41 protein-coding genes (2 of these 41 cut by a window edge) are annotated in these 57,671 nt (G+C 38.5%); 14 read left to right on the top strand and 27 right to left on the bottom strand.

The window, feature by feature from the left end; genetic code table 11:
• The 5 genes from JIV24_RS06455 to JIV24_RS06435 all read left to right on the top strand — a co-directional run.
• Nucleotides 1–201, top strand: partial view of an efflux RND transporter permease subunit gene (locus JIV24_RS06455; protein WP_200464204.1) — the 3' portion only. It extends 2,967 nt beyond the left edge of the window; 201 of the gene's 3,168 nt are visible here — the last part of the coding sequence; the start codon falls outside the window, past its left edge; its stop codon occupies nt 199–201.
• Nucleotides 191–1,516: a TolC family protein gene (locus JIV24_RS06450; protein WP_200464203.1), complete on the top strand. Its 1,326-nt coding sequence runs from the start codon at nt 191–193 to the stop codon at nt 1,514–1,516. Before JIV24_RS06455 ends, JIV24_RS06450 begins: the two co-directional genes overlap by 11 nt.
• Nucleotides 1,517–1,522: 6 nt before the next feature.
• The gene (locus JIV24_RS06445) at nt 1,523–2,578 is read left to right on the top strand and encodes a sensor histidine kinase (protein WP_200464202.1); all 1,056 of its coding nucleotides are present in this window, start codon (nt 1,523–1,525) and stop codon (nt 2,576–2,578) included.
• Complete coding sequence (locus tag JIV24_RS06440; RefSeq protein ID WP_200464201.1) at nt 2,571–3,338, top strand: LytR/AlgR family response regulator transcription factor; 768 nt, start codon at nt 2,571–2,573, stop codon at nt 3,336–3,338. The genes JIV24_RS06445 and JIV24_RS06440 overlap by 8 nt, the downstream gene beginning before the upstream one ends.
• A gap of 85 nt (nt 3,339–3,423) precedes the next feature.
• Nucleotides 3,424–5,073: a diflavin oxidoreductase gene (locus JIV24_RS06435; protein WP_200464200.1), complete on the top strand. Its 1,650-nt coding sequence runs from the start codon at nt 3,424–3,426 to the stop codon at nt 5,071–5,073.
• On the opposite strand, the gene dnaB is transcribed toward JIV24_RS06435, so the two are convergent.
• Nucleotides 5,070–6,626 carry a replicative DNA helicase gene (gene dnaB, locus JIV24_RS06430; protein ID WP_200464199.1) on the bottom strand — a complete coding sequence of 519 codons (1,557 nt, stop codon included), beginning with the start codon at nt 6,624–6,626 and terminating at the stop codon, nt 5,070–5,072. The two genes, JIV24_RS06435 and dnaB, sit on opposite strands and share 4 nt — an antisense overlap.
• 244 nt (nt 6,627–6,870) lie before the next feature.
• On the opposite strand from dnaB, the gene ispE reads away from it, so the two are divergent.
• Nucleotides 6,871–7,686 (top strand): 4-(cytidine 5'-diphospho)-2-C-methyl-D-erythritol kinase, encoded by an 816-nt coding sequence (gene ispE, locus JIV24_RS06425; RefSeq protein WP_200464198.1) that lies wholly within the window; start codon nt 6,871–6,873, stop codon nt 7,684–7,686.
• A 29-nt stretch (nt 7,687–7,715) separates the two neighbouring features.
• On the opposite strand, the gene JIV24_RS06420 is transcribed toward ispE, so the two are convergent.
• The 4 genes from JIV24_RS06420 to tgt all read right to left on the bottom strand — a co-directional run bounded on the left by JIV24_RS06420 (nt 7,716) and on the right by tgt (nt 12,114).
• Nucleotides 7,716–8,039 carry a biotin/lipoyl-containing protein gene (locus JIV24_RS06420; RefSeq protein ID WP_200464197.1) on the bottom strand — a complete coding sequence of 108 codons (324 nt, stop codon included), beginning with the start codon at nt 8,037–8,039 and terminating at the stop codon, nt 7,716–7,718.
• 10 nt (nt 8,040–8,049) lie between these two features.
• Complete coding sequence (locus tag JIV24_RS06415) at nt 8,050–9,594, bottom strand: acyl-CoA carboxylase subunit beta (protein ID WP_200464196.1); 1,545 nt, start codon at nt 9,592–9,594, stop codon at nt 8,050–8,052.
• 172 nt (nt 9,595–9,766) lie between these two features.
• Entirely contained in the window at nt 9,767–10,849 is a 1,083-nt protein-coding gene (locus JIV24_RS06410) for an LptF/LptG family permease (RefSeq protein ID WP_200464195.1), read from the bottom strand.
• Between the two features lie 134 nt (nt 10,850–10,983).
• Nucleotides 10,984–12,114: a tRNA guanosine(34) transglycosylase Tgt gene (gene tgt / locus JIV24_RS06405; RefSeq protein WP_200464194.1), complete on the bottom strand. Its 1,131-nt coding sequence runs from the start codon at nt 12,112–12,114 to the stop codon at nt 10,984–10,986.
• Between the two features lie 214 nt (nt 12,115–12,328).
• Here tgt and JIV24_RS06400 point away from each other — a divergent pair, with 214 nt between their 5' ends.
• The 7 genes from JIV24_RS06400 to JIV24_RS06370 all read left to right on the top strand — a co-directional run bounded on the left by JIV24_RS06400 (nt 12,329) and on the right by JIV24_RS06370 (nt 18,154).
• Complete coding sequence (locus tag JIV24_RS06400; protein WP_200464193.1) at nt 12,329–13,447, top strand: glycosyltransferase; 1,119 nt, start codon at nt 12,329–12,331, stop codon at nt 13,445–13,447.
• Entirely contained in the window at nt 13,438–14,046 is a 609-nt protein-coding gene (locus JIV24_RS06395) for an RNA polymerase sigma factor (RefSeq protein ID WP_200464192.1), read from the top strand. Before JIV24_RS06400 ends, JIV24_RS06395 begins: the two co-directional genes overlap by 10 nt.
• A 62-nt stretch (nt 14,047–14,108) precedes the next feature.
• Nucleotides 14,109–14,729: a 16S rRNA (guanine(527)-N(7))-methyltransferase RsmG gene (gene rsmG, locus JIV24_RS06390; protein ID WP_200464191.1), complete on the top strand. Its 621-nt coding sequence runs from the start codon at nt 14,109–14,111 to the stop codon at nt 14,727–14,729.
• A 193-nt stretch (nt 14,730–14,922) separates the two neighbouring features.
• The gene (rpmH, locus tag JIV24_RS06385; protein ID WP_200464190.1) at nt 14,923–15,081 is read left to right on the top strand and encodes a 50S ribosomal protein L34; all 159 of its coding nucleotides are present in this window, start codon (nt 14,923–14,925) and stop codon (nt 15,079–15,081) included.
• Between the two features lie 171 nt (nt 15,082–15,252).
• The gene (locus JIV24_RS06380) at nt 15,253–16,044 is read left to right on the top strand and encodes a PASTA domain-containing protein (RefSeq protein WP_200464189.1); all 792 of its coding nucleotides are present in this window, start codon (nt 15,253–15,255) and stop codon (nt 16,042–16,044) included.
• Between the two features lie 50 nt (nt 16,045–16,094).
• Nucleotides 16,095–17,147: an RluA family pseudouridine synthase gene (locus JIV24_RS06375; protein ID WP_200464188.1), complete on the top strand. Its 1,053-nt coding sequence runs from the start codon at nt 16,095–16,097 to the stop codon at nt 17,145–17,147.
• Nucleotides 17,148–17,182: 35 nt separating this feature from the next.
• On the top strand, nt 17,183–18,154 hold the full coding sequence (locus JIV24_RS06370; protein WP_200464187.1) for a D-alanine--D-alanine ligase: 972 nt from the start codon (nt 17,183–17,185) through the stop codon (nt 18,152–18,154).
• Nucleotides 18,155–18,593: 439 nt separating this feature from the next.
• Here JIV24_RS06370 and JIV24_RS06365 read toward each other — a convergent pair whose 3' ends face one another.
• The 18 genes from JIV24_RS06365 to JIV24_RS06280 all read right to left on the bottom strand — a co-directional run bounded on the left by JIV24_RS06365 (nt 18,594) and on the right by JIV24_RS06280 (nt 49,382).
• The gene (locus JIV24_RS06365; protein ID WP_200464186.1) at nt 18,594–22,961 is read right to left on the bottom strand and encodes a hypothetical protein; all 4,368 of its coding nucleotides are present in this window, start codon (nt 22,959–22,961) and stop codon (nt 18,594–18,596) included.
• 157 nt (nt 22,962–23,118) lie between these two features.
• Nucleotides 23,119–27,834: a hypothetical protein gene (locus tag JIV24_RS06360; protein ID WP_200464185.1), complete on the bottom strand. Its 4,716-nt coding sequence runs from the start codon at nt 27,832–27,834 to the stop codon at nt 23,119–23,121.
• A gap of 360 nt (nt 27,835–28,194) precedes the next feature.
• The gene (locus tag JIV24_RS06355; RefSeq protein WP_200464184.1) at nt 28,195–29,241 is read right to left on the bottom strand and encodes a hypothetical protein; all 1,047 of its coding nucleotides are present in this window, start codon (nt 29,239–29,241) and stop codon (nt 28,195–28,197) included.
• A 1,342-nt stretch (nt 29,242–30,583) separates the two neighbouring features.
• Nucleotides 30,584–32,020, bottom strand: coding sequence for a hypothetical protein (locus tag JIV24_RS06350; protein ID WP_200464183.1), 1,437 nt, complete (start codon nt 32,018–32,020; stop codon nt 30,584–30,586).
• 240 nt (nt 32,021–32,260) lie between these two features.
• Complete coding sequence (locus tag JIV24_RS06345) at nt 32,261–32,974, bottom strand: response regulator transcription factor (protein ID WP_200464182.1); 714 nt, start codon at nt 32,972–32,974, stop codon at nt 32,261–32,263.
• 741 nt (nt 32,975–33,715) lie between these two features.
• Entirely contained in the window at nt 33,716–34,378 is a 663-nt protein-coding gene (locus JIV24_RS06340; RefSeq protein ID WP_200464181.1) for a hypothetical protein, read from the bottom strand.
• Nucleotides 34,379–34,446: 68 nt separating this feature from the next.
• Nucleotides 34,447–35,490, bottom strand: coding sequence for a hypothetical protein (locus JIV24_RS06335; RefSeq protein WP_200464210.1), 1,044 nt, complete (start codon nt 35,488–35,490; stop codon nt 34,447–34,449).
• A gap of 22 nt (nt 35,491–35,512) precedes the next feature.
• Complete coding sequence (locus tag JIV24_RS06330) at nt 35,513–37,414, bottom strand: beta strand repeat-containing protein (RefSeq protein WP_200464180.1); 1,902 nt, start codon at nt 37,412–37,414, stop codon at nt 35,513–35,515.
• Between the two features lie 275 nt (nt 37,415–37,689).
• Nucleotides 37,690–38,721, bottom strand: a complete 1,032-nt coding sequence (locus JIV24_RS06325) for a LuxR C-terminal-related transcriptional regulator (RefSeq protein ID WP_200464179.1) — start codon at nt 38,719–38,721, stop codon at nt 37,690–37,692.
• Nucleotides 38,722–38,811: 90 nt separating this feature from the next.
• Nucleotides 38,812–39,459, bottom strand: a complete 648-nt coding sequence (locus tag JIV24_RS06320; RefSeq protein WP_200464178.1) for a carboxypeptidase-like regulatory domain-containing protein — start codon at nt 39,457–39,459, stop codon at nt 38,812–38,814.
• Between the two features lie 12 nt (nt 39,460–39,471).
• Entirely contained in the window at nt 39,472–40,839 is a 1,368-nt protein-coding gene (locus tag JIV24_RS06315; RefSeq protein WP_200464177.1) for a CsgG/HfaB family protein, read from the bottom strand.
• 17 nt (nt 40,840–40,856) lie between these two features.
• Nucleotides 40,857–41,285, bottom strand: a complete 429-nt coding sequence (locus JIV24_RS06310) for a curli production assembly/transport component CsgF (protein WP_200464176.1) — start codon at nt 41,283–41,285, stop codon at nt 40,857–40,859.
• A 20-nt stretch (nt 41,286–41,305) separates the two neighbouring features.
• Complete coding sequence (locus tag JIV24_RS06305) at nt 41,306–41,818, bottom strand: CsgE family curli-type amyloid fiber assembly protein (RefSeq protein ID WP_200464175.1); 513 nt, start codon at nt 41,816–41,818, stop codon at nt 41,306–41,308.
• Between the two features lie 266 nt (nt 41,819–42,084).
• Nucleotides 42,085–42,801, bottom strand: coding sequence for a LuxR C-terminal-related transcriptional regulator (locus tag JIV24_RS06300; protein WP_200464174.1), 717 nt, complete (start codon nt 42,799–42,801; stop codon nt 42,085–42,087).
• A 624-nt stretch (nt 42,802–43,425) separates the two neighbouring features.
• Nucleotides 43,426–44,439, bottom strand: a complete 1,014-nt coding sequence (locus JIV24_RS06295) for a DUF4097 family beta strand repeat-containing protein (RefSeq protein WP_200464173.1) — start codon at nt 44,437–44,439, stop codon at nt 43,426–43,428.
• A gap of 125 nt (nt 44,440–44,564) precedes the next feature.
• Entirely contained in the window at nt 44,565–47,435 is a 2,871-nt protein-coding gene (gene gcvP / locus JIV24_RS06290; protein ID WP_200464172.1) for an aminomethyl-transferring glycine dehydrogenase, read from the bottom strand.
• Nucleotides 47,436–47,891: 456 nt separating this feature from the next.
• Nucleotides 47,892–48,530 carry an MBL fold metallo-hydrolase gene (locus JIV24_RS06285; protein ID WP_200464171.1) on the bottom strand — a complete coding sequence of 213 codons (639 nt, stop codon included), beginning with the start codon at nt 48,528–48,530 and terminating at the stop codon, nt 47,892–47,894.
• Nucleotides 48,531–48,731: 201 nt separating this feature from the next.
• Nucleotides 48,732–49,382: a protein-L-isoaspartate(D-aspartate) O-methyltransferase gene (locus JIV24_RS06280; RefSeq protein ID WP_200464170.1), complete on the bottom strand. Its 651-nt coding sequence runs from the start codon at nt 49,380–49,382 to the stop codon at nt 48,732–48,734.
• 474 nt (nt 49,383–49,856) lie between these two features.
• Here JIV24_RS06280 and JIV24_RS06275 point away from each other — a divergent pair, with 474 nt between their 5' ends.
• The gene (locus JIV24_RS06275) at nt 49,857–50,567 is read left to right on the top strand and encodes a sugar transferase (protein WP_200464169.1); all 711 of its coding nucleotides are present in this window, start codon (nt 49,857–49,859) and stop codon (nt 50,565–50,567) included.
• Between the two features lie 130 nt (nt 50,568–50,697).
• On the opposite strand, the gene JIV24_RS06270 is transcribed toward JIV24_RS06275, so the two are convergent.
• The 4 genes from JIV24_RS06270 to JIV24_RS06255 all read right to left on the bottom strand — a co-directional run.
• Complete coding sequence (locus JIV24_RS06270; protein ID WP_200464168.1) at nt 50,698–53,493, bottom strand: alpha-amylase family glycosyl hydrolase; 2,796 nt, start codon at nt 53,491–53,493, stop codon at nt 50,698–50,700.
• A gap of 63 nt (nt 53,494–53,556) precedes the next feature.
• The gene (locus tag JIV24_RS06265; RefSeq protein ID WP_200464167.1) at nt 53,557–55,359 is read right to left on the bottom strand and encodes a SusF/SusE family outer membrane protein; all 1,803 of its coding nucleotides are present in this window, start codon (nt 55,357–55,359) and stop codon (nt 53,557–53,559) included.
• 13 nt (nt 55,360–55,372) lie between these two features.
• Complete coding sequence (locus JIV24_RS06260; RefSeq protein WP_234445729.1) at nt 55,373–56,971, bottom strand: RagB/SusD family nutrient uptake outer membrane protein; 1,599 nt, start codon at nt 56,969–56,971, stop codon at nt 55,373–55,375.
• A gap of 12 nt (nt 56,972–56,983) precedes the next feature.
• A protein-coding gene (locus tag JIV24_RS06255) for a SusC/RagA family TonB-linked outer membrane protein (protein WP_234445728.1) crosses the window boundary here: on the bottom strand, nt 56,984–57,671 show its 3' portion. The gene runs 2,315 nt beyond the window's last position; the window shows 688 of its 3,003 coding nt (coding positions 2,316–3,003); its start codon lies off the right edge, out of view — the gene reads right to left on this strand; its stop codon occupies nt 56,984–56,986.

Below are 57,671 nucleotides of genomic sequence, written 5' to 3'. Positions count from 1 at the left end.
TTAATTCCAATGGCTATTTCTGTGAGTTACGGTATGGCTATGGCTACCACTACAACGCTGATACTTTTACCAGTCATGCTGTTAATTGCCAATGGCACACGCTTAAAGTGGAAACAAGTCATATTGGGTAAAGATGTGACTCGTGAAGAGATTGAACCAGCTATTAAAGAAATAAAATACATTGAGGAATATGAAAACTAAACATATAGTACTAGCTCTATTTTCGTGCATGTACATAGCTTCTTTTGCGCAAGTTACACCCGATTCTACCGTGCAATTAAGCTTATCAAAAGCTGTTGAAATAGCTCTGGTAAATAATTACGATATTAAAATTGCTACGGCAGAGCGCGAAAAAGCCAAAAACAATAATTCCATTGGTAACGCCGGCCTGTTACCATCGTTAAGCGTGAGTGGCGGCACCGATTATTCAAAGAATGATACTAAAATCGAAATCATTGGGCAAGATGAACCCATTGAAGTGGATGACGCCAAATCAATGAGCTACAATGCCAATGCTCGAATTGATTATACTTTCTTCGATGGATTTGGTAACATTTACACTTACAAAAAACTTAAGAGTAGCGACAACCTGCAGGAAACAGTTTTACGCCAGCAAACGGAGACAACAATCGTACAAGTAGCCGAACGCTATTACCAGGTATGCCGAACTCAGCAAAACCTGCACCTGGCTAAAGAATCAATGCGCATAAGCAAGGAGCGCCTGCAAAAAGCCATCGACCAAAAATCATATGGGCAAGCCAACCAGTTAGACGTGCTCAATGCTGAAGTAGACATGAACAACGACAGCACCACCATACTCGAAACAGAGCAGGCTTTTATTCAAAGCATTAAGGATCTCAACTTAGTACTGGGTGTCCCAATTCAAAACTTATATGAAGTAGATAAAACCATTAACTACCGCGATGATTTAAAAGCTGATGAAATTATTACTGCTGCGCTATTGAATAACTCGCGTCTTGTGGTGCAACAGCAACAAGAGAAAATAAGTAACCTGGATGTAAAAATCACCAATGCGGCTAAGTATCCTACCCTTTCGGCTTACGGACAATATGGTTATAACCGCCAGGATAATGATGCCGGGCAATTACTTTACAATGAAAACATTGGCACATCTGCAGGTGTTTCACTTAAGTTTAATGTGTTTAACGGAAGGCAACAAAGCACGCGCGAGAAGAATGCAAAACTGGATTACATAGGTCAGCAAGAGCGTACCTATCAGGTTAAATCTGAGATTGAGCGTGACGCCTCCAATGCTTACACCGATTACATCTACAAACGAAAGATTGTGGAACTGCAAGAGAGCAGTATGGCGCAAGCCCGCTTAAACTTTGAGCAAACGCAGGAAATGTTTCAGATTGGTCGTGTTACTTCCATCGAATTCAGAGCAGCCCAACAAAACCTTCTGAATGTAGCGGCACAGTTTAATGATGCTCAATACAAAGCCAAAGTGGCTGAATTCTATTTACTACAACTGAGTGGACAACTGATTCAATAGAACTTTATGCAGAATATTTTAGCTCGAAACAAACGCCTGAAGTTACTCTTAACGCCATTGATCTTATTTGGCATTATTGCCATAGCCATGGTTTTGTCCGTCATTTTTAAATACCGGACGATTGAGGAAATCAGTCAGATGCCTTTTGAACGTGTATTCTTTGGCATTGGTGAAACGCTGATATTGGTCTTTTTCTATAATTATGTCATTCGTAAGCTAAATGTGAAATACCCCTGGGCTCAAAACTGGTTAATTCGCTCACTAATTGATTTTATTGTTGCATTGTTTTTTCCCGTTCTGATGATTACCGCTTTTAATCTGGCCTTTAATTTTGGTTGGTTACAAAATCATGGTCCTGATGATAAGTACAAAATCATGATGTACATTATGCCATTAATGATCAGCGCCTTATTGATGGTAGTGGTTGAAATGATTGTTGCTACAGAAGAACGAAACAAACTTGAAATTAAGCTTGCTAACCTTGAGAAAGAGCAAATAAAATCAAAATACGCGGCTTTAAAGGAGCAATTGGATCACCATTTCTTATTTAACAACCTGAGTGTCCTTTCCTCCTTGATTTATGAAAGTACTGAGAAGGCTGACCGTTTCATTCAGGATTTCGCAAGTATTTATCGTTACGTATTGTCAATAAACAAGCAGGACTTAGTATCAGTCAATGAAGAGTTAGAATTTATTGAAACCTACCTTAACCTATATAAATTCAGGTTTGAAGATGGTTTTAGTTTTAAGGTTAATATCTGTGAGAATTGTTACTACTATTTGATCCCCCCCCTAACTCTTCAGGTAATTGTAGAGAATGTATTTAAACACAATGTGGTATCAAAGAAGCATCCTTTAACACTCGAAATCATCTACAGCAATCAAACACTGCTCATTAGCAATACCTTACAAGCAAAAAACAGTACCGAAGATTCAACACAAACAGGTCAACAAAACCTCATTGAAAAGTTTAAATTGCTAAATTGTGATTCGCCAACTTTTGAAGAAAGAGGTGGAAATTACATTGTCCAAATCCCTTTAATAAAACCCAGCGATGATTGATGTTTTAATTGTTGAAGATGAAATGCCCTCGGCACGTAAGCTAAAAGCGATGCTTGAAAAAGTGGCACCTGATTTTAATATCGTAACGATTCTTGATTCGGTAAATGACACCTGTGATTTTCTGAGCCAGAACACTGTTGAACTCATCTTTCTTGATATTCACCTTGCCGATGGAAACAGCTTCCAAATCTTTGAACAACAAAACATTAACACGCCTATTATTTTCACCACTGCTTTTGACCAATATGCCATCCAGGCCTTCGAGCAAAACAGTATTGGCTATCTTTTAAAACCCATCAATCACGAAAAACTCATAATGGCCATTGATAAATTTCGAGCCACATTGGATGATAAAAACAACGGCAATATAGATTACAACCTGCTGGGGCAAATGATAGCGAAACAGCAAAAACAACCGGAATATCGTGAGCGATTTATGATTCACTACCGCGGTAAGATTAAAACCGTTTCGATTAATCATGTGGCCTATATCTATGCTGAAAACAGAGGCGTATTCCTGTGTACTTTTGAAGGGCGTATTTATGATATCAACCAAACACTTGAGCAGTTAAGCGATGAACTAAATCCGCGTAACTTCTTCAGAGCCAATCGTAAGTTCATCATCAGTATCAGCTCAATAAATGAGGCCCATTTATATTCAAAAAGCAAACTAAAGCTAGAGCTAAATCCCCCCACAAATAGTGAAGTCATAATATCAAGTGAGAAGGCTTCAAAATTTAAGAAATGGCTGGCAAAATAGGCAAACATTTTGATGCAACACTTGTTAGATAAACCAAGGCCAACACAGCTTGCCTTCATTTACGAACGACAAACATGCATCATATATGGGATTTTTCAGTACACTACTAAGCAAAAAGGAAAAACCACTCAAACTAAGCATACAAAAAAACTGCACTTGCCCGCCAGTAACCATTTTATATGGAACAAAAACCGGCAACGCACAACTCATTGCTCAACAAACCCATAAGTACTATCACCAGTGTGGTATCGAAAGCGAATGCTACAACATGGACAAGTACGATGTGGGGCGATTACCTTCGGAGCACAAAGTGCTAATTGTTATTAGCACCGATGGCGAAGGCGAGTTACCACCCAATGCACGAAAGTTCTACAACTTATTGCAGCACGATGAAATGCCGCTCCTAGCCAATCTGGAATATGCCATATGTGCTCTAGGAGATTCCAGCTACGATAACTTTTGTGGCGCTGGTAAAATGATTGACGCACAACTTCAGAAATTAAACGCACAAGCCATCATCAACAGGGTCGATTGCGATTTAGATTTTAAAAAATCGGCTCTTCAATGGATACAGAATTCATATGACACTATTGTTGGCATTAAAAAAGAAAGTAAAAAGGTAAATGATGCACAAATTGAACTTCCAGATTTTATCACGACAACCCTAAAAAAACGAAAGCAACTAAGCAAGGCAAAGCTTGAGCAAGGTGTTTTTCATCTGGAATTAGATAACACCAATAATCATGTTGATTATGCAGCTGGTGATTGCATTGAAATTATTCCTTCAAACCCACAGAAACTAGTTAATCAAATTATTGAAACGCTCAATCTTGATAAATCACAAGAGTTAGTTTCAAATAAGCACAGCCTGGAATATTCATTGCTGCATCAATTTGAAATTACAAAATTAACGCGTCCTGTTATCAGGCGATACATAAAAATTAATACCTCATCTGAGTTAACAGCGCTACATAACAACAAAGAGCAGTTAAGAAACTACATCAACAATGCCGATGTCTTAGATTTAATTATTGATTATCCGTGTAAAATGGATGCTGATGAGTTTGTTAGCATTTTACAACCCATCCACTCGCGTTATTATTCCATAGCTTCGGGTTATAAGTCAAAACCCAAGCAAATTGACCTGACCGTTAAAACCATTCGTTTTCAACAGAAAGAGCGCGAATATGAAGGCGCAGGTTCGACTTATGTGAACGAAGGATTGGAGCAAGATGCAAAAATTAACTACCGACTGGTAAGCAACCCGTCCTTTCATTTGCCAGAGGATACTTCAACGCCAGTTATTTTCATTGGAGTAGGCACAGGCATTGCACCATACCGAGCATTTCTGCAAGATTTGGAAGCACAGGAAATAAAAAATAAGGCCTGGCTCATTTGGGGCGATAAGCATCAGGCAAGCGACTTTTTATACGAAGATGAATTAATTGATTTCTATAAAAATGAAACGCTGGCTTTTATAAATACTGCTTTTTCGCGCGATCAGGAAACCAAAGAATACGTTCAACATCGCCTAAGTGATTACAAAGACCGACTTTTGGAATGGCTTGATAATGGAGCCGTCATTTACCTTTGCGGACATAATAAGATGGGCGATCAGGTAAAAGAGACGCTTGTAAACATCTATATGAGCGAAAAAGGCATGAGTGAGCAACAAGCTAAAGCACACCTTCGTCAACAAAGAGATAACCAAATAATTAGGGAAGACTTGTATTAAAAAGGCACATCACTATTAAAACCTGGCCCTTCAGGGAATTCAGGCAATTGCTGGCCTCCTGCAGGTACAGAACCATCTGCTCCTTCGTTCTCATTCATTTTAGAGCCCAATACCTGTGTTGGTGAATTCGATTGGCTAAAGGCATTATCTTCGTATTCTGCATCTTCCACATCCTGGAAGCGAGCTAACTCAGCACGGAAACGAAGTCGCACATCGGCTGTTGGTCCGGCACGGTGCTTGGCAATAATCAATTCGGCCATACCAATCAGGGAGTTTCCTTCCTCATCTTCGGTAATACGATAATACTCCGGGCGATGAATAAAACATACCATATCGGCATCCTGCTCAATCGCACCCGATTCACGAAGGTCAGATAACTGCGGTCGTTTTCCTTCAGCTCCGGCACGACCTTCAACTCCACGATTCAGCTGCGACAGGGCGATAATTGGCACATCCAGTTCTTTAGCCAATCCTTTCAGGTTACGCGATATCAAACTCACCTCTTCCTGACGAGAACCGGGGTTCATACCGCTGGCATTCATCAGCTGAAGGTAGTCAATAATCACACACTGAATATCGTGCTGCTTTTTCAATCGGCGACACTTGGCCCTTAATTCAAAAACTGATAAACCAGCAGTGTCATCGACAAAGATTGGTGCATCAATCAGGTTTTGTATTTTATGATCTAATTGCTCCCATTCATATGGAGCAAGATTTCCTTTTTTAATTTTATCGGCTGATAATTCCGTTTCAGTCACAATTAAACGGTTAACCAATTCGAGATTTGACATCTCCAAAGAGAAAATAGCTACTGGTGTTTTATGCACTAGTGCCATTTGACGAGCCATTGATAATACAAAGGCCGTTTTACCCATGGCCGGACGCGCTGCCAAAATAATGAGTGCCGATCCTTGCCAACCCGATGTGATCTTATCCAGAGCTGCAAATCCAGAAGCTACCCCACTCATACCATCGTCGCGCTCCGATGCTTCTTTGATACGGTCAATAGCATCTTGAATAACCGGATTAATCTGCGTAGCATCACGCTTCATACTTCCTTGTGATAGCATAAAGAATGTGCTCTCTGCCTCCTCCAGCAAATCATTGACATCAATCGAGTCATCGTAGGCCTTCCCTTGCAGTTCACTTGAAATTTGAATCATCTGACGTTGCAGATACTTTTGCCAGATAATTCGCGCATGGTATTCGATATGCGCTGCCGAAGCCACTTTACTAGTCAGCTGTGTGATGTAAAAAGCACCGCCACATTCCTCCAGCTTTGTCATTTTCTTAAGCTGCTGGGTTACTGTTAGCATATCTACCGGTTGCTCATGCGCCTCCAAATCCAAGATGGCTTTATAAATATGCTGGTTGGCCTCTTTATAGAAATGCTCAGGCTTCAATAGCTCCGAAACACTTAAGAATGCCTCTTTTTCTAGAAGCAATGCACCCAATACCGCTTCCTCAAGATCGGTTACCTGAGGTGGTAATTTACCCATTTCTAAACCTGTCGCAGCAGGCTTTTTGCGGTTTGAATACTTGTTATCTGCCATGTTTATTTCGGAAAAATTGAGAACAACAAAGATACAAATTGATGGCAATTCAGAGGTATGATTTTGATATAATTAGAGTGAACAAGGTTCTAACTGCTGTGTGCGTGACATTTAAGTAATTTGAATAAATTTCATCAAATTTGATATGGCGAATGAATACCATGAGCTTTTAGCACAACATTTAAATGCTTTAACTTCTACACTCATAAAAAAGAACTTTCTTTGCAACTAAATTCTAAAGTATATGATTTGTTACCCCAATGCAAAAATAAACATTGGCCTTAATGTTGTTGAGAAGCGACCAGATGGCTATCATAATCTGGAAACTGTATTCTACCCGATTCCACTGACAGAAATACTTGAGACGGTTGTTAATATTGAAGATGAGCAATCGTTTACATTTAGTAATTCAGGCATTAAGGTTGATGCCCTACCTGAAGATAACATCTGCATAAAAGCGCTCAACATAATCAAAAAAAACTACGACGTACCACCAGTAAAAATACATCTGCATAAAGCCATCCCTTTTGGTGCAGGATTGGGTGGCGGCTCGGCTGATGGTGCATTTATGCTTAACCTCATCAATAAGGAGTTTGAACTAGGCATTTCGAATGAAGAGTTACATAATATGGCTGCTCAACTAGGAGCCGATTGTGCATTTTTCATCAATAACAAACCGGCTTATGCAACAGGCATAGGAGACATTCTCCAACCTGTTAATTTAGATTTATCGGGTTATCATATTGCACTAATTAAACCGCCTACTCATGTTTCAACTCCAGAAGCATATAGCGGCGTAAACCCTAAATCATCTGAGAACTCTTTGGTCGATTTAATTAAACTTCCGTTAGAACAATGGAAGCATCATATTAAGAATGATTTTGAGAAGTCGGTTTTCAAAAACCATCCAGAAATTGGCAGAATAAAAATGGAACTATATGAAGCAGGTGCTGCATATGCCTCCATGTCTGGCAGTGGCTCCAGCGTATTTGGACTATTTAAGGAAGCACCCGAAATTAAAACCCATCCGGAGTATTTTAAATGGATTAAACAGTTATAAAAAAAAGCTGCCCGTGGGCAGCTTTTTTTCTATTCTATCACAACCATTAAATGGTTTTTAGGAATCCTGTCTCCAGTTGTCACTTTTATTGATTTTATTTTACCTGTATGAGGCATCGTTATCTGGTTACGCATTTTCATGGCTTCCAGAATTAAAAGTGATTCACCTTCTTTTACTTTCTGACCTTCTTTCACAAATACTTCACATATTGTGCCTGGAATATAAGACATAATATGGTTTGGATTTGGGTCTTCATACTTCACCCGGTTTTCGAATTTCTTAGTCAACTTTGTCTTATACTTCATACTAAGTATAGCAAAATCAACTAATCCTTCTGTTTTCTTTGTACTCATCTTCTAACTATTAAAATGGAGGAATACCATGTTTCTTAGCAGGACGATGATCATCTTTTCCGGCTGACACCTCGATAGCATGCAATAATAAAGAGCGCGTTTCATTTGGTTCAATAACCGAATCAATGTACCCTTTAGCAGCAGCTACATATGGGTTCGCAAATTTCTCTTTATACTCTTCAACCTTAAGAGCGCGCATAGCATCCTTGTCTTCTGCTTCATCAATTTCTTTCTTGAAGATAATGTTAGCAGCTCCTTCAGGACCCATAACCGCAATTTCAGCTGTTGGCCATGCAAACATAAAGTCAGCACCAAGGTGACGTGAGTTCATGGCAATGTAACCACCACCATATGCCTTACGCAAGATTACAGTTACCTTAGGCACTGTAGCCTCTGAATAAGCATAAAGTACTTTAGCACCATGACGAATTACACCGGCATGTTCCTGGTCGGCACCAGGTAAGTAACCAGGCATATCTTCCAAGGTAATAACAGGTACATTAAATGCATCACAGAAACGGATAAAGCGAGCTGCCTTATCAGAGCTATCACAATCTAATACGCCGGCTAATACCATTGGCTGGTTGGCTACAAAACCAACTGTTTCTCCATTTAAGCGACCAAAACCAATAACGATGTTTGCTGCCCAAAGCTCCTGAATTTCCAAGAAATCAGAATCATCAACAATTGCTTTGATAACATCACGTACATCATAAGGCATTTTAGGATCAGAAGGTATAATATCTTCAATCTTTCCTTTAAACTTAGGCGGCTTTGGAGGGAAAGCTTTTGCTTTTTTAGAGTTGTTCCATGGAATGAAAGTAATCAGTTTCTTAATCTGTTCAAAACAGTCTGATTCACTCTCTGCATAGAAATGAGCATTACCTGTTGTTTCGGCGTGAACACGGGCTCCCCCAAGATCTTCCATCGAAATCTTTTCACCAAGAACTGACTCAATCACTCCTGGTCCGGTAATAAACATTTTAGAAATATTCTCAACTACAAAAACAAAATCTGTTAAAGCTGGCGAGTAAACTGCACCTCCGGCACATGGCCCTAAAATAACTGATAGCTGCGGTATAACACCTGAAGCTAATGTGTTACGGTAGAAGATTTCCCCATATCCGGCTAATGAATTCACACCTTCCTGAATACGAGCACCACCAGAATCATTAATACCGATTAATGGCACACGCATTTTCAAAGCGTGATCCATGATTTTTGTAATTTTACGGGCATGCATTAGTCCTAATGATCCCCCGGCTACAGTAAAATCCTGCGCAAAGATACAGATTGGTGCACCATAAATGGTACCTGTACCGATAATTACTCCATCACCATGTAATTGCTTTTTGTCCATACCGAAGTCGCGAGCAGTGTGCTCAACAAAAAGGTCATACTCGGTGAAAGAATCTTTATCAACGAGTGCCAGGATACGTTCGCGAGCCGTCATTTTACCCATGGCTGCTTGCTTTTCAATGGCTCTGTCGCCACCACCCTTTTGCACTTGTTCCTTTCTTTTCCGAAGGTCAAGGATGTGTTTTTTCAATGACATAATCCAAAAATTTGATTTAACCTACTATTAATCAAAATGCTTATTTATTCACTCTGATTAACAATTTTTCAGAGTGCATAATTACTAATTTATTTTTTTTAACAAAAGGAATAAGGTCAGTTAGTGCTATTACGATCAAGGCAATATCACACTTAAAAACATAAGTGTCAAGCTATTTAGGCGCTCTCATATATAAAAATATTCCTACACCGGTAAAAACAATGTTTGGCAACCAAACGGCTAAAATCGGATTCATATTACCATTTATGGCAAAAGTGGTTGAAATAGTCATAAACAATATATAGCCAAAACTAAGTGCTATACCAACTCCAATGTGCAACCCCATACCTCCCCGAACTTTTCTGGAAGCCAACGAAACACCTATAAGTGTTAATATAAATGCACTAAAAGGAGATGCCCACCGTTTATATTTCTCGATCAAGAATTCTTCAAGATTTCCAACACCTCGCGCTCGTTGCTCGTCGATGTAGTTATTCAGTTCGGCATTGGTCATCATCTCAAAATACTTACGCTCTTCTTTAAAGTCCTTAGGTGAAATATTAGGGATAAGGGTATCTAATTTTGATCCGCTTGAAATTTCATGTTCAATACCGTTGGTAAATTCGCGCAGCACATAATTACTTAATTGCCATTTGCCTGATGCAGTATCAAATTTGGCATATCGGGCAGAAATCTTTGATATCAATTCCTTTTCATCATATTTCTCCATAGAGAAATGCTCACCCCTGCCGCTGTATGCACGGTATTTGTCCATATATACAAAAACACTTGGTTCAATTTGCATATGGATTTTCTCCAAGCCTTTTTCCTTCCTATTTTTTACAAATTCATTCTCAAACTTAATTCGTGTTTGATTGGCCGGCGGAATAACATATCCACCTAATAAAAATGAAAATACGCCAATAATCGCTGCTCCCAAGAAATAAGGATACATCATTCGCTGAAAACTCACTCCACTTGATAAAATGGCAATTATCTCAGTTTGATAAGCCATTTTGGAAGTAAAAAAGATCACGGCTATAAATACAAACAGTGGTGTAAATAAATTGGCGAAATAAGGAATGAAGTTTTTATAATAATCAAAAACGATGGCTTTTAAAGGCGCTCCGTGATCAAAGAAATTATCAATCTTTTCGGTCACATCAAATACCACCGAAATACTAATAATCAATAGTATAGCAAAAAAGAAAGTACCCAGAAACTTCTTAAGTATATATAAATCAAGTTTTTTCAAAACCTGTTGTTTTAATTCATGAACATTTTGTCATTTACAAAAGAACGAAAAAATAGTTACAGGCTAAATTAGTTATAATTATTATCGTTCCCTTTGATATAGACAACTAAAGCATTCGTCACACTCATTACAGATTATAATCTGGTGGTTAATTTCTTCACCATAACATCTTTCCATTGTGCAAAATCACCTTCAATAATATGCTTTCGGGCTTCGCGCACCAACCATAAATAAAAAGTAAGATTGTGCATACTTCCTATTTGAGCCGCCAACATTTCTTTAGACACATATAAATGTCGCAGGTAAGCCTTAGTGTAATGATGATCGACAAACGAAGTTCCATTCGGATCAACCGGCGAAAAGTCATTCTTCCACTTCTCGTTACGCATGTTTAAAATGCCTTCTGAAGTAAATAACATTCCATTACGCCCATTTCGTGTTGGCATAACACAATCGAACATATCAACACCCAGTGCTATATTTTCAAGCAAGTTGGCTGGCGTACCAACGCCCATCAGGTAACGCGGTTTGTCTTTGGGTAAAATACCATTCACTAATTCAACCATTTCGTACATCACCTCTGTTGGCTCACCTACTGCCAAGCCACCAATGGCGTTCCCTTCCCGATTTTGAGAAGCGATAAATTCGGCCGATTGCGTGCGTAAATCACGATATCCGGCCCCTTGTACAATAGGAAAGAATGTTTGTGAATGACCGTATAGTGGCTCAGTATTGTCGAAGTGATCAACACCTCGTTTTAACCACCTATGTGTTAAAGCCATTGATTTTTTAGCATATTCATATTCTGCATCACCTGGAGGACATTCATCCAGGGCCATGATAATATCAGCACCGATAACACGTTGAATATCTACCACATTTTCAGGTGTAAATAAATGCTTTGAACCATCCAGATGTGAGCGAAACATAGCTCCCTCTTCAGTAAGTTTGCGATTGTCGCTTAAGGAAAAAACCTGATAACCTCCACTATCTGTCAACATCGGTTTGGTCCATCCATTAAACTTATGTAATCCTCCTGCTGCTTTTAACACATCCAAGCCAGGTCTTAAATACAAATGATAGGTATTCCCAAGTATTATCTGAGCCTTAACATCATCTTCCAAATCACGAAAATGCACACCCTTCACAGAACCCACAGTTCCTACGGGCATAAAAATCGGTGTTTCTATTTTACCATGATCCGTGGTTATCTCTCCTGCTCTTGCACTACTTTTAGCATCGGTATGCTGAAGCTCAAATTTCATTATCCCTAGTATAAAGTTTAAACAATCTCACTGCCATAAAAAAAATGCAGCCTGCAAATATACAACAGCCCTTTAGATATTTAAAATTACACCCGTTTGATAATATCTGAAATTCAGCCATTGTCAAATATTTTTTAGTCATCACACCAAATCGGCAGCATCATAACATGTAATTCATCTAAAATTGTTGCATTTTTGACTAAAATTCAATCTTGTGCAGGAAACAACTTTTTATATAATCAGTGGGGTTTATCTCTTCTCTTGGGTATTTCAGGTTTTTTATCATTTATTCTTCTTTTTAAAAACGGCACGTTTTAAACCACAAACTCATAGTCATAATAACTTGGCAATATCAGTCATTATATGTGCCAAAAACGAAGCTGAAAATTTAAAGCAACACATTCCTCTTGTGTGTAATCAAGCACATCCTGATTTTGAAGTGATTGTGGTGAATGATGGCTCAAGCGACGACACCGAAATGATTTTGGCTCAGCTAAAAACAAAATTCAACAACTTATATTACACTAACATACCGCTTAGCAAACAGCACTACCAGGGTAAGAAGCTAGCCTTAACCCTTGGGATTAAAGCAGCGAATAACGAGCATTTAATTTTCACCGATGCTGATTGTTATCCAACATCTGATAATTGGTTAACTGAAGTAAGTAGTCAATTTAACTCAGAAAAGCAGATTATTATTGGCCATGGACGATATGAAAAAAAGAAGGGGCTATTTAATTTGTTCTTACGATACGAAACGTTCTTCAATGCGGTTCAATACATGGGATTTGCCCTACGTAAAAAGCCTTTTATGGCAGTTGGGCGCAATATGGCATATACCAAAAGTTTATTTGAGCAAAGCAATGTTTTTAAAACTTATTTAAACATTGCTTCAGGCGATGATGATTTATTTATTCGCCATTGCGCTAATAAAACCAATACAAGCATTCAAACATCTTATGATAGTCAGACCGTATCGCTTGCACCCAAAAACTACAAGGAGTGGGTCACGCGAAAATCAAGGCATTTAACCACAGCTCCTCTATATAAAATTGGTATAAAAAGCTGGTTATTCACCGAAGCATTAACGCGTCAAATATTTTGGGTCTTAACACTTTGTTCACTTTTTTTTCCTACTTTTGTTCCGATAACATTGGGGTTATTTGTCATTCGCTTAGCTACATTGTACATTATACTTGCAATAGCAGCTAAAAAGATGGGAGAAAACAAGTTGCACTGGTCAACTATCTTATTTGATTTTATAACACCTTTGTTAGTTGGGAGCGTTTGGGTAATTAACATTATAAGTGCAAAGAAGAAGAAATGGAAGTAAATCCGAATCTATCTGATAAGGCAAAATATGATTTAGACTTAGTGGACGATGCAGTAAAAGGCGATCAAAAAGCTTTTGCTGAATTAATGGGCCGTTATAGAGATGCCATCTATTTTATGTTACTGAAGATGGTTAATAATAAAAGTGATGCTGAAGATTTAACCATTGAGGCATTTGGCAAGGCCTTTAAAAACATCCACCAATATTCTCCTAATTACGCATTTAGTACCTGGCTTTTCAAAATTGCATCTAATAACTGTATCGATTTTCTTAGAAAAAAACGCAATAACATCGTTTCTATTGACGGTGGTATTTCAGATGATAAAGAAAACGACCAGCCTATCCACTTAAAGGATGAAACACCAGATCCGGAAGAGCATTTAATCAAACAGCAAAAGAAGGTTTTGATGCGAACTGTGGTGAAAAAGCTAAAACCACGTTACCGCATTTTAATTGAACTACGCTATTTTAAAGAGTTTTCATACGAAGAAATTGCAGAAGAATTAGACTTACCATTAGGTACAGTTAAAGCTCAGCTATTTAGAGCCCGTGAGCTTCTGTTCAACACACTCAAAAACTCTGATATCAAATTAAATTAGAGTAAAGAAATTTCACTCAATACTCACTTAATATTTCAGAACAACAGTTCTACTATAATTCAATGGATTTAATTAGAAAGTATTTCCCCAAGCTGAATCCTGAAACAGAGGAAAAGTTAGGTATGTTGGGAACATTATATGCCGACTGGAATTCAAAAATCAATGTAATCTCCCGAAAGGACATGGATCATTTTTATGAACGCCATGTGCTGCATTCCTTGAGCATTGCCGCTTTTATACAATTCGAAAAAGACACACGAATACTAGATGTTGGGTGTGGTGGCGGCTTTCCGAGTATTCCCTTAGCAATCATGTTTCCCGACTGTCAGTTTCATTCGATTGATTCAATAGGCAAAAAGATTAAGGTAGTTAAAGGCGTAGCTGATGCATTAGGTTTGCAGAACCTCACTGCCGAGCAAGTGCGGGTAGAAAATCATCCTAATCAATACGATTTTATCATTAGTAGAGCTGTAACTGCATTTCCGGCCTTTGTTAAGCTTTGTCAGAACAAGTTTTTATCAAGCAATAAAAATGCAGTTACCAATGGTATTATTTATCTAAAAGGAGGCGACTTTGACGATGAATTGACTGATTTTAGAAATCGAGTTTCTATCACACCATTAACAAACTACTTTGAAGAGGAATTTTTTGAAACAAAAAAGATCATTCACCTCTCAATGTAACAAGCTTTTACGATTGTTTTAAAAGTGAACTTAAAAAAGCATGTATTTTTTTTTGGAAGATAAAAAAAACATGTATTTTTGCAATCCGAAAAGTCAAAGGAATAACGCTGAGTTGCCATCTAAAAGGAGGAAATCCCGAAATGAATCCTTTTCGAAAGCAATAATCTAAGAAGAATAAAAAAATTACATACAAATGAAAAGGACATTTCAACCATCAAACAGAAAGAGAAGAAACAAGCATGGTTTCCGCGAAAGAATGGCTAGTGCAAGCGGTCGTAAAGTACTTGCTGCAAGAAGAGCTAAAGGACGTAAGAAATTAAGCGTTTCTAGCGAAAAAAGACATAAAGCTTAATTATTAGCTTTCACAATATAAAAAGTAAAGAATCCTCAATTTGGGTTCTTTACTTTTTTTATACCCATAAGTTTAGTAGCAGAAGTTTTACTATTTTTGAACAACCGAGAAAACTGGTACTTACTCAATAGTCGATTATGGTTTATTGACTATTAACAAACGATAGTGCATATGTCATTTATTAAAATCCTTTTCAACAATGTGTTTGTAAAAAATATACTGATTGCCATTGTTGTTATTACCTTCGCTTTAATAGCAACTTTTGTAAGCTTAAACATTTACACAAACCATGGCGAATATTACCCGGTTCCTGATTTCAGAGGTTTAACTCAAGAGCAGTTTAGCGAGCTGATTAAAGAAAAGGGATTTCGATATAATATTATTGACTCTGCACATGTCGATGGTTTTCTACCAGGAGCTGTCATTGAGCAAATACCTGCTCCGGGGAGCATGGTGAAAGAAAACCGAAACATACACTTTACAATTAAAGCAATTGCACCGGAAAGGGTTCAAATACCGAACTTGATTGATTATTCACTCCGAAATGCCAAGGTGATTCTGGAATCATATGGTTTAGTTACCGGTGAACTCATTTATGTACCAAGCGAATATCGCAACCTGGTGTTACAACAATTATATAAAGGTAAACCTGTTGAACCTGGTACGGTTGTGCTTAAGGGCTCAGTAATTGACCTGCACATTGGTAAGGGATTGAGTACCGAACGTACCAATGTACCTGACTTAACAGCCTTAACTCTTGAAGAGGCACAAAGTTACTCGGTTTCTGTTTCGCTTAATGTAGGCGCGGTCATTTACGATGAGTCGGTTCAAACGGCAGAAGACTCAACAGCAGCAACCATCTGGCAACAGCAACCATCGGCCGAAACAGGAGAACGCATCCCGTTGGGATCATCCATCGACATCTGGTTAAGTGTTGATACTGCTAAAGTCAGCTATCAATAACGAACAACCTCAAATAAACGATATATTAAATCAACTAATTATCAATAAAAATGTCTGAGCACATACAAGAAGAGGAATTTGAAGAATTAGAAGAAAGCAATGAATTGTATGAGCATTATCGTTTTGAAACCGATCCAGGTCAAAAACCTTTGCGCATCGATAAGTTTCTGGTTAACCGAATTGAAAATGCCTCACGTAATAAAATACAAGATGCTGCTGCTGCAGGTAACATTCGTGTTAATGACAAACCAGTAAAATCTAATTACAAGATAAAAGCCAGTGAAATAATCACCATCGTAATGTCGTATCCAAAGCGAGAACTGGAGATTATTGCACAAGATATTCCACTGGATATTCCTTACGAAGATGATGAGCTAATTATCATCAATAAAAAACCAGGCATGGTGGTACACCCCGGGCATGGTAATTACACCGGTACCATGGTTAACGCCCTGGCCTGGCATTTAAAAGATTTACCCTTGTTTAATTCGGAAGATCCTCGCCCTGGCCTGGTTCACCGGATTGACAAAGACACATCGGGCTTATTGGTTGTTGCAAAAACAGAGCAGGCCAAGAACTTTTTGGCACGTCAATTTTTCGAGAAAACATCACAGCGAACTTATGTAGCGATTGTGTGGGGACAACCAAAAGAAGATGAAGGAACCATTATTGGTAATGTAGGACGCAGCCTTCAAGATCGAAAACAAATGGCCGTTTTTCCGGATGGTGACAGAGGTAAGCATGCCGTGACACACTATAAAGTATTGGAACGTCTGGGGTATGTCACTTTGGTTGAATGCAAACTGGAAACAGGCCGTACACACCAGATTAGAGCTCACATGAAGCACATTGGCCATCCACTATTTAACGATGAACGGTATGGCGGACACCAGATTCTAAAAGGCACTACTTTCACAAAATACAAGCAGTTTGTACAAAACTGTTTTAAGATATTGCCACGTCAGGCCTTACATGCTAAAACATTAGGCTTTGTACATCCAACATCTAAAGAAAATATTTCCTTTAACACTGAGATTCCGGACGACATGATGCAGGCTATTGAAAAGTGGCGCGGATATATTGCCGGACGAGAAAACGACTAGTTTTATCAATAACTCAAAAGCTGATTAACCAAAAAATGAAAAATATTGCTATTATCTACGGAGGATATTCATCGGAAATAATTGTTTCAGAAAAAAGCAAAGAAGGTGTTATGACCTTTATTGATGAAACAAAATACAAGCGCTACCCCATTTTAATAACTAACGAAAAGTGGTGTGCGATTATTGATGAAGAAGAATACCCTGTTGATAAAAATGATTTTTCATTCATGGTTAATGGCAACAAAATTGCCATCGACTTTGCATATATCACCATCCATGGCACGCCTGGCGAAGATGGCTTGTTACAAGGGTATTTTAAGATGCTGAATATCCCACATAGTACCTGTGATACTCAGGCGGCCAGCATCAGTTTTAACAAGTTTACCTGTAACACTTACTTAAAAGGTTTTGGGGTAGCAGTAGCTGATTCGGTGCTGGTACGAAAAGGCCACAGTTTTAATGGTAATGATATTATTGAACAATTGGGCTTGCCGTGTTTTGTTAAACCCAACGCAGGCGGCTCAAGCTTTGGTATCACCAAAGTGAAAGAATCATCAGAGATAACACCTGCCATTGAAAAAGCATTTACCGAAAGCGATGAAGTCATTATTGAGCAATTTGTAGCCGGCACAGAAGTGACCTGCGGTTTATACAAAACCAGCAAAAAACAAGAAGTTTTTCCGGTGACTGAAGTAGTGAGCAAAAATGACTTTTTTGACTTCGAAGCCAAATATACGGCCAGCAAGGTAGAAGAAATTACACCTGCCCGCATTGAAGACAAAGTGCGTGACCGCATTCAGTCTATCTCTTCGCTTATATATGATATACTTGGCTGTAAAGGCATTGTACGTATTGATTACATCATCAGCGACAATAAAATATTCCTTCTGGAAGTTAATACTACTCCAGGCATGACAGTTACCAGCTTTATCCCACAACAGATTGAAGCAGCTGGCTTGGACATAAAAGAAGTATTTAGCGAGATTATCGAGAATGAGCTGTCGTAAAGACGGGAAATAGAAGGCGGAGGATAGGAGACCGAAGACAATTCCATAGAGCAAAATAATGATTCCATGTAGCCAAAAGATTATTCTATATGGAATATTGTTCAGGCAACACTGCTGAAGCCCTCGGCGACTGAGCCGAACATTGCGGCTATAGAGAATGATAATGATTCCGTGTGGCTAAAGGACTATTCTTTATGGAATAATATTCCGGTATCACTGCCGAAGCCCTCAGCAGTAGAGCCGGATGCTATGGCAACAGGGAATAATAATAATTCTTTGCAGCCGTAGAGCTATTCCGCATGGAATACTCTTTCAGCAACACCGCCGAAGACCACGGAGACATAACCGTACAATTAGGCAGCATGGAATTATAACTATTCCACAGAACCAAATGTCGGGACTATGTTGACGTATTAATAGCTAATGTGCCATTCTTTCTCTATCCCGAAATTGTCATCTCGGTTTTATTCACATTAAATACATCGGCATAAATCAAGCGGTCAGTTTGTTCTGATTGCTCTAGCCGTCCTTTGTACTCAGGTGGTAAACCGGCAATTCTACTTGGCCCTCGCTCATACTCTTCAATAATTATCTGATAAGCGTCCTTTTTGTATTTACCCGGCAACTTAAATTCTTTCGAAATGGCGTAACGATTATTCGTCACATACTTAGATGATATCCGAATAATCAGTGTCTCTTCTAACAATCCTTTATCAACCTGACCATCATCTACCGCACCATAAATCGGGCGTGAATATTTCGTATCCTGAAAGCTTATTTTCAAGAAATTATAGTTGCCAAACTTGGCATATTTCTCATTGTAAATCGTTCCTTCAATCGTGATGCTAAGTTTATGTTTTACATCGGCCTTATCAAAACGAACGGTAGTTTGCCGCTCAGGCACCAGCTGGTTAAAATTGGCCGCTACCACAGGCGACAGACAAACATCTTCTTTGTCTTTACGAACTGAATATGGCTGATATCGTGCTAACACCAATTTAACAAATGGGAAATACATACCATTGGGGTTGATACGCATATCGGCAAACCAAACCTGTCGGTCACTATCGAAATGAACCGGATAAGCCACCACTTTAGCACGTTTATTCTTTTCGGGGTATTGTACGTCATCATCTATAACCGGGTTCATAAAGAAATCCTCAGGCTTGGGAGAAAATGATTTTGGCTGAACCGAGTACAATAAAGGATCAATACCCCAATTCGTATAATCGGCATTATATCCAGGTGATTTACTAACAAAGCTCGTGGGGTTATAGCCCAATTCCGGTAAGATAACTCCCAGCATTTCATCATCACCAGAAGAGAACCAAGGCCGTTTGATAAAAATGCGCAAACCACCGCCCATGCGCTGATGACGCATAGCTGTTTCATTGGCTGTCTTCCGCCATTCGAAAGTAGGAATGATGTAATCAATTTCGGGTGCTTTTGGACGAACGGAGCTGGGAATATTAACACGTTCCTTCCACTCACTCAGTCGCGAAGTTTTTAACTCTGGATTAGCAGCCAGTATTTTGTCGAAATACTCATCGTAACGCGAAGCAGCTAAAAGACGATAATCGATCCAACGGTGCCTGGTATCACCAAACTGATGCTTAAGTGGTAATGAGCGCAGGTTAATACGCTTGAAGAAATTAAATTGATATTCCTCCACATCGAACTTAACACGGTTCACCAGATTATCAGCAGCCTTTACTTTCAGTTCTTGAAACTTCTGAAAGGTTGTATTCTGAATCTGGTAATCCTGATTAATACGCTTAGCTTTGGGTTGTGGTTCCGCTTCAAACTCAGCCTTACTTCGCAAGGCAAAAGCCTTTAGTGGTTGAACCTGAATATTTTTTACAGGCGCCTTCTGCAGCTTCTCTGGTTCAGGGATAGTACCACGAGTTACCACATCATCGTGGTAGTTGATGTTGATATCTGGTATGCTATTGCTTCCCTCCTTTTCTTTAATCGATACCGAAAGTCCATCGTCCCATGGTTCTTTCCAACGTGCTTGCAACTCAACTTTCTCAGTACTCTCACCATGAATATCAAAACGAAGATTAATATTAGCAAAGTTGGTTTTGAAATCACGATTGGGCAATAATTCTTCTATCGCCGGTGCATCAAGCGGTTGCTGAACCGCATGCACCAATTCCATTTCGCGCGATGGACTCACTATCCAGTGTCGACCTGAGTAAGCCAATTCTTTGGCCTCCTCACTACCACTCTCACCTTTTATCATTTCCCAAATAGCTGACACCTCATTTAAATCACTCTCGCGCCAGAAGGTACTGAAACGAATACGCGTGCGAATCCCCTTGGGCAGATAAAAAGTAAGCTGACGATCGTTTTTACTCCAAACCGAATTATAGTCTCCCTCTTCCAGTTTTATGCGAATAAAACCACATTTATACCAATCTTCCGGAATATTAACAGCATCGGTTTTATCGGACTTTATTTCATCACTCGTAAAAAAACTAAAGAGTCGCGGCTCAAAACCCTGGGTATGACTATGCTCATCGTCCTCTGTTAAAAATAAAGCAACCCCTGCTGCCATCGGATCGGGCAAATAGATAATTTCAACTTCTGATGGCTGATAAACCTTCTCCTTGTTCTTTTCATCTTGCTGATACAAACCCTCATGATTAGTAATTATCTGGTAGATTTCTTTGGCTTTTTGAGCATCACCAAAGGCCTTTTCAAACATACCATGACACTCGGCCATCTGCTGACTATTTTTAGGAGGCAGCAAATAACGTAATGAAAACTTATCCAGCGTTTCATTCAAGGTGTGAGCAGCTTCATACTCTTCGGCCGATTGGCCATAATTAGAACGAATAACCATGCTCTCAAGAAATTCACCATCTTTTAGGCGGTTACCCACCAATACAATTGGACTACCAAGTGGTTCGTAACGCAGATATTTTATTTGCGTACGCTCCGAAGTGGTTGTATCGCTTGTAGCAACAGTATGCGCCACACTGTTACCTGCCAGGTCTACTGTACGAATGCGCAAACGGTAGCTATTGCCAAAACGCAAACGAGGCAACGTGCCTGCAATACTCTTCGACTCGGCATGAATGCGAAAATCAAGCTCACTATCATAAGCATATTTCTGAGCTTCTACACTTTTAGAGGTATTGACAAAATCCTTCTTCTCCGTTTCGCCATCTTTCAACTCATAATCGTCTGACTCGTTTATGGCATAACCAGGTTTGCGAACCGATAAACTCCAGCCCTCCCAACGCGCCATGGTTTCCGAAACAAACACATCATCCGGTTCATCCGGATCCTCTGTTAAACCCAGTTGTATGTAGCCTTCATCAGGCACAATATTATCAATAGGATGCGCCGTATCAGACTCATCGTACCATTGATAAGTATCCTGTCGCCAATGTAAAGAGTACCACTTATCCGGTTCATCTTCATAGGCAATATCCATTCGATAGCCCTGCACAATATCATCAGAATAAAGCGCTTTGGATGGCAGCTTTACTTTAAAGGTATTTAGTTGCAAGTCCTTGTTATTTGTCTTACGGCTTTTGACATCGTAAGACTTTGACTTCAGCGCTTTAAACTCATCTTTTAATTGCACATTACGTTCGATGCGCTTGAATAAATGCTCCGCCATACCGTTTTTGGTAATAGCAATACCTGCTGAGCGCATGTAAGGCAATCCTTCTTCCTGTGGTGGCTCAACCTCATCCAAAATCTCCTGACGCACCACTTTACTGCGGCTTATCTCGCTTTTCACCTCGTAAAAACGTGCAATTTCCTGCACCTTACTCTCGGCCATATTATTGGTCTTCAGCGCCGCACCATCGGCATCAATTTGCACCACATCAAACTCGCCGGTATTCACTTTTACAAAGCCATGCTTAAACAGTGAGTCTGCCTTATCTCGGGCAAAAAAGCCATCATCGCTCAGCTCATAAGCAGTGGCAGGAATCGACAAATCGTAATCATCACTCAAATTCAAATTTTGAGGCACCACACCAATGGTACCTTTCTTAGGTACATCCTTTGAAAAAGGTATTGTTAAATCAAGTACAAAACCCATCATACGCATAATTTGCGGATAACTGTTAATATTGGCCATGATGTCGTGAAACTCAAAACGTGGCTTTTCCAATTGCAGCCTGGGTGTTGTTTTTATCGTTTTATCCACTTTATGAAACTGGCGTAGTTCAGCAAAATCACTCTTGGGATTCATCTGCTTATCAAAGCGCTTAAACTGCTTCTCTTTCACCTGCAGTCTGATATTGTCATCTTCATCACGCTTACGAACCATTAAAGGCTTTACAATAGACTGACGTGTTCTCCCCCTGGATACCCGCCTGACCTCATCACTCTGTAACTTATATTGACTAATGGCTCCCATCTGCGTATCATCTACAAAACGCTCTGGTTTTAGTTTGCGCGATGGATTCACAAGCGCTTCCTCCTTAACGGTTTTAAGAATAAAATCCTGCACATGTTTAACAGGAAAGGAATAGAACCGTTTTTGTATCAAAGGTTCATCATCCTTAAAATCATCTACTTTTATATCCGGATGAAAAATCCGTTGATACAACTCCGTATTTATATTAGTCTTATTTAGCTGAGCTTCAATTAAGGTGCCATCTTCCAGGCGAAAAGAAAAATCTGCATTTAAGACCTTCTCAGACCACTCCAGAATATCAGGAAAAGATTCTAAGGTGGTATCGCTGGAGGTATTTAGCTTTACAGAGACAAAGACTGACAAATTAAGTAAGTCCTTATCTAAGTCACGTTTATGCGGTAATGTCGTTAGTATAATTTCCATAATTTGTCTTTTCTCTCATTATTTTTTAGCATTGCTGCTCATTTATCCCCCTCTCCCTCCGGGTATCTCCCCTGGGGAGAATTTTCTTACGATACTTTCCATCTTCCCCTTGGGGAAGTGCCTTTAGGCGATGGGGGCTTTTTTTCCTGCCTTCGCCCTAACCAGCAAAAGCCATACAGTACTCCTGCCAGTCATCTTCATCAATCATCTCAATAAATTTAGGGTCAGCATCGGCACCCTTTAGTTCACGTCGTACAGTAACCGACACTGTTTTACTAAAGAACAAGACTTCCACCTTCACTTTGACGGTTGCCACTCCTTCCAGTTTCTGTACCTTTCCATCGGAGAAAACAGCAATAAAGGCCAGGTAAAACTCCATAGAGATAGATATAATACCCAAAATAGAGAGGTGACCATTGATACGTATGTAGCCAATAATGGTGGATGAACCAATTTCCTCAACCACATCACCATTGGGCGTTGGCAGCACCTTTTCAATAAGTTCAAACTTGTAATAAATACCACCCATAACCGACACACCACCTGAGGCTACACCAACATTCAATGATATAGCAGCCCCAAATTCAAAAGCTGCTTCGATGGATTTAAGACCTTTGAGCGTGGTAATAAGCATGAAATAGCCACCACCTCCAAAGCATGAGATAGTAAGCATAAAAGGATTCTCGCGTTTACAGAAATTAAATCCCATTTCTAATGGCGCTCCGGTAAATGGCAAGGTGACATGCGCACCCAAACTTATATTGCTAATCATGCAAATGCCCACTTCAACATTAGGAATACCAATGGTAAAACCGGCTGTTACTTGTGTAGGCTGCAGCTTAATATATGGGCCATCATCTGAGAAACCGGTACTTGGAATAATATTTTGCAGATTATTGACAAAACTCAAGGCTCCCTTAAACTGAATGGGATTCTCAGCATCAATATCCACTTTTACATTGGTTTTTTGTGCATTGCCCGATTTAAATTCCATAAAATTAAAATTCACCGCCAGCAAAGGCACCAGATCAATGCCAAACTTCTCAAAACGTGCCGAGCCGGTAAATGAAGCTTCTTTACCACCATCAAAAGGTTTCTCCAGAGCAGTAGTGATGGTTAGTGCTTTATTGGGATCATCCACCCGCACATGCAGGATGTCTTCAATCACTTTAATAGGGTTGGATTTAAATTCAGGCTGCCACTTGTATTCAGCATAGAATGCCTCCGCAGTCACAAAAGTCTTGAAGTTGGGTATCTTTGGCACACTGCCATTGAGCATATTCAGGAGCTCATCCGTTTTATCTTTAATACTTTGCTTCAAAGTATTGATCTGTTCGCTCAAATCCTCCTGCAACTCTTTGGCCTGATTCTCAAGGTAGAGAATCTCCGTTTTGATATCATCAATCTCTTCTTTTGCCTGGCTCGACATATTTTTAATCCCATCGAAGGCACCCGACAAGTCCATACCGCCAAGCAGCAAATCAAATATTTTGATAACACCAAATATCTTCGCCACAGGGAAATCATCCAATGCTTTAAAAAAATCGTCGGGATTAAAAGCCAGCGCCTTACTATCTGCAATATCACCACCAACGGGGCCCTGCAACTTACTCAGGGCCGATATACCCATATTGGGTGATAAGAAACCACCTGCCTTATCTGAACCATTGGAAAAATCAACAACTGCATTTTTCACGGAGGCAAACACATCACCCGCATTATTATCATCCTCTAATTGGATAGCAGCTGCTTGCCGCACACCAGTCATCTCATTCAATTGTTTAATAAACACTTCAGCTTGCTGAATAACCGGATGAAATTTAATATCCGCCTCGCCATTGGCAGGATATACTTCGGCGCCAAACTGAATGCTTTGTGTTTCAAAAGAAGTATCTCCGTCCAGCATACTTGGAGCATAGGCAATATCCTGCTCATTCAAATCCATCCGATTATACAAGGCATTAGGGTTGTATTTATCGATAATTTGCTGAACCAGGTTACTTTTTCGAGCCACCTTATTCTCCAGAAATGCCAATGGCATTCGCAAGGCATGCTCCACGCCTTCTTTATCGGCTAAAACGATATCAAACAAGAACCCTTTGTTATTCACATTAATGTAAAAGTTGTATGAAGTATTGCCACTGCCGCCAAATTTCTTCTGTTGATTATTAGGCGCCATTACCTGAAACTCGCCCCCTCCCGAAGGCACATTGATAATAGGCTGTTCAAGCGGATTATCGATATTAGGTGTTTGAGTGGTATTAATCTGCACCGACTGAAAAGCAAATGGTATAAACTGATTATTTGGATTGTTACGCGCATACAGCACTTCTTTCTCCAACACCACAATGTACATACGTTGCCTGTTGACAGCCGACTTAGTACCGGGGTGAAATTTACGCTCAGTCACTTTAACCAGAGCTGCACGATGTCCAAAAGGAAATAAATACCCTTCACGAACCACCTTGACATAATGATCACGTCCCAAAGTGGCCAGGTGCTCCCACTCAGTGATATTTAGCTCAGCATCTGCAGGTGAAGGCACATCAAAAAAGGCATGCCAATCGAGATAAGCACCCAAGGTGGTTAGCATCAGATTTTTCACCTCAACCGCTTTGGGATAATATTGTGGTATGGAATAATTTGATGTAGTATGTACCAATACATGCCGGTCATTCCCATCTAAAGATGCCATAAATGGGCCTCCCAAAGGCGGTAATTGCTTGAAGTTCGAACTCGCTTCATCGGCCCATAACGCACGGATGGTTTTAAAAACTGACAATTCACGCGTAGTTTTACCATTTTTTAGCTTTACTCCTAAAATGGTATGCCACAGTTCGGCAATAGCACCTTTATTAGTACTGAGGTTATCAGCAGCCAAATTAAAATTATTGACTACTCCTTCGGATGATTTACTAACTTCCTGATGATTTCTCAATTGTAATTTCTGCTGATGGACAAAATCACTCACCTGATTAGGTGAAATATACATTAACGCCGGTGCCTCAATAGATGTATGAGTATCGGGCACGGGTTCAACTTTCAGGTTGATATTTTTAAGGTCATAAATACTAAAGCCTGGTTTGATGGTTTGTACTTTATCGGCTGCCAACAACTGACCTAATTGCCCATCGTTGTATAGTGTTGCCTTAGCTGTTTTATCACGCGAACCAGCATACAGCTTAATGGCATAATCCTTAGATTCTCGTTCGAGGTACTTTTTTCGTTTAGGTATTGTTGAATTATGTACCTGAACATATTGACGTTTCTTCTTAGATTTAAATTGAGGTATCTTAATCCATGCCCGCGGGTTAACGCGCAGCTTGAGTGAACTCCAGTTTAACAATTGCTCAATACTAAGCGGCAGCCCTTTGCTCTTAGCAGGTAACTCATACACTAATCGGCTCTTACGGGCTCGTAAGTGCCTGACCGGAAGATTCACAGTATCAGAGCTCGCAACACCAGGTATCTTGTTGGATTCATAAAAAGCCTCTTCAAGCGTGTGCTGCGTTGTGAAATTGATAATAACTAATCCCTTTTTATTGGCATTACTTAGCTCAGCAAAAGAAATGGCTCCTTGTCGTACCAATGAAAAATTGTGTAATTCAAACTCCAGAATTAACATATCCTCCGGACGAAGCACTCTGAATTTCAATGCTTTTTTAGGCTTATAAATGACCTTATCTTTGGCGATGACCAACTCATTGGTGGTCGATTTCTTCTTTTTAACCGGCTCCTGAGGCTGAATTGTCAATAAGCTCATGTCATCGGCCGAAGCCAGAGCCACTCCACCACTTACAATGGGTTTAAAACCACTGGTGCGTGGTTGATAGTGCTCATTAACCATGCCTTTCAAATCGCCCTGGTATTCATAGTCGGGTCGCTGTTCCTGCGGACGAAGCATAAACGAACCCAGTTCCGTTGGCATCCACCCTGCTTCAACACTTGCAGAGAGATATACTTTTGCGGTCTGTGATTGAGTATATTCTGCAAACAGAAAAGAGGTAGCTAGTGCTTGTTCAAGACCTTTTACCCCAAAACGTCCATGTTGATCATTGGTCCATAAACAGATGTCGTCAGACAATTGAAAATGTAAGGTTGGTAAATCTTCGTCTACTCTTGTTAAGGGGTGATTGGGTAAATGCAACTGAATAAAGCGATACCAATCATCAAAATCATCGATACTCAGATAAGAGCTATTGCTGGTGTTTTTCAGAAAATCAATCTCATCAATAGTGCTTGCCAAACAAATGCGACTTGCACTGTAGTGCCCTGAAGCATTCTCGATAATTAAAGCTTGTGGTGATTCAACTTGCAATCGCCAGTTGGTATCCAGTGTACACGGCGTATATTTTACAACACTTAGTTTTATTAATGATGAGCTAATTAATCGCCTTGGTGTTATTGTGCCATTCAACTCTGAACTTTGATCGAGCCATGCCATCCAATCCATTTCTTGTCGAATATGCAGCTGTGGTATATGTATTCGACAATACCATTCGCCTTTTGTGAGATAGATATCAGCTTTTAAGTTAAAACTGAAATCGGTATAGTGATAACGAAGGCCTTTTGCTTCGATGTGATAATGGTCTTTCTCCTTCTTATAAGCCAGTTGGTAATCATCGCTAAAGATCTTATGAGAGATTTCCCATACGAGTTTTCCATGACGGTAGAAAAACAACTGCTGTTGACGTTTTATGATTTTAAACGTTTTTTTACTGAGTGCAAATACCGACTCCATCAAAGGACTCCAGATCAAAGCCCCCAAACTAATGGTTCGAATGAAAGATCGACGCGCCGGCGACTTAATTGAATTGCCTTTCTTCTGCAACAACTGGTGACTTCTCCTCACATTTAAATACCTCCAAGCCATAATCAACAATTTTGATATACATAGAGCAGGACAGGTTGATTAATACAAGTTAAGGAGTATTTGGTGCAAAGGGAAGAGAGAACGCAGAATAAAAGAGGTGGAGGTGTGAAATATATGCTTTGTGCATAAATAAAGGATGTCATCTATATTAACAAACTGCCAATATAGATGACATCCGTTTAATTTCTATACAAAAAAGCCCCGTTTAGCGGAGCTTACCTAAAACATCATCACAAATAAGTCACTCTTCAAAGATGTGTATCTGTTTTTATAAAATAGCAAAGGGGCATTTATAAATACCCCTTTGTACTTTAACTATGATAAAAAATCTAAGACAAATTTATTTATTGATGATTTTTTTTAGTTATTTGCTCCGATTACAACATCACCTGAATCGTCAGTAGTCCAATCCCAAGTAAACATCGATTTAAGAGGGCTTTCAGTCTTTATCGCGTCTTCGCTTACAACAATTTTAACCCACTTGTCAACTCCTTTGTCAACCATTAGGATATCTTGGTCAATCACAGCAGGATCCATTAAATTGAACTCATTAACTTTAACATGATTGCTTGGGTCATTACCAGTATCTTCAGATGAATAAATTTCTAATCTTAAACTCATTTTAGCACCGTCTATCGCATTTACTCCCGACCAGTAAAGAGCTGACTTATTGGCACCTGCAATAAAATACTGTAGATATACGCTAATATCCTTTTCAACATTACCATCATTGTAGAACAATTTTGCATAGTAGTTCTTAGCACCAGCGTCTTCGAATTCGAATGTAGTAATCAATCTACCATTCTCAGTCCCCATGTCAATTGTTATGTCACCATTGTTTTGCTCAAACTCATGGTTAATAACAGCTGTTGTTTCACCTGTAAACTCAACGTATGGAGGAACTTGACGTAGTGCGCCAGACATCTCAGTAGTGGTATAGGTAGAACCAGGGTGTGAATCCCTGATACAGAACATACCATTAACGGGGTCTACCATCTTAACGTTAACATTATTAAGGCCAATCGCACTTTTAATTGCTGGACGAACCACGTTATTAAAGTCTGGATCAGCTAAATCAGTGAAATATAGAGGCGTAGTTGTAGCCGTAAAAGTATTCTGACCATACCAAACGTTAGCTAAAGTAACTTCGCTTGGGTCAGCTACCGTACCAGCACTGAAAACATCACTCACAGGTACATTCCCGTTAAGTGGAGTAGCCGTAAGACTTAAACTGTTTACATAAACAGGTAATACACCAGGTGCTACAGCGCCTTTTAAATCCTCTTGAGCTGTGCCTGTGTTGATATTAAATCTAATGTCGCCTCTTAAATCTTTTCCAACATCATCCGTTTTGTCACAAGCAATCAATGCCATCATAGCGATAGCTACAAAAAATAACTTTTTCATAGTAATTAAGTTTGAAATTAAAAATTAATAATAGTGGTTCATTCAGTATGAGATTTAGGATTTGGGTGTTTTAATACTCAGACTTAAAAACCGCTAGCAAACTTATGACGACAATTGCCTAGGTTCAATAACCCAAAATGGGTATTTGTTACAATCCTTACACTAACAACTACAATTACTTGGTGAAATGCGTGCATTTATTGATGAATCAATTTTCACCAATAGCAATTCTATCACTTCATGGCACTTTTGCATTATTCAAAGACTGTCATTGATAATTTGTTAAAAAACGGAAACGGATGTCATCTTTATTGACATATCGTAAATAAAGATGACATCCGTAAAGCACACTTATACGCAAAAGCCCCGCCTTTGCGGGGCTAACCTAAAACAAATCATCACGTCCTGGTTACTCTTTAAGATGTGGATGATTATATCTTTTAAACTATATTAACTCGCTTTATTTAAAATGACTATAGTCTATTATTTTATCAATGATGCCTGCTTGCATTCCTTGGGCACTAATACGATAAAGTTAGCAGACTTGCTCTTTTCAAACAATTACCATAAAGGGGTATTATAATAAAATAGATGACATCTTTAATAGCAAAATGTCAATATTGTCCTAATTAATTTCATCGCTTGGGCTATCCGCCCAAACCCGACTTACTTTTTGATCTTGATGTCAAAAACTAAGGAAAAAGCATCAAGGCTACACCCGCTTCACTCAAAAAAGCTACGTTCGATTGACTAAAATCGATTAAACTCAACTTTTCTCATTCCTCAAAAAGTCTCAAACAAAAATCGATTCTTAACCGTCAAATCAAACTTGTTTTTTGGTTTACCGGCTGAGGCCGGTTCGTAACAAGAAGTTTAGAGCATAGAATAAAATCATTTAGGACGCTATTGGCAAAATGTATAAAACACCCCCATCACCACGCCTTAGACGTGGTACTTCCCCTGCCTAAGGGCAAAGGGAAGACAGGTGCGTGGTAATTTTTTGCAAGCTGTAAATCCTTCTCCACCTTTTTTAAAGGGGAAGCACTCCGCAATCGCGGAGGGAGGGGGATTGATTTATTACCTTTTTTTTCTCACAGAGTTAACCTAAAACTACAGGTATAAATACGGATGTCATCTTTATTAACCAACTGCTAATAAAGATGACATCCGTTTGTGCTTTTGATAACCTGAACAGGCTGACGAAGTAGCTGTCACACGAACACTTAACAGGCTATTACACGAGTGATTGTGTTTTAATCGGGTGATTCATTAGTTGGAACCAGAATTACGAGTGTAAAAAAAAACCGGCATATGCCGGCTTTTACTAGTAAGAAGATCTCTCCTAATTACAATGAGAATAACATTCATAATCACCATTATTAAATGCATCAAGTACATCCTTCACTCCTTCCAACTCACCCACTGGAATTTGCGCACCGCCACTAAAATGAGCAACTGCTTTATCATAGGCAATCTTGACATCAGTACATTCACTATCACTTAGTATAACACCATTAATCATTACATTTAACATAGCTGCAATGTATTGTTTCTTTAAAATTTTCTCCATATCCCCTTTAGGCGGATCATTTAAAATCCCTAAATATACTAAAGCATCAGCCTTGTCTGACCATAAATCGAAATGATTTTTCCAGAAACCTTGTGTACGGGTACAGCCACTGCCTGTTGAAGTAATTTCTGGATCTTCAAAACATGTACCTACTACAAAATCGAATACACCATCAGAGCCTAAATAGCCTTCCCAGAAAGCAGTTTCAACAGAGACATCACCTCCAAAAGCTTCTTCACAATACTCAATGGCGTCCATATAAACCCATCCAAAATCTCCACTTTCTTTTAGTTTCCAAACTGAATATTCCAGACGGAAACATTCATCTACAGATTCATCATTTGGCCAAAAGACTTCCATACATGTACCTGTATCAGGATCATAACCATCCTTATTTGAAAACACCAATGGATATCCTCCTTTTAAGATAGGTTGAAAGTTATCTCCCACCTTCTTAAAAAGTTCTACTTTCATAACTGCTGGCATATCAAAAAGAATACTAGAACCATAGCCAGAATTTTGACTTGCATAAATATCTGAATTAGCGCCAATACAAAGATCGCCAAACCAACACATTCTTTCGATCTTAATAAGGTTTAGATCGAACCATGCAAATCCAAAACTGTCGTAATCTAAATCCTCAAAACAAAGGACATCAATTTCAAATTCAAACTTTTTGAAACTTTCAACATCAAAACACAAATCCAAACAATGCGAGTCAATTACCAAATCATAATAACGACTATACTTATTAGGTGCCGCTCTTAAAATAACATCTGTTCTTCCATTATTATCAGCAAAGTCCGGATCATATATTGCATTATCATTGATATCTTCAAATATAAAAAACTCTGTAATACAGAACATTTGAACATCTCCATCTGGAATAGCTAACTTAATTGGTTGAGTAACCAATTTACCATTAATCCAGGTAAGCAATGAAGTATAAGGTGATTCAATAAACTGCTCTCTTCCATTATCATCAATCACTTTATACTTAAGCTTAAATTGTGCATACTCTAATCGCTCTATCTCAATATCCTGGCATATTGGCACATTTTCTTGCCCACTTTTTAATTGGGTGGAAAAACCTAATTGATTAACATCAAATGATATTTCAATAGATTGTTCTCTTGGTCCATCAACTTTCTCATTACAACTACTTACTACTAGTGCAAACGCTGCTAGTAACCATACAATTTTTCTCATAACATTTACTTTAAGATTAATATATGTGCTCATAACAATTGGTATACTTTGCTAAAGTGTTGTCCATAAAATATTGTAACCAAATGTTAAGAGGTGTAAAATTAAGATGAGCTTTTAGCGAATTCAATTACCCCAAAGGGCTATATTAAAATGTCAAGTATTTATACAATAATATCATTAACCCTATTGTTTACGACCGTAGGATTTAATGAACAATGTTGCGAAAAGGTGTACTGCGATTTAAAATAAATTGGCTTTGCCCACCATATAAGCCAAATAGGCGGTGTTCTTTACTTGAAGTTTTTTTAGAATGTTTTTACGGTGTTTTTTAGCCGTAAATATACTGATGCATAAACTGCCTGCTATTTCAGCATCCGTATTGCCTTCTACTATGGATTTTAATACTTCTAGCTCTCGCTGGGATAAATCCATCAATCGCTTTTTATAGGCAGCATACATATTGGAACGCAGGTCATCTTCCTCATCAGTTGCAGTCAGTTTAAACAAGATTCCAATGTGCAGGTTTTCGCTTTTCAGTAAGTCCTTGCATTTGACTAAAAGAATGTAAAAATGGTCTTTACTGCCATCAGCATTATCAACATTAACGATAGTACTAACAAAGTTATTTTTACTCTTTATCTGGATACCACCATCCAATTTTGTGAGCTTATCAATTTCACTCTGTTTTATACGCTTTTGCAACAGTCTGCGGATAGGTGAGTAGTTCAATGGCTGATTATAAATCTGGTGGCTGGTCAAAAAAACAGTATCAGCATATTCGAGAACACCCCCACTCGTATTATAGATAAAAAGACCAGGTTGATAGAATAATTCCATTTGAGTTAAGAAGGGATTAGTTGCTTTAAAATCATCCAAAACAGCTTGATAATGTGATAATTTAGATTCTTCTCTTACTTCAAGTAACTTAACCTTATATAACTCTGTAGTTTCCATAACTATATTAACTATTTAGCATATAAATTTCAACTTCTTACAACAGCCAACTCAATAAATGCCTTACACTTACAACACACTATTATCTCTCTTTAGCTTATTACCGTCAGCTAAGAGCTATTTCAAAAACAAAACTTATTAACAAAGACACATTAGAATACACTAAAGGACTAAGGCTTATAGTTTGTAGTGTGTTTTGTAAAAGTATTGAGATAAGCTACTAAGCTCAATAACCCCAAATGGGTATTCCTAAATAATCTTGGATAAACATTGCTAAAAACATGGCAAAGACATGCTAGTAATTGATATATAACCCGTAACAGAATCAAAAAAGCTCACCTATCTTATTATCCTGAAATTAAACGGATGTCATCTTTATTAACCAACTGCAAATAAAGATGACATCCGTCTGTGCTTTTGATAACCCGGACAGGCTGGCGAAGTAGCTATCACTCGAATACTTAACAGACTATCACACGAGCATGTGGGTGTCGCTTCAGTGAGCACTGAAGAGGCTCCCCCATGTACAGAGAAGTGACTCCCCGATGTACAATGAAGAGGCTATCACATGAGCGGTTAATCGATTGCACCCAAAAGAAGTGATAAGAAACGGATGACATCTTTATTAACAAACTGCCAGTAAAGATGTCATCCGTAAAATTTCTTAATTAAAAAGTCACGCCATTGCGGGACTGACCTAAAACATCAACACGTCATAATTACTTTATAAGATGCGTATGTTTATTTCGTCGGAAAATAAAAATCAGAATTGGAAATATTCACTTTCATACCCTCACCACCAAAGCCAGCTTGTTGCTCTATAAGAATTGGCGAACCAAAGGATTCCAGTTTAGCCGATAACTCATGATTATCACCTTCTTGTGTAATTACAGCCGCTTTAGGAAAAGATGCATTAAAATAGCCATTGCCTATCAACGCTAACTCTATCGAGTTACCATTCCCTTTTTGCTGTATAGCAGCTGCTTTAGGTAAATAACCTTGATTATCAATAAAACTATTGAGAATATTACCTTCTCCTTCCTGATGAACCACAGTCAAAGTCAACTGTCCTTCTGACCATAAATTGGCTTCATTATTGGTTCCATCTTGCCGCAAACCTGTTGCATGCTTATAACCGGATTGATGGATGTAACCATTGTTATTAGCTCCATCCTGACCAGTTAAAATGACATTCAAATCTTTCTCTAAACTCTGTTGAATAATTTGCACATGGTTGGTTTCTCCAAGCTGTTCAATTAATGTATAATCATTAAAAACCTGCGTAGCAGCCACTTGTTCTATTTCAGCTTCAATGGACTTGCATGCATCCGGCTGAATATCCTGAGCACTTACCGATGGCATTATAGCAATAAAAACAAATAATATAAACAGATATCGTTTCATGGAATTATTTTTTAAGCCTTGGTTTATCACTATCTGACAAACCAGGGCTTACGATTATATTTACCTGACTATTGCTGAATAATCTTTGCAAAGTTTGAAGCTCCACTCTGATAAACAGTAGCCGAATGAGAATTACCAGTTTGTTCAATTCCCACGACACAGTTAGTACTACCTCCTACAAGATCAACATCAATTATATTCGAATCACCAAATTGACTTGTAGTAACGACATTACCATTGCCATCAATATCAATATCAGAGTCATTATACTCACCAAGCTGTCCTTGGACTACATCATTATTGTCCCCAATAATATCAATCCAGGCATCATTTCTTCCACTAACCGACCACACTGAATATTCCTGATATTGATAGGTGTTGTTATTATCGCCAGTAACATTAATAACAGCATTACCAAACATTTGATTTGAATACTGAGTATAATCACCAGAAACATCTGTACTTCCATTACTCATCTTAAATGGGAGGTCCAAAGGATTGCCTAACGTTGTTGCGCTAATATCAAAAACATTACCACTAACAGTTGCATTATTATTGTTGTTTCCTGTTTGTGTTATGCTTTGATTATTACTATAACCTCCCACACTTAGTTGAGTAGCCACATTATAATCACCTTCTTGAATAACAAACATTCGTTTTACACCTGCACTTCCAAAACTTCTAACTGTTCTTTGGGTTGCCATATTATTGTTTCCAATCTGATCTAAATCAAGCCCCATTAAATCCCAAGAAGTTCCAATTGTTTGAGATGTACCAATATCCTGATGTCCTTCATTATCATCTCCATCCTGATAAATACTCGATCCATTATTTCCGCCACCTTGCATAGTAATCGATGCTGTATTATCATCCCCAATTTGCTCTATAAATGCTCCTCCTTTCCAATCTCCAGCATTTGTTGGAACCTTATTGTTAGTTACAGGCGTCGCCAAGCTTCCTTGGATAATATCCGCATCATTATCTGATCCTGTTTGTTCAATCTCAGCAATATTAGAACCATACTGCTCAATATCTGCCTCATTGCCTGAATTCTGTGCCATTACTAGACCAGCACAAACCAACATACTTAAAAGAAAAACTACTTTTTTCATGATAATTAAATTTTAGAATTAGTTAATTCTGAGTTATTATAGCTTCATTCATTCCACCAGTTTGTGTGATTGAACCTGAATGACCATTACCATTAGAGGTTATAGAGCCAATGTTTGAATCACCCGTCTGTGTAATGGAAGCCCCATTTAAATTGCCTGTTTGCAATATCGTTGCCTCATTATTTGATCCAACAATAAAAATATCTGCTGAGACATTACCAATACCATCCTGATCTGTTGTTGCGGTATTATCTGAGCCTTCAATGTATGTGTAGGCGTGGTTCTCATTACCCAACTGCGTCGTCAACATTGTATTATCGCTTGATATTGAACTATGTGACCTTACATACTGTGATGCCACATTTCCATCTCCAGTTTGAGTAACTGTACCACTATTATTGTCCCCTACACCACTTTTCCAAATACTCACTGTAGCATCATTACCATTTCCTAGTTGATCAATATCACCAAAAGCATTGGTCCTGCTTAATTCCAAGGAAGCTGTGTTACCATTACCCATCTGATCAATTGTACCAATTATACTAAGACCTTCTTCATATGCATTAGTAATCCTATTGTCATCACCCAGTTGATTAATGATTAGAGAGTTATTGGTTACAACGCCTCCTAATCTTAATTGTCTAGCACCAATGATCATATTGTTGCTACCAGTTTGTTCAATATCAGCAAAGTTCATATCTCCATATTGATTGAATCGCCCAATTTTATTACCATTACCACCATGTTGTAAAATTATGGCTTGATTATCATTTCCATTCTGATCGATTCCGTTGTAAGGGAAAGAACCCTCACCAACAACGTGGTCATTTCCTAATTGAGTAATGGACATATTATTTCTGTCTCCAAACTGCATATGAGAAGCATACACGTCCTTTTCTGGTCGAAACTGACTAACTGTATTATTGTTACCAATTTGATCAATGTTAACAATATTGTCGTTTCCATCCTGTAAAATACCAAGTGATGAAGGTTGATTTCTAGTACCTACTGTATTTCCATCCCCTGATTGCGTAACCACAGCTGAATTTCGTTCTCCCCACTGTTCTGTTTCTGCAAAGTTATTATCACCAGTTTGATATGTCTGCGCATTTAAATCTCTACCATTTCCGATTTGACTTGCCCAGTTTCCAACATCAGTACTTAAAGTGTTATTCTGAACAATTTCAGCATTATTTTTATGTGACCAACCATCACCAGTATAGTTCTGAACAGCCTCATTATTAAAACCATCCTGATCAATCTTAATTACTGCTGATGAATACCCATTATTGCTACCTGTCGCATCTTGAGTCGCAATATTTCCAGTACCATTCTGATACACTTTTAATTCAGTATGAGTACTTCCATGCCCACGTTGAGTTGCTTGGTTTGATGTACCATCTTGTTCAGCTCTAATATCTATAGTATAACCCCCATCAGTTGATTGAGTTAATTGATTACCTGTCCCATCTTGTATACCTACTAAGGTATGACCACCATTATAGCCTGGCGCAACAGAAGTCTGACTAGAAACGTTACCAGTTCCTTCTTGCGTAATAGTTGTGTTTAATGCACCTTTGTTACCTCCACCAGACTCACTCTGACTTATCATTGCATCATTGCTTGATCCATTTTGATTAACTGTTGCATTATTGGGAATATTTTGATTTGCACCTCCATTTGAACCTGTTTCTGTTTGAGTTACATTTGCAATATTGGCACCCCCTGCACCGCCCGTTTGTGTTACAGTTGCGGTTTGTTCAAAATCATCATCTGTACTTTGAGTCACAGTAGCCTCATTGGTTCCTGTTTGATTTGTAATCGCAGTCTGATTTTCTCCTGTTTGACTCGTTTCTGCATTACTTTGCGCCATAAGCCCTGTTACAGCAATACACATTGAAATAATAAAAATTAACTTTTTCATGACATTTAATTTTAGAATTAGATGGTTACTCTGTTATAAACTTAATTTGAAAGTTCGTTTTAAACATTCTAAAAACACTCGAACCAAAACAAAGCTACACTACACCCAAATAACTTTCAATAAGTGTTTTACGACATGCATTTCAGCTACGTAAAAACACTTAGTTCTCAATACGAACGGCCTTAACAAAGAGCCGTAAACACAAGTATCCCACCATGCTCTACAAGCAGGGTGGGATATGTAAAAGACTAGCAGTAATAACTTAATCGCAGATTCTACAAGCTGTATTTTGTTTTCGCAATATGTACCGCCCCAATTATATTTCCTGAGTTGGTTTTCTGAATCACATTGGAGCGGTGTTTTTCTACCGTTCTTACAGAAATACCCAATTGATCAGCTATTTGCTTAATGGGTATGCCCTTGGCTGATAGTTGAAGAATTTGTTTTTCGCGTTTGGTTAAGATACTATCTGCTCCCATTTTGTTTTCTTCTTTAGAATGGTGTGCATAGGAAGGGACAGGTAGTGTGCAAAAGCAATCATTAACCAACTCATTTGAGTTGGGTTGGCTATTTTTTACAGGTTTAGCCATACCAATTATTTGAACGACATTATTTGATTGCTCCACGTAAATCAGATGTAGTCTGTATTTTTTCTCAGGATGTTCAATAGCTGGTATTGCCGTAAAAACAACATCTTTTAACAATCCATTCTGAAACCGGATGTATTTCATTTCTTCCGTTTCATTAACTCTAAAATTAAACAACTCCTTCAAAAAAGGTTGTTTTGTTTTCAACTCAGTATACCCAAATGTCTTTTTAAAAGCTGTATTGCCTTCTATAATTCGTCTGTTCTCTGCTACAAACACAGCATATGGTATCAGCTTACAGACAGTTTTATATTTGTTCTCTGCCACCGAAGTATGATAATCTCTCTTTTGAAATTGTCGTTCAATAATGTTCTTCACATTATCAGCTTCAAATGGCGGAAAAAGAAAGCCATCTATCCCCAATTCTTCAGCCATCAACAGTTCAGCAGAATTAAAATTAGTAGAAATAAGAATAAATGGTATTCTCTTGTGGACTATACGCCTTTCTAAAATATTAAATATTTCGAGGGCACTATATTCATCAACTTTACCATCACAGAGAATAATATCGGGTACCGAAACAGATGATTTTTGAATAGCCGTTTCCAAATCTGTTACTGCAACAAGATTAAATCCCAATTGAAACAATATAGTAGCCAGTTCTTTTTGATGCTTATCAATAGAACTAATAAATAATATTCTTTTTCGATTTATTTCCATACCGCATCATTTTCAAGTTCACTTAGTCTCTCCTAATAGTATTTCTTTGTTAATCACAATACTGAATAGATTAGACTATAAATCAATTTATTATTCAAAATCTGTAGCTGTTTTAAAGCTCCATGTCGGACTATTGGCTACATTATGACCTTCAAACTTAGCAACCACATACCAGTAGTAAGTTGTATTGGCTTCCAAATCACTTACCGTTACTTCATTAGTTATTAAGCTTTCACCAACAATGGTTTGTACAGTTGAATTGGACTCAAACAAGTAGACAGTATAATCCAATTCTTTGCTTTTATTTTCCTGATCAACATTCCAAGTAAATGTAAATGAGCTACGCTGGTCAACAGCCCCATTACCAGGCACAGGCTCGTAGATATAGACTGAGCCCACTTCTCGCTCATCCTTCAGCATAAAAAAGTTAATGGCTGTATTTTCATCTTCATAAACGGCAACACTGACACTATTGGTCAGAAAATCTTTTTTACGGGCAGTAATGGCGATATCCCCATTCGTTATCTTGGATATAACAAATGCACCTTCACTATTGGTAATAGTACTGGTACTGGCCGGGTTAGACACAACCAACACCCCTTCTAAAGGTGTATATGTTTCTCCATCGAGTATGATACCCGAGACCGAACCATATTTTTCAAAATCCAAATGCTCTTTTTCGCAAGTAAAAGCGGTTAGTAAAATAAAAATGATAACTAAGTAATGTATATTTTTCATAGTTGTGATTGTTTATTTGCCAATGTAAAATTTAAGTCCAAATCGAAAGCCCCAGATAAAGTCGTTTGACTCTCCGGCTTTATCTCCATCGTAATAATCGGTGAACAAATGGTTGACATAGCTATTTCCAGTAACAGCTATTTTATTCGTAAAAAGATATTCGATTCCTGCAGTGGTATTGACATAGGGCAGCCACATTTCATTTGATAAGCCCAATTGGTGCATATCGTTATAATAGCTACCTCCTCCTACACTCAGGTAGGGCGAGAACTTGCCTTTCCGGTTAGCCAGGTACACAAAGCTTAAGTCGCCAAAGTACTGTTGCAAGTCCATTAATGGATCAAATTTAATTTGCTCCATACCCACATTGGCCTCCATAAAGAAGGATTTGCTCAAACCAAATCCTACATTGAAACTAGCACCTGGATTAAAATCATAATTAAGGTAATCGCCGCGATAACTTTGAGTGCTTCCTAAAACCGAACTATAAAAGCCTGAGCGGTAGTTCTGCTCAAACTTGGCACCTATATGATCCACTTTAAAGTTGTCAGACTTTTCTTTTTTGTACTTTGCTATTTCATCCGCCTTTATATCTGTAGGATTATTGAGTTGCCAAAGGTCATCAATAATACCTTCCACAATCATCGCATGCACTGCTTTTTCAATGGCTTCTGTAATCGCAATCTCTGTTGGTTCGTTGTATGTATAACCTGTTTCAGCTTCCAGGAGTCGCTTAAATTTCACATAACGAAAAACGCCTAATGATACCTCCTGTGAATAAATGGAGTTGGTAGTATAAATGGTTTTTAATATTTTACCATTACTGGTTGAAACTGCCCTTAAATAGATACTGATACGATCTTCCCGGTATTGAGCTGATGCATCAGACCCAAAATAACGCACACCTGCTCCACCAGTAAATACGTTTGTTTCATAAGATACAATTCCACCTTCGAGCAGTATACCTGCATACAGTAATGGAGGTAGTTTTGCCCCAGAATCTCCATTATACTGCTCGCGACTAGAGCGAATAATCTTACGTTCAGTCAAAAGGTTGCTAATACTTTCTCGTTCAATAGGAACAAACCATCCTGATTCTTCCAGTGCGCGTACCAGAATATTGGTAGCTCCTTGTGTTACTGCTGTTGACCAGCTTGAACCGGTATTACTTGGCTTGTATTGGCCGGTTTGGTCACTGAATTTATATACTGCTGCGACAATAGGGCTTTTGGGCTTAGGTAAATCCAGCAAGTCTTTTTTAATTTCAGTTTCAGGCCCCAGGCTCGCTTTTTGTGAGTCGAGGGGTTGATAAAAAAAAGGACTGCAACCTGCAAGAAGCAGTATAAAACAGCAACTTTTTATTAATTGCTTTATATACATAAATTAAGTTGCTTGGGTTAGAAGTGTGGCACAACCACGTTAGTAGTGGCACCGGTTGTGTTATCTAGTATGGAGATATTCATGCCTCCATCATCATTTCCTATCTCAATCTGAAAATCTCCTAGTAGATACGTTCCTTCTGACAAGGCCTCTTCTCCAAACTGCTTGGCTACTAATTCACGCGATAAGCGACTTAACAATTGCCTGTTCAGGCTTTCTGAAAAATTCTTTATAGGATCCTGATTGTAATAGCCCCCTCTTGTATCGTCTCCATCCGAAGGTGCTTTGTAGGTATCTTGTGCCTGGGCTGAACTCAACATCCATTGATAATTAAAGGTATTGCCACCAAAAGATGGATTTTTAGGTGTGTAAACAAAATCTTGTGCACTACCTATTGTCGTTAGAATAAGACCTATGATGATAAGGCCGTGTTTTAAATGTATCATTGTGTGTTGTATTTAGTTGGTTAAAATATTCCTGTTCCTGATTGATCTTCCCCCATCAATTGCTTTTGCAGTTCTTCATAATTTTTCAGATAAGCGTAGGTTCGTTCTACCGCCTGTTGCGCTAATGCTTTTACCATTTCATTGCGTGGCTGCAGGAAAGATTTAAAAACGAGACTCTCATTGATTTTTATTTCAATTAAAGTGGTCGTAAGTCGATAAGGCTTTTCCTTAATGAAAATTGAATAGTTTTTGGCATTAGCCGGAGGATTCCAATTCTGATAGAAGAAAAAGTAAAAATCTCTTCCACTCTTCGTTTTCGTTTCATCCAATAGCAGCCCGTCTATCTCAATATCAGAAGTACTGTTTACTTTATTAAGTTCGGACTCCTTAATATTCTCAAGTAGTTTCTGAAGACTTTCAGGGGCCTCTTTAATCACTTTATTCTGCCTGTCCACTGTAGAATCCTGCTTCTCTTGAGAAAAAACAGATACTGAAATATATGCCAAAACCAAAATGGCTATAAAGCGAGGCATTGCAGGCGCGTTTTATGTTTTATCAAAAAAAATGAATGAAAGCTCGAACGGTTCATATCTGATAAGCTGTTCAAATAAAAGGTAAAATCCTGCATTAAAGAATGGGCATAACGTAATGTTATACATAGGAATACAATCTGCACTCTCATAGTGTATGATATTTTAGGTTATTCTTGATTAGTAAAATTAGGTAGGGCTTTTACTAAGTTCAATAACCCAAAACGGGTATTTTCACCCAATTTGAAAGTACACTCTAAGTATTTTCTCTAAAACAATTGTGACTTACCAGCAATAAACGAAAGGGCAGCGGTATTTTTTATACCCAGCTTTTTAAGAATATTTTTACGGTGCTTCTGTGCGGTATGTGCACTAATGTGCAAGATCTCACCTACTTCCTTATCCGTTTGCCCTTGCACAATGCATTTTAATATGGATTGTTCACGTTCGGATAAGGTGTCAATCAATTGTTGATAATGCTCCAGTTCATCTATTTCATCATGCGTATTGGTCTGCGAAGATGATGGCTTGAGCTGTATGCCAATGCGAAAGTGTTCACAATCGCTGTACTTTTCGTCTGGTTTGACAATCATAAAATGTATCGCACGATAACCATCCTTGAACTTAATACGTACGATTCCATTTAAAAAGTTAGCATGGCCTTTTTTATCGGCGATTCGTTTCATCAACGATATACGCCTTACGTCAACCGGGTGAATCTTTGACAATAAAAATCGACCAATAGCAGGGTGCTCTATGTTCCTATCACTGATTTGGTTATTATTCAGAAAATTTTCGTCGGCATAGACAATCCTAGCAATATGGGTATTGTATAAAAATGCACCAAGGCGAAGGTTTTCGGGTATTAATCCAAACAAGGCATTTGAACGAAGAAAGGAAATTAGAAGGTGTTGATAATGCTTTTCCTTCTTCGAAGAAACAGGACACTCCTGTTTATCACAATACAGGCTACAATCTACCGCCATAAAACTTCTGTTTAATATACATTCCCCTCTATGTAACTAATTATTTGGCACAAACCTAAAACGCCTCTTTACATAAATATGAATTGAAAATATAACTATTGCAGAAGTATTGCAAACTCAAAAAGCACCTTTAGTCATTCAATAACAAACTTTTAAGTAAGAATTATTCATATTCATCAGGAATAAATTCACATTAGTCAAAGTTCAACATAAAGTAAGACAAGTAAAGCTACTAATACCCTACTAACGTCAGTGAAATAGCACCCATAACATCCCTATACTTTGTTGTAGTTTTATTATTGTAACTTTCTCTTGTTTAAAAAAGATAAAAAGAAATCTGACACTCTAATTGAATGATATTTACACACTGTTCTCACCAAAAAAGCAAAGAAAAAAATCACCAAAAGCATAAAAGCTTTAGAAGCTGCCTTGTGTACCTTTAAAAAAACTGTGTCATACTGCAATGAATTTAATACACTTTAATCATCAAAACATTACAAAGCCGAGTCGCTACAAAACAAGACCAAACTGATGCCAGCAGCAAATATTACTGAGGTGACTTAAACAGACCCAATAAAAAAGCCCCACTAACGTGAGGCTTATTATGTATATGTTGCTTGTATGCTATTTATTAAAATTCATGGCACCGGTTGTACTAATTGCCGTAATAACAATAGGTCCATCGCCCATTTTTAACTTCTTCTTTTTAGATTTACCGTAGGCAATAATGTAAGCATGTTCTGATTGGCAGGCAAAAGTAAATGACTCCTTAGGGTTAAGGAACTTCAGCTTAATTTTACCTTGCGTAGTTTGCAGGTTAGATGATTCTGTCAGGTTAATGCGATTACCAATAATGGAACCTTTTGTTGATACCAAGTTTAGTACGCCTTCAATATTAAATAAGTTAAGCGTACCTGAAACAGACAAAGAACCAACAGTACCTTTGGCATCTGACAGCTTCATGGCGCCCGACTTAGTTTTCAGGTAAATATCGCCATTTACTTCTTTGATTGTTTGTGCTCCATCGGTCGACTCTGTTTTTAAAGCACCTTTGACGTTCTCAACTGTCATGGCACCACTACTTGAATACAGGGAAACTGCTCCTTCAACATCACGAACGATGTGCGAGCCCCCTTTTGTTGACATATTTAATTGACCTTTAATGCTTTCGGCCTTAACAGATGCTGATTTCGATTTAATGGTAAGCTTCGCCCTTATGTTGGATACAGCAATTTTACCAGATTTAGACTGAGCCAAGACATCGTTTGCTACCATATCTTTTAATGTGATATAACCTGATGTCGTTTGGATATTTAGTTTTATTCCTTCAGGAATAGTCAATTTAACAAAGCCTGTATGTGATGTCCATCCAGACTCAGGCTTGGTCACTTCAATTTTCAACACACCTGCCTCCTCAGTGCAAACTATACCGTATCCTTCTAATTCCTTAGCAGCTTTTAGCTCTGCTACTAAATTGATTTCATCGCCTTTATTGACATCAACTTTACAAAATTCGCCAATTACCTTAATACTGCTAACATTCTGAAATGATTTATTTTCACTTGCAACAACAGGCATATCCTGCGCTTGAAGATTAACAGAAATTACCATCAGAAGTAATACTAAAACTTTTCTCATCATCCTTAATTTAGATTATAACGGGTATTATTACGCTTACCTGTTCGAAAGGTTTCTGTTTATAAACTAAAAAAGCCTAACAACTCAAAAGAATTGTTAGGCTTAAAAAAATATTTCGACCAAGTTTAGTCTTCCATGTAACTTTCGATTGGTTCGCAGGCACAAACCAGGTTACGATCACCATAGGCATCATCAACACGTGCTACATCAATCCAGAATTTATTCTCACGAATAAAAGACAAAGGATACGCTGCTTTTTCACGTCCATATGAATGCGTCCACTCATCAGAAACTACTTTATAAGCAGGGTGAGGGGCATTTTTCAATACATTATCCTCTTTATCTGCAGCACCGCTTTCCACCTCTTTTATCTCGGCATAAATCGATTTCATGGCGGCGATAAAGCGGTCTAACTCCTGTAATGACTCACTCTCGGTTGGCTCTACCATTAATGTACCATATACCGGGAATGATAAAGTAGGCGCATGGAAACCATAATCCATCAATCGCTTAGCAATATCAGTTTCTGTAATACCGGAGTCTGCTTTAAAGTGACGACACTCTAAAATCATCTCATGTGCTACCCGACCATTTTTACCGGTGTAAAGAATACCATAATCATCTTTTAACTCAGATGCCATATAATTGGCATTTAATATGGCCATTTTAGTCGATTGCGTTAATCCTTCAGCACCCAACATCTTAATATAACCATAAGTGATAGGCAATACGCTGGCGCTTCCCCATGGAGCAGCTGCTACGGCTGTAATGCCTTTACGGCCATTATCAATAACCGGGTGAGCTGGTAAGAATTCAACCAAATGCTTGGCAACACCAATAGGACCAACTCCTGGACCACCGCCTCCGTGAGGAATGGCAAATGTTTTATGCAGATTCAAGTGACACACATCGGCACCAATATGACCCGGGCTGGTTAAACCAACCTGTGCATTCATATTTGCACCATCCATATAAACCTGACCACCATTATCATGAATAATCTGACAAACCTCAATGATTGACTCTTCAAATACACCATGTGTTGATGGGTAAGTCACCATCAGGTTCGATAGATTTTCTTTATGTTCTTCAGCTTTCGCTTTTAAGTCGGCCACATCAATGTTACCACTATCATCGCATTTAACAACCACCACTTTCATACCAGCCATAACCGCTGATGCCGGGTTGGTTCCATGAGCCGATGCCGGTATAATCGAGATATTACGATGTCCTTCACCACGACTCTCGTGATATGCCTGAATCACCATCAAACCTGCATATTCACCTGCCGCACCTGAGTTAGGCTGTAAGCTCACATCGGCAAAACCTGTGATTTCAGATAAGTCACCACGTAACTCATCCATCATCATATGGTAACCTAATGCCTGATTAGTTGGAATAAATGGGTGCAAACCATTAAACTCAATCCAGCTAAGCGGGAACATCTCAGTAGAAGCATTTAGCTTCATGGTACATGAGCCTAATGAAATCATTGAATGTGTCAATGAAATATCGCGACGTTCCAGTTTCTTAATGTAACGTACCATTTCTGCTTCAGAACGATACTTCGCAAATACATCCTGAGTTAAGAATGGACTCGTACGTGCCAACTCAGGCTTAACGGCCAACTCTTCGCTGAAATCGCCAATTACAGGCACTTCTTTACCTGCTGCTTTAGCAAACACTTCAACAATCCAGTTTAAGTCAAACAGGTTAGTTGTTTCATCAATACTGATACCAACATCTCCGTTTTCGAAATAGCGGAAGTTCATTTCCAAATCAAGACTGAAATTCTCGATATCTTCCACTTTTACCCCTTCTGGCAACTGAAAACGAATGGTATCGAAGTAGTCTGCATTTAACTGCTTATATCCTAAGTTCTCAACTTCTCTGGTAATCTGATAAGCAACAGAATGAATACGTTCAGCAATACGCTTAATACCTTCTTCGCCATGGTAAACAGCATAGAAACCAGCCATGGTTGCTAATAAGGCCTGGGCAGTACAAATATTTGATGTGGCACGTTCACGCTTAATATGCTGCTCACGCGTCTGTAAAGCCATACGTAAAGCACGTTTACCATTTACATCTTTCGTTACACCAATAATACGACCAGGAAGTTGACGTTTTAATGATTCTTTAGTTGCAAAGAAAGCTGCATGTGGTCCACCATATCCCATTGGAATACCAAAGCGCTGTGTTGTACCAAATACGATGTCGGCTCCCCATTCTCCCGGAGGCGTCAATAATGCCAAACTCATTAAGTCTGCAGCCACTGCAATACGGCAGTCATTGGCATGCACTTTTTCAGTAAGCGCCTTGTAACACTCAACTGTTCCATTTGAGTTTGGATACTGAACCATCACACCAAATACCAATTCGTTGCATTCGAATGAATGGATATCACCAAACTGCAGTTCGATGCCCATTGGTTTAGCACGTGTAATAAGTACCTCCTTGGTTTGAGGCCACATATTTTCATCGGCAAATAGAATATTGACACCTGCTTTGGCCTGCTTGCGACTACGCGAGTTGTACAACATGATCATGGCTTCGGCTGCTGCAGTGGCTTCATCTAATAATGAAGCATTGGCCAATTCCATTCCTGTCATTTCTGTCACAACCGTCTGGAAATTTAATAAAGCTTCTAAACGACCTTGCGAAATCTCAGCCTGATAAGGTGTATAAGAGGTATACCAAACCGGATTTTCAAGCACATTACGTGTAATTACAGCCGGGGTAATCACATCGTAATAGCCCATTCCGATATAGGTGTTATAAACCTTATTTTGTTGGGCAATGTCATGTATCTTTCTAAAATATTGACGCTCAGTTAAACCTTTACTTATATTTAAAGGCTTTTCGAGGCGAATAGATGAAGGTACAGTTTGGTCAATCAGCTCTTCAAGGCTTGATGCACCAATTTTAGTTAGCATAGTGTCAATCTCATGATCCCTTGGACCAATGTGACGAGAGACAAACTTATCGGTTCCCATATGCTTATGAAATTTATGTTATCGATTATTTTTTGTGTTCTTTACGACTTCAAATTGATAAATAAAATCTTAAAAAGACAATGATATTTGCTTGGTTATTAGAAAATAATTATCAATTAACAATGTTGCCCTAATTAATTTCATCACTTAAGCTATCCGCCCAAACCGGACTTACTTTTTGTTCTTGAACACAAAAACTAAGGAAAAAAGATCAAGGCTACACCCTCTTCACTCAAAAAACTACATTTGATTGACTGAAATTGATTAAACTCGCCTTTTTACGTACCTCCAAAAGACTCAAACAGAAATCAATTTTAAGCGTCAATTCAAACTTGTTTTTTGGTTAATTGGCTGAGGCCGGGTCTCAACAAACAGTTCGGAGCATTGAGTAAAATCATTTAGGACTCTATTGTTCTAATAACAAAAACTCCTTCACATTGTGAAAGAGTTTTATACCTAACTTAAAAAAGGATTATTTGTTCGTTCATGACCAATAGTAGATGCAGGACCATGACCTGGATAAATGCTTACCTCATCATCCAGCACCAAAAGTTTTTCTTTAATATTTGAAACCAAAGTATCAAAATCACCACCTGGCAAATCGGCTCGACCAATACTTTCGCGAAATAATACATCACCCACAATCGCTATTTTATCTTCCTTACTGTAGAACACAACACCACCAGGTGAGTGCCCCGGCACATGAATGACTTCTAAAGTTGAACTTCCAAAGCTAATCGTATCGCCTTCGTTAAGGTAATTACCAATGGCAGGAGGGTTCGAATCTACTTGCATTCCAAAGTTAGCTGCATACTCAACTGTTTGCTCTCCCCAAAACTCATCATCTTTATGAGCTTCTAGCTTAAGATTATACTTATCGGCAATAAATTTACTACCAAAAACATGGTCGAGGTGCATATGTGTTTGCAATAAACGCACTGGTTTATACCCTTTGTCTTCTATAAATTGAGCAACAGACTCTCGCTCCTCAGGAGATAGGCAGCCCGGATCGACAATAACACATTCTTTCGTTTCGTCTGACAAGATGTATGTATTTTCTTGCCATGGGTTTATTGGAATTATGTCAATTTTCATGGGTATATAGTTTAAGATCTAAAATGATAATGTTTGATTTATGAATTTATCCCCCCTCTCCCTTTGGGTATCTCCCCAAGGGGAGAATTTAATAAGCATTAATAATCTTCCCTTAGGGGAAGTACCTTGAAGGCGATGGGGGAAACTTTATTCGTTATACAACATTTTTTATCAGCTATTAGCCATTAGCTTGTTTCAATATTATTTATTAACAACGCCATTAAGCATTGGTACAAAAGCACATGCTTCAATTTCTTCCTGCTCAAACTCATCCTCGTTAATTCTAACGATACGCATTAGCACTTGTTCCTGATCACCTAATGGTATTATCATGATACCACCCACTTTTAGCTGCGTTAACAGAGCACGAGGGATGACAGGAGCTCCGGCCGTAATAATTATTTTATCAAAGGGCGCTTGAGCCGGGAGCCCCTCATAGCCGTCGCCTAAAAAGAAACGGCCTTGATACCCCAGTTCTCTCAACAAACGAGTAGAACGCTGATAAAGTTCAGATTGGCGTTCGATGGAAAAAAGTTTGACACCCATTTCAATTAATACGGCTGCCTGATAACCTGAACCGGTGCCGACTTCTAATACTTTTTCACCAGGTTTTACCTCGAGTAATTGAGATTGCAATGCCACTGTATAGGGTTGCGAAATGGTTTGACCTGCTCCTATTGGAAAAGCTTTGTCCTGATAGGCGAATTTTATAAAACTACTTTCAAGAAACAAATGACGCGGCACATTACCAATAGCTGTTAGAACAGATTTGTCCACAATCTTTTTCTGCACTAATTCCTGCACCAATCGGCTTCTTAATCCCTTATGTCTGTATGAATCTATCTGCTGCATGGCGCAAAAATAATGTTTTATTCTAATTTTTTAGTGCATAGTAAAAGTATGTATCGGCATATTCACATGGAGCTTATTAACCCGAGTTCGATTTAAATTTTAAAACTCAGATTGAAATAAAAAGCTGATTTACAAGGAATAATTCATAAGGCATAGTGAACTATGGCGATGAAATTTGACGATGTAAATCTGTTTTTTATTCAAAGCAATCATATTTCACTTACAAACAGCAGTCTTCTTCATGTAATGGTCTCAAAATAGCCCGCTATTCTTTCGCCAATATACATTTGAACCTTACTATTTGTAAGCGTTCTGAGTTCAAAATTTTACGTCGAACTCGGGTTATTAAGATTTTTTTACATTTTTTCTGCCTAATAATGAAACAACTAGACATTAACTGAGGTAAAATATTTCAGATGCATGTAATAATTTAAAACCAATATCGTTTTTGATTGTACAGATGTATTTTGGGAAATGTTGAAAGAAAGGGAAACACTGATGCAAATAGCACCTGGCTATACATACGTTTTTGAACATGAATTAGAGCGCGCTATTAAAGAGCATAAAAGCACGCATATCATTTCAGTGCCCGTATGGTCCAGAACAAAATCAGCTATAAAAAGAACAAGTGACATATTAATATCACTTACAGGAATCGTGTGCATCACGCCATTAATACCACTAATTTATTGGAAAATTAAAACGGAATCAGATGGCCCTGCTATATATAAGCAAGAGCGCATTGGCATAAATGGTAAGCCATTTCAAATTCTAAAATTCAGAACCATGTATGTGGATGCTGAGAAGAATGGCCCCGCATTATCCTCATCAGATGATGTAAGAGTTACTCCATTTGGTCGCTTCTTACGCAAATGGCGTATTGACGAGTTTCCTCAGTTTCTAAACGTTATTAAAGGTGAAATGGCCGTTATTGGGCCACGCCCTGAGCGACAGTTCTACATTGAGCAACTGATTAAGGAAGAGCCGGCATTCATTGAGCTACTTAAGGTAAAACCTGGCATCTCTTCGTTAGGGCAAGTCTTGTTTGGCTATGCTGAGAATAAAACAGAGATGCTTCAACGCCTTAAACTAGAATTGTTTTACATGCGAAAATACTCTTTGCGCCTTGATTTCAGGATATTCTTATACACCCTAAAAACCTTATTAAAAGCCGAAGGGAAGTAAACAAACGAGAGATGAGCGATTAGAGGTGTTAAATTTCATATCGACATGACCCAATAATTATTCAATGAACAGTTGCTCCACATACCTAAAAAAAGGCCTTAAGATTTTAAAATCCTAAGGCCCCTGTTTGTTATCGTTTAAGTAATTTCTTTATCAAGACTTCATTATCGACTTCTAATCGAATGATGTAATGCCCCGATGGCAAATCACTCCAATTAAAAGTTAATCGTTGTTGATTAAGCTGTCCGCTTTTCACTCTTGCTCCTGTTACATTATATAGCTCATATCTGTGTCCTTGTCCGTCAAAAGAAATGGACACCTCTGAACTAAATGGATTGGGAGATACAACAAGTTGCTTTTCAATTAAGTCATCCTTTGAAGAAGTATGCGTATCAAAACCACTTAATTTCTTTTGGCTGTATATCACATATTCGCCCGGTTGCAACATAACCTCCATTTGTGTATCATTGACTTGCAGACTGTCTTTAACGAAAATATTGTACCACTTACCTTTAGTACTAAAGTTAGGTGTTATTGAGGCAGCCTCAACGCCAAAGTTACCTATAATGCGCACATCACTGCCACTCATATTTAACTCAATACGTTTGGTGGCATTAGCAACATTCAGGGTGAAATCATCAGTGGCAAAAACTGGTTCATTTGTTTTTAACTCATTTAGCCATTGATAAACGGAGAATAAACGCATTCGATCTTCATCATCCACATACTCCCACTTGGCAGGTTTTGGTGATAAGCGACAATCATCACTCACACTTCCATCGGTGCAACGATTAATACTTAAGTCAAAGCCTAACTCACCAAATTGCCATATCATTTTAGGACCCGGAACAGGAATGAAAAATGCTGCTGCTGCTTCACATCTGCGTAATGCCGTTTTTAAATCCCGAACAAAATAGTCACCTTCCGAATTGCCATACTGAAGGTTTTTATACATCAGGCGCTCCTCATCATGACTCTCCATATAATTAATGATGCCAGGTACGTCCCAACCACGTTCTTCATACGATACCCACCTAAGATTCGAAGGATATCCCATGGTTGCTTCATTATAGTCATGATTGGCATTACCCCAGAATAAAATACCATTACCATGATTGGACAACTCCTTTTCTTCACTGTTTTCAGATAAATGCTCAAAAATGACCAAAGCATCATCTTTTCTGTACCAAATTGCACTGGCCATCCTTTTCAAAATAGCAATACGGTCAGCATCATATTTACTTGCCCAATCCCCAACCGGATATGGCGTATTGGTAAAACCTTTTGTGAAATCGAATCGGAAACCATCGATTTTATATTCACTCATCCAATAAGAACAAATACTGTCAATCAGTTCTTGTGTATGAATACTTTCATGATTAAAGTCGTACCCCCATTGAGCAGCCGGCTCTGCCATATTATGGTCTGTATTATACCATGGATTGTTTAATGGCTTACCATCTTCACCCAGATACATTCGCGCAAATGGCGATTGCCCATACGAATGATTCAATACCATGTCCATAATCACTGCAATACCTTCCTTGTGGCACTCATCAATAAATATTTTGTAATCCTCAACCGTTCCATAAGCCTTATCGGTGGCAAAATAAAATGATGGATTATAGCCCCAGCTATCGTTACCTTCAAACTCATTAAAAGGCATCAGTTCAATGGCATTTACTCCAAGTCGTTTCAGATAAGACAAGGTATCGGTGATGGTTTTAATATCCTGATTATCGGTAAAATCACGAATCAGGACTTCATAAACAATAAGTTTATCTGGTTCTGGAGCTACAAAGCCAGGTACTTCCCAGTTAAAGGTTTGATCGGCCGTTGTGAACACGCTCACAATCTCATCTTGCCCGTCAGGATAATCTTTTAAATTCGGATATATGCTTTCAGGTATGTATTTGTCGTTCCAGGGATCAAGCACCTTAGTAGCATATGGATCAGCGACTTTAACATCGCCATCAATCCAAAACTGGTAAGCATATTCTTCATTGGCATCCAGATTATCAATGCTTAACCAGAAAAAATCTTCATCCTTCTTCATCATGGCAGCATTTGATGGTGCCCAATCATTAAAATCACCAACTAAATAAACATACTCTTTGTTTGGCGCAAAAAGAACTACGGTTGCAGTAGATTCGTCAATAACATTCACACCTCGGCGTAATCCGTCGGGCATTGGCTCAGTCACCACATCTCCTTTTACAAAAAAAGTACTGAAAACATTTACCACATCTGAACCACCAGTAGCAATAGCTTCTATGACATATTCATCGAGCTGCACATTGGTAATATCATAAGTAAAAGTGCTAATTGCATCATTTACTACTGGATCCCCATTAATTTTAACCTCAAGCTTATCATTCAGTAATGCATCAACCTGCAGCTGTACTGTTGAACCTCTCTCATGTATACTATTGTTGATTGGTTTTACAATGCTAACTGACAGTTCTTCTGCTGATACATCTACAAAAATATCTTTATTACCTGTATCCTTTCCTTCTTTAGAATTATCGTGACTTCGAAAAACGAAGGCCATTTGTTCAATTACTTCACCCGCAGCTACACCATAATAATCACGTATATTGGGTGTAATTTCTAAAGTATATGTGTTTGTAGCCGTGCGAGTCATCTTGTATTTGGCATCATTATCACCCCAAGTTGGTGCATATTTCCAATCACTACCTCCGGAGCTTTTATCGGTAATAACGCCCGTATGAGCATATACATCCCCGGTGTAATCCTTCAAGCCCTCATTACCTTTATCTGCATAAAAGGTAATTGTCACACGATTGGATTCAATAGGTATAGCGGGATCGGAGGTCACTACCTGAGCATTAGCTGCCCCAAACACAAAAAAGGTGACCAATACACACCTTATCCTCTTTAAAAACTTTATGTAGTTATTGCTCATAGGTATTAATTTAAAAAAAGCCGCCACAAGGGGCGGCTTTTTTATCATCTATACTAATTTATGTTACTCGACAGTGGCGTTATATTGCGCTGTAGATTCAAGGAATAAGCTAACTGTTTTATCTCCTGCTCCTGGAGTATCAAAATTACCTCCGCCCGGAGTTAATTTAGTTAAATCTTTGTCATTATTTCCAAGATTGTAATCCCATGAATTATTGAATCGGAATTTCCATTCACCTGTAGCATTAAAACCAACTGTACCTGTAAACTTCTTATTCGTCTCATCATAGGTTAATTCAACTCCCTGGTTAGTACCGGCTCCATCATCTGGCCATCCCGGATTTGCACCATCTCCAACGATTGCTACGCTTGTTATTTTTACGAGTTCAATTGTTAATAAGTTGATGTCAAATTTAACGATATATTGGCCTGCACCATCATAACCTGGTTGATTAAGCATCACAATATTACCGCCACCAGCAGCCAATTCTCCAGCATTAGCGCCAGCTCCATATCCATCCCATGAACCAGGGTTTGTTAATATTTTCACTTCTGAATCATCTGCAAGAGTAAGGAAACCTAGATACTTCCCTTCATCAGCATTGCTAATTCCAATGTAATGCGGTGCAGCATTATCCCAACCGTTGTTTGTCCCTACAAAATATAATTCATTAGGAAACTTCACATACTCTTTGATAGTCACTGCTTTTGCATCTCCAGTTGCTGCATCAATAACAAGAGTAATTAAATATTCTCCTTTTTCTGTTACAGTTATATTCCCTCCATTGTCAGCAACTTTATCAGAACTATTATCTGTATCCACAGCTCCAAATCCAACATCAAAACTCATGCCGTTCACCGGAGAGGCTTCTCCATTTTGTGTTCTAAGCTTAAAGCCTTCATTAGCCTCAAGAATAATACCAGTCCATGTCCATGTATAAGTTGAACCATCTGCTGAAGGTTTACCTTCGTTATCAGGAAGGAGTACATTTCCCCAACCCCATCCACTTGGGTCTGCAATCGCATCCGGATGGTCGCCACTAACTCCAGAACCAACTGCATCAAGCACAACATCAGTCCAGTTCGTAAATTCACCAGCAGAATTTTGTACAATAGTAAATTTACTGTTTGTAACATCCAAAGTAATAGTATAATTACCTCCAGAACATTTAACATTATCACCACCATCCTTAAGAACAATGTTTTCACCATTATCAATGATTATACTTCCTCCTTCTAATCCTAAATTATATTTCCAGGGATCACCACCATCGTCTTTCTTAGGTGCACGAAATTTGAAATCTCCAGGAACCATATCCAGTGTAATATGATACACATCATTAGCCTTATCATATGACATATATTGATCGTTAGCAGTATCCCAACCACCAACAGCACTACCAATAACACTCCATGGTTCAGCATCGAAATAAGTCGTAACATTCATTGTAATTGGCTCTGATGCAAGGTGATTACCTGCAACAACACGCAATTGAATATTGTGAGCTTCACCACCCTCATATCCAAGATTTAATAATGACTTATTGAAAGTTCCAACTTTTAAGTCGATTGGGGAATTAACACCAGTTGCAACCACTCTGCTAAATTCAAAACTACCATCAGCATCATCAACCTCAACTGTGTACTCAGTCACTACATCTAGTTTAAAATCAGCTTCTGAAAATACGATTGATGTTAATTGGTTTTCTTCATCTATTTTTTGAAGAACGTAGGTTTCTCCTGAAGCAGGTGCTTCAAGAACCGGACTTACTGCATCTCCCGGAACTTTAGGATCCATATCATCTTCACATGATGTTAAGAATCCACCAGTTAATATTAATGCTAAGAATATATTTAAATATTTCATTGTAACTTCAGTTTTAGTTGTAACCCTCATTCTGTTTTAAATTCGTATTGGCGCCTACATCTGCTGCAGGTAATGGAAATAAGTTTCTGAAACTTTCAGTCGTTTTACCATCTGCAACGCCACCTTTCCATGGCCATAAATAGGTACCGTCGGTAAACTGTCCAAATCTAATTAAGTCAGTTCTTCGGTGACCTTCCCAATATAGTTCACGGGCTCTTTCGTCCAAAATAAAGCTTTCTGTCATTTCAGCGTCAGTTAAATCCCCGGAATTATCGCCATAAGCTCTTAATCGAAGGTCATTAATATAACCCAAAGCAATAACACGATCAGCACCACCTCTTACAGCACATTCTGCATAAATAAGATGAGCTTCTGCTAATCGAATCATCGGAAAATCAGTATCCATAAAATCTCCATTTGAACCAGCCATTCCATCAGACGTAAGGTTTTTCCACTTCGAAATGGCATATCCATCCTGGAATCGTGTACGATCAACGATATCAAGGCTCTGATTAGTTGTAAAGAACATAGCTCTTGAATCAGTGTCACCAGAAATATCCGCAAATTTATCTACAAAAGCCGATGTAGTTCTATTACCACCCCATCCCTGGTTAGTCCCAAATTGATCTTTTGGCATATCTCCACCGATACCAGCGGCAATTAAATAGGTCATTCCTCCCCAGGTCTGAGTTCTCTGTCCATCGAAAGTTATTGGAAAAATTACTTCCTGAGCTGCACCTGATACATCATTATCTGCCATGAATAGGTGTGCATATTCTGGTGATAAATTATATCCACCTTCATCAATTGTTCTCTTAGCATAAGTGGCAGCATCTGCATAACGAGCTGTTCCTGCATAGACTTCAGCATTAAGATATAAGCGAGCCAAAAGCATCCATGCAGCAGCTTTATCTACACGACCATATTCATTAGCCTGTGGTTCTTTTAAATCATTAACTGATTCTAAAAGTTCTGTTTCTACAAAATTAAATAGATCAGCACGCATAATCTGCTGAGGGAAAGTTCCTCCAACTACATGTTCATCTGTTACAAAAGGGACATTTCCATACATATCTAATGCATGTAAGTAACTTAATGCCCTTAAGAGTCTGGCCTCAGCTCTATATTCAGCTACTTCAGCTTTAATGTCACTTTGTCCACGTGAATCTAGCTTTGCATCAGTTGCTTCACGTAAAAATTCATTTACTAAAGTTATCTGATAAAAAATACGATTGTACATCGCTGTTATAAATGGGTTTGATGATGTCCAGTTTTGATCATGGTAATCACTCAAACCTGCATCACCCCATGCACACTCAGCTTCATCGGTAGAAAGTTCTTGCGCTTTAAAATATTGACGCAGATATGTTGAGAAACCTTCATCAATACCTGAAATATCAGGTTTACCAGCAGGTCCTTGCTGTCCGCTAACGGCCAAACCTGCATAACACTTAGCTAAAACCTGCTTATAAGCACCTTTATCAGCATAAATAATATCTGGTGTTGATTCATTCGGGTCTATTGGAAGAGTATCTAGATCTCCTGTACAAGACACCATTCCAAATGTTGCAATAAGAAATGCAAGTATATTAAATTTGATATATCTTTTCATGTCCATCAATTATTAAAAGTTGAAATTAGCACCAATCATAAACGTACGCGGACGTGGGTAAAGATCATTATCAATACCCCCTGATACTTCAGGATCTAATCCATCATAGTCAGTTATCACAAATACATTTTGAGCAGTAAACGATACACGCAATGTCGTATTATCTTTAACCAATCCTTTAAATGTATATCCTAATGAAATATTATCCATCCTGAAGAATGATGCATTCTTGACATGATAATCTGAATAATATTGTGCTTCTGTAAATTGACTGAAACTTAATTCAGTATTTGAATTGTTCAAAAATCCAGGATTGACGAATAAGTTATTGTAGCGTGCTCGCTCAGAGTTTACGTTATTGTATACATAGTTGCCTAAATTAAGACGACCTGCGAAGCTAAAATCCCAATCTTTATACTCTAAACGAGAATTAATACCCATAAACATCTTGGCGGCAGGATCTTTATAATAGTACCGATCATTAATATCAATTACACCATCATCATTTCTATCAACATATAATCCTTCAATTGGCTTTCCATTATCATCATACACTTGTTCGTAAACAAAGAATGAAGATACAGGTTGACCAACAGCATGGCGCTGAATCGTATTACCTACACCACCAGCAATTCCTCCGGTTTCAACGCCTTTGTAATTTGGATCTTCATTATTATTTAACTTGGTAATCTCATTTTTG

Source organism: Carboxylicivirga marina (assembly GCF_016612505.1).
GTDB lineage: Bacteria > Bacteroidota > Bacteroidia > Bacteroidales > Marinilabiliaceae > Carboxylicivirga > Carboxylicivirga marina.
The sequence above is the reverse complement of the archived record's forward strand: the minus strand, read 5'-3'. Positions and strand labels throughout refer to the sequence as shown.

What these genes read in the sequence shown, in the direction of transcription:
- JIV24_RS06450 (WP_200464203.1), top strand. Translation starts at nt 191, where the DNA reads ATGAAAACTAAACATATAGTACTAGCTCTATTTTCGTGCATGTACATA.
- JIV24_RS06445 (WP_200464202.1), top strand. Translation starts at nt 1,523, where the DNA reads ATGCAGAATATTTTAGCTCGAAACAAACGCCTGAAGTTACTCTTAACG.
- JIV24_RS06440 (WP_200464201.1), top strand. Translation starts at nt 2,571, where the DNA reads ATGATTGATGTTTTAATTGTTGAAGATGAAATGCCCTCGGCACGTAAG.
- JIV24_RS06435 (WP_200464200.1), top strand. Translation starts at nt 3,424, where the DNA reads ATGGGATTTTTCAGTACACTACTAAGCAAAAAGGAAAAACCACTCAAA.
- dnaB (WP_200464199.1), bottom strand. Translation starts at nt 6,626, where the DNA reads ATGGCAGATAACAAGTATTCAAACCGCAAAAAGCCTGCTGCGACAGGT.
- ispE (WP_200464198.1), top strand. Translation starts at nt 6,871, where the DNA reads ATGATTTGTTACCCCAATGCAAAAATAAACATTGGCCTTAATGTTGTT.
- JIV24_RS06420 (WP_200464197.1), bottom strand. Translation starts at nt 8,039, where the DNA reads ATGAGTACAAAGAAAACAGAAGGATTAGTTGATTTTGCTATACTTAGT.
- JIV24_RS06415 (WP_200464196.1), bottom strand. Translation starts at nt 9,594, where the DNA reads ATGTCATTGAAAAAACACATCCTTGACCTTCGGAAAAGAAAGGAACAA.
- tgt (WP_200464194.1), bottom strand. Translation starts at nt 12,114, where the DNA reads ATGAAATTTGAGCTTCAGCATACCGATGCTAAAAGTAGTGCAAGAGCA.
- JIV24_RS06395 (WP_200464192.1), top strand. Translation starts at nt 13,438, where the DNA reads ATGGAAGTAAATCCGAATCTATCTGATAAGGCAAAATATGATTTAGAC.
- rsmG (WP_200464191.1), top strand. Translation starts at nt 14,109, where the DNA reads ATGGATTTAATTAGAAAGTATTTCCCCAAGCTGAATCCTGAAACAGAG.
- rpmH (WP_200464190.1), top strand. Translation starts at nt 14,923, where the DNA reads ATGAAAAGGACATTTCAACCATCAAACAGAAAGAGAAGAAACAAGCAT.
- JIV24_RS06380 (WP_200464189.1), top strand. Translation starts at nt 15,253, where the DNA reads ATGTCATTTATTAAAATCCTTTTCAACAATGTGTTTGTAAAAAATATA.
- JIV24_RS06375 (WP_200464188.1), top strand. Translation starts at nt 16,095, where the DNA reads ATGTCTGAGCACATACAAGAAGAGGAATTTGAAGAATTAGAAGAAAGC.
- JIV24_RS06370 (WP_200464187.1), top strand. Translation starts at nt 17,183, where the DNA reads ATGAAAAATATTGCTATTATCTACGGAGGATATTCATCGGAAATAATT.
- JIV24_RS06365 (WP_200464186.1), bottom strand. Translation starts at nt 22,961, where the DNA reads ATGGAAATTATACTAACGACATTACCGCATAAACGTGACTTAGATAAG.
- JIV24_RS06360 (WP_200464185.1), bottom strand. Translation starts at nt 27,834, where the DNA reads ATGGCTTGGAGGTATTTAAATGTGAGGAGAAGTCACCAGTTGTTGCAG.
- JIV24_RS06355 (WP_200464184.1), bottom strand. Translation starts at nt 29,241, where the DNA reads ATGAAAAAGTTATTTTTTGTAGCTATCGCTATGATGGCATTGATTGCT.
- JIV24_RS06350 (WP_200464183.1), bottom strand. Translation starts at nt 32,020, where the DNA reads ATGAGAAAAATTGTATGGTTACTAGCAGCGTTTGCACTAGTAGTAAGT.
- JIV24_RS06345 (WP_200464182.1), bottom strand. Translation starts at nt 32,974, where the DNA reads ATGGAAACTACAGAGTTATATAAGGTTAAGTTACTTGAAGTAAGAGAA.
- JIV24_RS06340 (WP_200464181.1), bottom strand. Translation starts at nt 34,378, where the DNA reads ATGAAACGATATCTGTTTATATTATTTGTTTTTATTGCTATAATGCCA.
- JIV24_RS06335 (WP_200464210.1), bottom strand. Translation starts at nt 35,490, where the DNA reads ATGAAAAAAGTAGTTTTTCTTTTAAGTATGTTGGTTTGTGCTGGTCTA.
- JIV24_RS06330 (WP_200464180.1), bottom strand. Translation starts at nt 37,414, where the DNA reads ATGAAAAAGTTAATTTTTATTATTTCAATGTGTATTGCTGTAACAGGG.
- JIV24_RS06325 (WP_200464179.1), bottom strand. Translation starts at nt 38,721, where the DNA reads ATGGAAATAAATCGAAAAAGAATATTATTTATTAGTTCTATTGATAAG.
- JIV24_RS06320 (WP_200464178.1), bottom strand. Translation starts at nt 39,459, where the DNA reads ATGAAAAATATACATTACTTAGTTATCATTTTTATTTTACTAACCGCT.
- JIV24_RS06315 (WP_200464177.1), bottom strand. Translation starts at nt 40,839, where the DNA reads ATGTATATAAAGCAATTAATAAAAAGTTGCTGTTTTATACTGCTTCTT.
- JIV24_RS06310 (WP_200464176.1), bottom strand. Translation starts at nt 41,285, where the DNA reads ATGATACATTTAAAACACGGCCTTATCATCATAGGTCTTATTCTAACG.
- JIV24_RS06305 (WP_200464175.1), bottom strand. Translation starts at nt 41,818, where the DNA reads ATGCCTCGCTTTATAGCCATTTTGGTTTTGGCATATATTTCAGTATCT.
- JIV24_RS06300 (WP_200464174.1), bottom strand. Translation starts at nt 42,801, where the DNA reads ATGGCGGTAGATTGTAGCCTGTATTGTGATAAACAGGAGTGTCCTGTT.
- JIV24_RS06295 (WP_200464173.1), bottom strand. Translation starts at nt 44,439, where the DNA reads ATGAGAAAAGTTTTAGTATTACTTCTGATGGTAATTTCTGTTAATCTT.
- gcvP (WP_200464172.1), bottom strand. Translation starts at nt 47,435, where the DNA reads ATGGGAACCGATAAGTTTGTCTCTCGTCACATTGGTCCAAGGGATCAT.
- JIV24_RS06285 (WP_200464171.1), bottom strand. Translation starts at nt 48,530, where the DNA reads ATGAAAATTGACATAATTCCAATAAACCCATGGCAAGAAAATACATAC.
- JIV24_RS06280 (WP_200464170.1), bottom strand. Translation starts at nt 49,382, where the DNA reads ATGCAGCAGATAGATTCATACAGACATAAGGGATTAAGAAGCCGATTG.
- JIV24_RS06275 (WP_200464169.1), top strand. Translation starts at nt 49,857, where the DNA reads ATGTTGAAAGAAAGGGAAACACTGATGCAAATAGCACCTGGCTATACA.
- JIV24_RS06270 (WP_200464168.1), bottom strand. Translation starts at nt 53,493, where the DNA reads ATGAGCAATAACTACATAAAGTTTTTAAAGAGGATAAGGTGTGTATTG.
- JIV24_RS06265 (WP_200464167.1), bottom strand. Translation starts at nt 55,359, where the DNA reads ATGAAATATTTAAATATATTCTTAGCATTAATATTAACTGGTGGATTC.
- JIV24_RS06260 (WP_234445729.1), bottom strand. Translation starts at nt 56,971, where the DNA reads ATGAAAAGATATATCAAATTTAATATACTTGCATTTCTTATTGCAACA.